Raw genomic sequence first — 57,671 nt, forward strand, 5'->3', positions numbered from 1 at the left:
GTTTGAGCCGTAGCCCAGGGCGACCGAAGGGAGCCCTGGGGAGAGGCGGCCCCACGGATGAGCCCCCGAAGGGGGGCGATTCAAGGCGTGAAACGCCCCCTTCGGGGGCTTGGACGGGCGGGGACGTCCGTCCCAGGGCTCCCTTCGGTCGCCCTGGGCTACGGCCCGGTCGCCCGCGTTCGCGGGCTGCAAGGCCCTCACGTATGGGAGAAGACGAGGGCGCTGCCCTGGGATAGCCCAGGCGAGCCCTTCCGGCGCCAGAGAGAACCACCGTGCCTGCAATTCCGGCCCACACCCGCAAGCCTCGGGTTGACATTCCGGGCCTCGCACCCTATCGTGGGAGGCGGGAGGCCGCAAGCAGGAAGGAGAACGACCATGCGATTCCCGCGGGCACTGGCCGCTGTCGTCGTTGCCGCCGCTATGAGCACTGCCCGGGCAGCAGAGGCCCCGCTGAGGGTCGTGATGCTCTCGGGCTCGGGCGAGTACAAGTCGGACGAATCGCTCCCCGCCTTCGCCCGCCGCCTGGAGGCGGCCTTCAACGTCAAGGCCACCGTGCTCCAGGCCCAGGGCGAGAACGAGATCCCCGGCCTCGAGGCCCTCGACGCCTGCGATGTGATGCTGCTCTTCACCCGCCGCATCAAGCTGGGAGGCGACCAGCTCGAGCGCTTCAGGAAGTACTGCCTCGCCGGCAGGCCCATCGTCGGCATCCGCACCGCCAGCCACGCCATCCAGACCTGGCTCGAGCTCGACCGGGAGGTCTTCGGCGGCAACTACAAGGGCCACTACGGCAGCGGCGCGAGGCAGACCGTGGCCCTCCACCCCGACGCCAAGGGCCACCCCGTGCTCGAGGGCGTGAAGGGCTTCGAATCCGATTACAGCCTCTACAAGACCGCCCCCCTGGCCGCCGACGCCACGCTGCTGATGACGGCCAGCACGCCCCAGGCCGCCGCTGCCGAGCCGGCCGCCTGGGTGCGCGAGTACAAGGGCGCGCGCATCTTCTACACCTCGCTGGGCGGCCCCGCCGACTTCGAGGAACCCAGCTTCCGCCAACTGCTCACCAACGCCCTCTTCTGGGCCGCCCGCCGCAAGGTCGAGCCCAAGCCATGACGCGAGGCGGGGGAGAACGCCCTTTCCGGCAGAAGGAGCGCCCTGCCCCGCGCGGCCCTCCCCCGCAGGAGCCCTTCAGCCACGGGCCGTGCGGAAGGCGCCGAGCCGCCCCGCGCCGCCTTGGCACGGGACAGAGTCCCCTCGTTTCCCCCCATTGACGCGGAGCGACGGCTGGCGGGCCTGCCACGGCGAATGCGCTACTTGCGGGGCTTGCCCTGCGATTCGCGCCGGAGGATGTCGCGCTGGAAGCGCTGAAGGGCGGCCAAGGCGTCCAGCGGGGTGAGGTTGTCGAGATCGAGGCGCTTCAGTTCCTCGATCGTGTCGGCGTGCAGGGAGCCGAAGAGGGTGAGCTGAAGCTCCCGGGGGTGGGCGCCCACCTCGTCGAGCGTAGGGGCGAAGCGCGGCTTGTCGTTGGGCGTGAGCGAGGCGGCCTCGAGGTTGCCGAGGATCACTTTGGCCCGCTGGATGACCTTGCGGGGAATGCCTGCCAGCCGAGCCACGTGGATGCCGTAGCTCTTGTCGGCGCCGCCCTCGACGATCTTGTGCAGGAAGATGATCTCGTCCTTCCACTCGCGGACCGCGACGTTGTAGTTCCTGACGCCGTCGAGGAGGAGGGCCAGCTCGGTGAGCTCGTGGTAGTGGGTGGCGAAGAGCGTGCGCGCGCGCACGTGCTCGTGCAGGAACTCGCACACGGCCCAGGCGATGGACACGCCGTCGAAAGTGCTCGTGCCCCGCCCCACCTCGTCGAGCACGAGCAGGCTGCGCTCGGTGGCGTTGTTGAGGATGTTGGCGGTCTCGATCATCTCGACCATGAACGTGCTCTGGCCGCGTGCCAACTCGTCGCTGGCGCCCACGCGGGTGAAAATGCGGTCGGCCACGCCGATGTGCGCCCGCTTCGCGGGGATGAAGCTGCCCATCTGGGCCATGAGCACCAGCAGCGCCGCCTGGCGAATGTAGGTGGACTTGCCGGCCATGTTCGGCCCCGTGATCACGGCCATGCGGTTCTTGTCGCCGTCGAGCAGCAGGTCGTTGGGCACGAACTTGCCCGATTCGAGCGACACTTCGAGCACGGGGTGCCGCCCCTCCTCGATGCGCAGCGTGAGGTCGTCGGCGATCTCGGGCGCGCAGTAGCCGCGCTCGGCGGCCACGTGGGCGAGCGCCGCGAAGCCGTCAATCTCCGCCACCAGGGCGCCCACGCGCTGGAGCCGCTCGACCTGGCCCGCAATCTCGTCGCGCACCGCGACGAAGAGGTCGCGCTCCAGCTCCTTCGCCCGCTCGTCGGCGCCCACGATCCGCTCCTCCCACTCCTTGAGCTCGGGCGTGATGTAGCGCTCGGCGTTCTTGAGCGTCTGCTTGCGCGTGTAGCCGGGCGGCACCCTGTCGGCGTTGGCGTGGGTGACCTCGATGTAGTAGCCGAACACCTGGTTGTAGCCGACCTTGAGCGACTCGATGCCCGTGCGGCGGATCTCGTCGGCCTGGAAGCGCGCGAGCCAGCTCTTGCCGTCGCGGGCGATGGAGCGTTCCTCGTCGAGCTTCGCGTGGTAGCCGCTGCGGATGATGCCGCCGTCGGTCAGCGACGTGGGCGGGTCCGCCACGATGCTCCGCTCGATCAGGTCGCGCACGTCGTCGAGCGTGTCGAGGCGGGCCTGGATTTCGGCCAGATGCGGGCTGGTGCAGGCGGCCAGGCGCCCCTTGAGCGTGGGCAGGGCGTTGGCCGACTGCTTGAGCCCCACCACGTCGCGCGGGTTGGCGCGGCGGTAGGCGATCTTGGAGGCGATGCGCTCGATGTCGTGGACGTTTCGCAGGATGGTCCGCAGCTCGCCGCGCAGGAGCGGCTGGGCGACCAGCTCGGCCACGGCCTCCTGCCGCCGGCGGATGCGCGCGACGTCGCGGAGCGGATAGAGCACCATCTGGCGGAACAGGCGCCCGCCCATCGGGGTCACCGTGGCGTCGAGCACGCGCAGCAGCGTGGCGTCGGCCCGCCGCGTGCGCAGGGTCTCCACCAGCTCGAGGCTGGCCTGGGTGGCCTTGTCGAGGATCAGGTAGTCGCTGCGGAGGAAATGCTCGAGCCTCGTGAGGTTGCCCAGGCTGCCGCGCTGGGTTTCGGCCAGGTAGTCCAGCACGGCGCCGGCGGCGCCCAGCCCGGCCTTGAGGCCCTGGCAACCGAAGCCCTCGAGCGAGGCCACGCCGAAGTGCTCGAGCAGCGCCTTGCGCCCGCTTGCGGGGTCGAAGGCCCAGTCGGGCCGCGGCGTCCAGTGCGTGTGGAGCAGCGGGCGCAGGGGCTCGAGCACGCTGTCCTCGGTGCGGTACTGGCTGTCGGGGAGGAGGCACTCGGCGGCGCCCACGCGGCCCAGCTCGTCGAGCAGTTGCCCCGGCTCGACCTCCTGGACCAGGAACCGCCCCGTCGAGAGGTCCACCCACGCCAGGCCGCACTGCTTGCCCAGGGGCGCGATGGCGGCGAGGAAGTTGTTCGCCTTGGCGTCGAGCAGCGACTCCTCGGTGAGGGTGCCGGGCGTGACCACGCGCGTCACGTCGCGGTCCACCACGCCCTTGGCCTCGCGGGGGTCCTGAACCTGGTCGCACACGGCCACCTTGTGGCCGGCCACGATGAGGCGCTTGAGGTAGGTGTCAATCGAGTGGTAGGGAAAGCCCGCCAGCGGCACCGCGCTCTCGCCGTGGGCGCGCGAGGTGAGCGTCAGGCCGCACACGCGCGACAGCGTCTTCGCGTCCTCGAAGAACGTCTCATAGAAATCGCCCATGCGGAAGAGCAACACCGATCCCGGGTGCTCTTTCTTGAAGCGGGCGTACTGCCGCATGGCCGGGGTCGCGGCCTCGGGCAGGTCGTCGTTCGCGAAGAGCTTCTTCGTCTCGGCCATCGCCTTCCTCGACTCTCGGCCCCCTCCATTCTAGGTTGGGCCTGCGTCGAGTCAAATCCCGCGGGTTTGCGCTCTGCCCGCCCGGCGCGGGGAGCAGGGCCGGACGGGCCGCCCGCCCCGCTCGGGTCTCGCGGCGGACAGGTCAGTGCTTGACGGCCTCGAGGGCGTGGCGGAATTCGTCGGCGCTGCGGAACCGGCGCGCGGGGTCGGTGGCCACCGCGCAGGCGATCGCGGCGTCGAGGTCGTGCGGGCAGTCCTCGCGGAGGCTCCGCAGCGACTTGGGCTTTCGCGTGCCAGCCGTGCGGGTGAGTTCCGGCAGCGAGGCGACGGGGTACGGGAAATCGCCCGTCAAGAGGCGGAAGCAGGTGACGCCCAGGGCGTAGACGTCCGTCTGCGCGTTGCCGGCCACGTTGGCCACGAGGCACTCGGGGGCCACGTACCGCACGGAGCCCACCACGTCGCAGTTCCTGACCACGGTGGTGAGGCCGGCCACGTCGAGGCTCCTGGCCAGGCCGATGTCGGCCACCTTGAGGATGCCGTCGCGCGTGAGGAGGAGGTTGCTGGGCTTGAGGCCGCCGTGGACGACGCCGGCGCTGTGGGCATAGGCCACGGCGCTGGCGGCGGCGATGGCGTAGTTCACCACGTCGCGCACGGGCAGCGGGCCCTGGCGCTCGAAGAGCGCGCCGAGGTCGCCGCCCTGCGCGTACTCCATCGAGATGAAGGTGTGCCCATCGGCGCGGTTCATGTCGTAGATACGGATGATGTTCGGGTGCGAGAGCTGGCCGCTGGTGCGCGCGTCGCGCAGGAAACGCGCCACGGCCTCGGGGTCGGCCGTCAACTCGTCATGCAGGATCTTGAGCGCCACGAGCCGCCCCATCGAGAGCTGGTCGGCCTTGTAGACGGCCCCGATGCTGCCCTTGCCGAGGAGTTGCACGATCTCGTAGCGGCCGATCACCTGCCCGAGCAGTGGGCAGCCGCTCACGCAGGCGGCGCAGTAGACGCGGGTCTGCGTCTGGCGGGCCGTAAGCAGCGCGTCGAGGGGAACCATCTTGCCGCACGAGGCGCACAGATGCGGGGGAACGCTCTGCGGCTCCTCCACCGGCGGCGCCTCGCAGCGGAACAGGAGCTGGGCGAGGCCCACCTGGAGGCGGTCACCGTCCCTGAGGCGCGCCTCGCTGATGCGCGCTCCGTTCACGAAAGTGCCATTCTTCGAGCCCAGGTCGCGCACGAAGCAGCCATCGGGCGTGGTGCGCACCTCGCAATGCAGACGCGAGATCTTGCTGTCGTGAATCTGGATGACGCAATCGGCGCTGCGGCCGATGGTGACCGGCTTCTCCCCGTCGGCAGCGAACTGGCTGACCGGCTTGTCGTCCTTGAGGAGGATGATCGCGGCTCGCAAGGCGGCACAGGCTCCCAACCAGGGTGAACGAAGCACCGGCAGCGTCGGAGCCGGTGGCGGCTGGCGCGGGGGATGCCGCGCCGACCCGCTCCTGGCGGGCCGGCGCGGCGAGAGCCCTCCGGTTGTGGGCCACTGGCGTCCGGCAGCCGCGGTTACCGGGCGATTGTCGCGGCAAAGACATGGATCAGCGAGCAGAAGGGCAGCTTGATGGACTTCAGCTCGCGGTTCGCATCGAGGGGGATCGCCACCACCCAGATGCGGCACTTCTTGTCTTCCTTGGCGAACTCGCCCTTGCCCTCGGAGTCCACGGCGACTCGCTGGGCGCTCTCCACGCCGATCTTCTCGCCGAACTGCGCGTCTTTGCACCAGTCGGTCACCTTCAGGTCGGCCTGCACGGCGCCGTCGGCGTAGTTGATCGTGATCTTCTCCTGCTGATCGGCATCGGTGGCCGTCACGAGCAGATGCAGTTCCTTGGCCTTGCCATCGAGGGCGATGGTCTGCCCCGCGCAGGCCACGTTGTTCTTCTTGCCCTTCTCCTTCGCAGGGAAGTCGAAGGCCGTCTTCACATCCTTGGGCTCGAAGGTGCCGGCGTTGGGCAGGTTCTCAGCGGGGAACGACTGCTTCCACTGGTCGAAATCGGAGTCCTTGCGATCGTCCTCGCCCGTGATGCCGTCGTTGTTGTAGAGGGCCGAGAGGTCGAGGGCGAACAGGCCGGGCTTGAGCTCCTTGAGGGCGGCCTTAGGCTTAGGCTCCGGCTTCGCCTCCGGCGCCACGACCGGCTTGGGCTCAGGCTTCACCTCGGGCACCGGGGCGGGCTTCACCTCGGGCACGGGGGCCGCCTTGGGCTCCACCTTGACCTCCGGGGCCTTCTTCTCGGCCACGGGCACCCGCACTTCTACGGTGCCGGGGGCCTTCTTGACCGCAGAGGCGCCGGGGCCCCCCGTGCAGCCGACCATGACGACGGCCAGTGTGAGCACAACCGCCAGACATGCTCGCAACATCCCGCGCTCCTTTCCCAAACACCGGTTGAAGGGACCTGCCTTGGGATTCTCCGCCCCCCGTGCCGTGCGAGCCCGGGTCGGGCACGCCCATTATACCAATCGCAATCGCAATGTCCAGCATCCCGGGCGGGATTCCCGCGCATCAGCCGGTGGCCTTGCCCAGGAGGCGGCGGATCTCGGCCTTCAGTTCCTCGTCCTTGCAGCGCTGCAAGGCGGCGTTGAGGGCCTGGATGGCCTTCTCGCGCGCTCCGCTCACGCCGCGGCGCCGGGCCCCAAGGTAGAAGCGCCCGGTGGCCACGTAGGGCCGGGGATCGTCAGGGTTCGCCTTGCACGCGGCCTGGAGCAGCGCCTCGGCCCGGGCGGGCTCGCCGGCCAGCAGCAGGAAGCCCACGGCGCCCAGCGTCGGCGCCAGATCGCCGGGGGCCGCCTTGGCCTTGGCCTCGTAGGCCGCGGCCTTCTCCTGCACCGACGTGCCGGCTCGCTTGTAAAGGGAGGCGATGGTGGACCGGATGAAGCTGCTGTCGAGGTGCTCCGCCGCCAGGCCGGCCAGCGTCGCATCAATCCGGTCCTGAAGCGTGCTCACGAAGGCCGCGTCGCCATAGGTGAAGTGGTCGTTGAAGTAGATCTTCGCCAGGAGTTGCACGAGGCGCGCGGCGTACGGCTCGGGCTGCGAGGTATCGCGCTCGGCGATCGTGATCTCGATGGCCTGAGCCAGGTGCTCCATGCAGGCGTCAATCTTGTGCTCGAGCAGGTACAGGTGCGCCACCTCGGCGTGGTAGGCCACATTGTTCGGGTCCTTCTTCAGCTCGGCCTCATAGTAGCCCACCTCGCGGTGCCCGAGCGTGGCCTCGACCGTGGCCGTGTCGCGGGGCGGCACGGTGACCTCCTGGTGCCAGTCGGCGAAGTTGGTCTTGCTCAGGCGCAGGCTGTAGGTCTGCGGCTCGAGGTCCTCGAGCCGGAGCGGGGTGTTGCCGCGGTACTCGCCGTCGAGGTGCACCGAGGCGCCTTCGGGCCTGGAGCGTACCACCAGGATGCCGCGTTCGGCGACCCGCAGGACGGCGTGGACCGGTCCGGCGCCGCGCGAGCCGACCTTGAGGGCCGTGCGGTAGACCTCGTAGCCGGCCTTCTGGATGCGCAGCACGTGTTCTCCCGTGGGCACTTCGAGGTTCTGAAGGGGGGTGGGGCCGCGGAACTCGTCGTTGATGAACACGCTGGCGCCGCTGGGCTCCGAGGTGATCTCCAGCGAGGCCCGCCCGGGCACCAGGCCGAACAGGCTGAACCCGCCCTCCTTCTTCGAGGTGTCCCAGCTCACGCCCTTGCCTTGGGGCACCGCCGCGCTTCGGCCGGGGCCGAAGAAGAACAGTGCGCCGAAGGCGACCCCGGCCGCCAGGGCTGCCAGGGCCAGGACGGCCATCGCGGCGCGCAGCGCCCGGCGCCGCAGCGGCAGGGCGCCGGCGGCCACCACCGTGCGGCGCGTGGGCTGCACCAGCACCTGCACCGTCGTGGTGCCGATCTGCACCAGCGAGCCATCGGGGAGCCGGGCCTTGTCCACCTGCTTGCCGTTGACGTACGTGCCGTTCTTGGTGTGGAGGTCCTCGACGAAGATCCCGTCGGGCCGGCACGTGATGGCGCAGTGGAGGCGCGAGGCCCAACTGTCCAGGATGCGGAAGTCGCTGCCGTCGCCGCGGCCGAGCAGCACGCGGCGCCCCTCGCGCAACTCCATCGAGGCGCCCGCCTGCGGCCCGTCCAGGATGCGCAGTTGCACCGCCATGGCTGGTCCCGTCGCAGCAGGTCCCCCCGTCGCGCCCGCGAGCCCGGCGGCCCCAGGCTACGGCTCGAGGCCCTGCGGCACGTAGTCGGGGTCGTCGGTCAGCAGGATGACGTCGAAGCGAGGCCCGTCCTCGCGGTTCAGGATCTCCAGCGTGTGCTCACCGGCGGCCAGGAAGAACCGGTGTGGCTGGCCTCCTTCAACCACGGAACTCCAGGCCCAGCGGACCGGCTTGCTGTCCGAGCCGCCCACAATGAACCCCTCGGTGTGCGGACGCCCCACCTGGTCGAAGCGCACGAACAGCGTGTCGCCGCACGAGTCGTACCACTTGCGCCGGATCCAGAACGTGTAGTTGCCGGCGACGGCCACCTTGAACTTGTAGACGGCCCGGGCGAACTTGGGCGGAACGCCCAGGCTCGGGTCGGGGTCGGGCACGCCGGCCTTGTCGGGGATGAAGATGCACTTGCCGCCGGAGGCCTCGGGGTCCTCCACGATCCGCATGACCTTGCCGCCGACGCCCGGAAGGGCGTCGTCGGATTCGATCTGGACGGCGTCCTCGGCCTCGATGCGGATGCGCTGGAAGTTGTCGGCGAACTCCACGCCGCCTGCCTTGGGTGCGCCCGGCTTGGGGCTGGCCACGCGGCCCTTGGCGGCATCGGGCGATTCGTCCTGCGAGCACGATGCGCACAGAACGCTCAGGCCGGCCAGCGTCGCGCACAGAACCACTCGCCTCAGCCTCGACCTCATTCCTTGGCTCCTTTGGGCGCTTTCTTCCCTCAGGGCCAATATAGCAGCGGCCCGACGGGGAGTCAAGGCGGACGGGCCTGGCACCTACTGGCGTAGCTGCCCGCTGCCGTGAACGACGAACTTGTAGCTCGTGAGTTCCTCGAGGCCCATCGGCCCGCGGGCGTGCAGCTTGTCGGTCGAGATGCCGATCTCGGCCCCCAGGCCGAACTCGAAGCCGTCGGTGAACCGCGTCGAGGCGTTCACGTAGACGGCCGCCGAATCCACCCCCTGCACGAACTTGTCGGCCTCGCGCACGTCGGTCGTCACAATGGCGTCCGAGTGCGCCGACCCGTAGCGGGCGATGTGCTCCATCGCCGCCTCGGTCGAGTCCACCACGCGCACGGCCAGGATCAGGTCCAGGTATTCGGCATACCAGTCGTCCTCAGTGGCCGCCTTGAGGCCGGGCACGAGGGCGCGGGTGCGCTCGCAGCCGCGAAGTTCCACCTTCGCCTCGGCGAACCGGCGGCACACGGCCGGCAGAAAGCGCTGGGCGATTGCCCCGTGGACAAGCAGCGTCTCCATCGCGTTGCACGTGGCGGGCCGCTGGCACTTGGCGTTGAGGCAGATCTCCTCGGCCATCGCCAGGTCGGCCGAGGCGTCCACATACACGTGGCAAACGCCTTTGTAGTGCTTGATGACGGGAATGGTCGCCCCCTCGACCACGCGGCGGATCAGCCCTTCGCCCCCGCGGGGAATCACCACGTCCACCAGCCCATCGGCGGTGATCAGCGCGTCCACGGCGGCGCGGTCGGTGGTCTCGACGAGCGCCACCGCCTCGGCGGGCAGGCCGGCCGTCCCCAGGCCCTCCTGAAGCACGCGCCAGATGGCCACGTTGGAGGCCAACGCCTCCTTGCCGCCGCGCAGGATCACGCCGTTGCCGGCCTTGAGACACAGGCCGGCCGCATCGGCGGTGACGTTGGGCCGGCTCTCGTAGATGATCGCGATGACACCGAGCGGCACGCGCACCTTGGCGATGCGCAGGCCGTTGGGCCGCACGCTGCCGCCGATGATGGCCCCCACGGGGTCGGGCAGCGCAGCCACCTGGCGCAGGCCCTCGGCCATGGCGGCGATGCGCTTGTCGTTCAGGCGCAGGCGGTCGAGCAGTGCGGCCGAGAGGCCCGCCGCCTCGCCCGCTGCCAGGTCCTTGGCGTTTTCGGCCTTCAGCCAGGCGGCCTTGGCCTCCAGGCCGCCGGCCATCGCCCGCAGGGCTCTATCCTTGGCAGCGGACGATGCGACGGCCAGTTGCCGGGCGGCCGATTTCACGCGCGCGGCCAGCGCGCGAATGCTCTCGCGGGTGTCCATCGGGCGCGGCTCCTCGTCGGGACAGCGTGTGCGGTGGTTCAGTACTGATTATAGCCGCCGGCGGGCGAGTTGTCCAAGAAGGGAAGGAGGGTACGACAATGTGGACAACGTTGACATGGTGGACTGGGTGGACGATGCCTGAGAGGATGAGCTCTTGGGCGTCCACAGTGTCCACAATGTCCATCATGTCCACCCGGCCCGCAGGCAAGTCGCATCCCACCCCCTCGTCCCGGGTCAATTCCCCTGGCCGAGCACCTTGGCGAACTGCTGCTCGAAGAGCCGGGCGTAGAGGCCGTGGCGGGCGAGAAGCTCCTGGTGCCCCCCCTGCTCCACCACACGTCCCGCGTCCATTACGACGATCTTGTGCGAGCTGAGGATGGTGGAGAGGCGATGGGCGATGATGAGCGACGTGCGCCCCCGCAGCAACTGCGCCAGCGCGTCCTGGATGAGGGCCTCGGAGGCGGCGTCGAGGCTGCTCGTCGCCTCGTCGAGGATGAGGATGGGCGGGTTGGTGAGCAGCGTGCGAGCGATGGCGAGCCGCTGCTTCTCGCCGCCCGAGAGGCGGAAGCCGCGCTCGCCCACCACCGTGTGGTAGCCCTCGGGCAGGGCGGCGATGAAGTCATGAATGTTCGCCGCGCGGCACGCGGCCACGAGGTCGGCCTCCGTCGCCTCGGGCCGGGCGTAGAGCAGGTTCTCGCGCACGCTGGCGTGGAAGAGAAACGTCTCCTGGGTCACCATGCCCATGTGGCGCCGGAGGCTGTCCTGGGTGAGGTCGCGCAGGTCGTGGCCGTCCAGCGTGATGCGGCCTGCGGCGGGGTCGTAGAGGCGCAGCAGGAGATAGGTGAGGGTGGTCTTGCCCGAGCCGCTGGGCCCCACGAGGGCCACCTGCTGGCCCGGAGCGATCTCGAAGCTCACGTCGCGCAGGGCGAAGGGCTCGGGCGCCCGCGCCGCGGGCTCCGGGCCGTTCGCGGCCTCGCCGGCCGGGCTGGGCAGCGGAGGATACGTGAAGCTCACGCCCTCGAAGACGATGTGCCCCGACGTGCGGTCCAGGGACTTCGCCCCCGGCTTGTCACGAACGTCGGGCTCGATATCCAGGTAGTCGAAGATGCGGTCGAAGACGGCGACGGCGCCCTGGAGGTCCACGTAGACGGAGGCGAGCTGGACCACGGGCCGATAGAGGAGCGTGAGGAGCGCGGCGAAGGCGACAAGGAGGCCGGCAGTGAGTTCCTGCCGCATCACCTGGTAGCCGCCGAACCAGAAGACGAGCGCCGGCCCCATCGCACTGAAGACGCTGAGGATCATGAAGAGCCAGCGCCCGACCACGGTCTGGCGGATGTTGAGGTCGCGCACGCGGGCGCTCTGGTCGGCGAAGGCCCGGGCGTCGGGCTCGCGCTGGCCGAAGATGCGGGTGAGGATGGCGCCGCTCACGTGCAGCCGCTCCTGGATGAAGGCCAGAAGCGCCGCCTGGCTCTCCTGGGCCTCAGCCGACAGCCGCCGGCGGATGGAGCCGACGATCTTCGACGGCAGATAGAACGCCGGCACCACGAGCACGGCCACCACCGCCAGGCGCCAGCTCATCGAGAGCAGCGCGATGCACGTCGCCACCAGGGTGGCCACGTTGCCCGCAATCGCCACCAGGGTGCCCGTGGCCACGCCCTGCACGGCGTTGACGTCGTTGTTGATGCGTGCGACGATCTCGCCCGACCGCGTGGCCGTGTAGAAGCGCAGCGAGAGCTGCTGGAGGTGGCGGTAGAGCTCGTTGCGGAGGTCGAACAGGATGCCCTGCCCCGCCCGAGCCGTGAGCGATTGCTGGAGAACGCCGATCAGCCCGGTAATGACGGCGAGGCCCACCATCGCGCCCGCGAGGAGGCTGAGGAGCCCCACGTCGCGGCGGGGAATCGCGCGGTCGAGTATCTGGCTGACGCAGAAGGGCGGGAGCACGTTGAGGCCGGCCGTGACCGCGATGCACCCGAGCACTACGGCCCACAGGCCCCAGTAGCGGGCGAAGTAGCGCCCGATGCGGCGCAGCCGGGCGCGCGTCAGGCGCGGCGGCGGGCCCTCCACCCCGTCCTTCGTGAAGTGCTGCTGAAGCCCATACGTGCGAGTCAGCCCGCCCACGGTGCTCAGCGAGCTTCGCCAGCCGCCTTCCATCGTCCATCCTCTCTGCGTCGCCGAGGCAGTATAGTCTTGCCCGGCGGCCCCGTCAACCGCCTCGCTCTCCCGCCGCAGCATCGGCGGCGAGCGGGATGCCTCAGGGCTCGAACCGCCAGGCTCGCAGTTCGCCGGCCTCCCCGAGCAGCCGAAGAGCGGGGGCAGGGCTCGGCGTGCCACCGCGGGTGATGAGGACGATGGGCCGACGCAACTCCCTGTGGATCGCTGTCAGAACCTCGATCTCATTGCCCTCGGCGCGCATCCGCTGCATGAGGTCCCAGCGGCGCCGCCACAGGGCCCTGTCGCACCGAGCCGCGCGATGAAAGCCGAGGATGCCCGGCACGTAGAGGTCGCGCCAGGCGATGGGCGGGACCAGGGTGGCGCGCTCGTCGGCCCACACGACCACGGCGTCGAGCGGTGCCTCGCGGCGAATGCGCTCGAGCACGGCCACCTCGTCGGGCGTGGCGCGGGCCGGTTCAGGGGCGCGCGCATAGGCCACGAGGCCGAGCACCGTCGTTGGCACGCAACTCCATGCCAGCAGCCACAACAGCCGACGGCGGCGCGGGGCCAGCTCCCCCCCTGCCCTGCCCGCGACCCAGGCGGCCAGCATCACGGCGACGACGAAGCCGAGCTTGATCTCCACCTCGTCCACCACCCGCGTCAGGAGGAATACCGCAGCGAACCCGATGCCGACAAAGGCCACGAGTCGCTCGATCGGGCCGTGCGGCCTGAGGCGCCCCGCCAGTGCAGCAGCGACCCAGAGCGGCAACAGGCCGACGCCGAGGCCGAGAACGTGCGCCTCGTCGGGCGCGGCCACACGCAGGAGACTCTCGCGCGCCATCGGGCCGGCCGTGGTGACCCAGACATAGGGAGCCACGGCCAGACCCGCTGCCACCGCCATCGCCAGCGCGATGAGCGGGCGGCGGGCCTGCTCGGGCTCTCTCCGCCGGCGGCACGCGACGGCCAAGGCGGCCATTCCGGCACCAACCAGCGCGAGCAGCAGCGCGCCGACAAAGAGGTTCGCGTAGGCGGCCAGCGCCGCCGCCACGGCGAAGCCGGCCGCGTGGCGCCACCGGCCCCCCTCCAGCCACGCCACGAGGGCCGCCAAGGCGAGCATCCCGAATGCCATGTTCCAGGCGAACGACGTGGCGACAAGGGCCTTGGTCGCCAGGAAACCCAGCAGATCGCTGTAGCCCGCCACCACGGACCGCAGGTAGGCGTGCACGCCCTGATTCAACGCCGCTTCGAGCGAGGCTCCCGCCACAGCCGCACGTCCCAGCAGCGCGAGCCAGCCCCAGCCGTTCAGGGCGAACGTGGCCAGGAACACGGCCAGCACCGCCTGGCTCCCGCCGAGCCGGCCCCCGGCAAGATGCCGGGAGAGCCACACGACGCCGGCCAGGAGCGCCGCAAGCGATAGGGGGCCGGACCAGACCATCACGGCCAGCGGGTCCAGACCCAGCAAGGCGGCAACACCCACCGCCGCTGCATTGTAGGCCCAGTGGTAGTGCAGCGGTTGGCCCGCGAGGTAGGGGTCGGGCGGCGGCAGGCCGTGACGCAGGATGGCCTGCGCGATGGCGGCATTGCTCAGCCCGTCGCCGCGCAGATGGAGGCGAGGGTTGACCGCCAGCGGCACCGCCATGGCAACGGCCACCGCCACAATGGCGAGCCAGACGGCGCCAGGTCGTGCAGAGCCGGGCATCGCGAGCGCCTCAGCGCGGGGAGCGTCGGGGCCGCGCGCCGATCCGCTCGGGGCGCGGGGTGGGGTAGTCAATGCGGGCGTGGTACATGGAGCACAGGACGCGGAACAGGCTCTGCTCGATGAGACGCACCTCGCTCAGGGTGAGGAGCGAATCCTCGAGCTGGCCGTCGAGCAGCTTGGCGGCGGTGATCCGCTTCACGAGGGCCTCGATGCGCGAGGGCACCGGCTCGCTCAGCGAGCGCGAGGCGGCCTCGACGACATCGGCGATCATCACGATGGCAGCCTCTTTGGTCGCCGGCTTCGGGCCCGGGTAACGGAAGAAACTCGCGTCCAGCACTGCCTTGTCGCCCGTCTGCTGGAGATAGCGGTCGTAGAAGAACTCGATGGCCGACGTGCCGTGGTGCTGCTCGATGATGTCCACCACGGGCCGCGGCAGCTTCGCCTCGGTGGCGAGTTCTACGCCATCCTTGACGTGGCTGGCGATGATGAGCGAACTCATGGACGGGCGGAGAGCGTCGTGCGGGTTCTCGCCGCCCATCTGGTTCTCGATGTAGTACTCGGGCTTGGTGACCTTGCCGATGTCATGGTAGTAGGCGCCCACGAGCGCGAGAAGGCTGTTGGCGCCGATGGCGTCGGCCGCGGCCTCGGCAAGGCGGGCCACCCGGCGCGAATGGTTGTCGGTGCTCGGTGCGAGCGTGACCAGGCTGCGCAGGAGCGGCTGGTCCTGATCGGTGAGCTCCAGGAGACGGATGTCGGTGACCACGTTGAGGGCCAGCTCGATGAGCGGGAGCAGGGTGGTCATGATCGCGCCCACACCGACCCCGTTGAGAAGACCCCAGAGCACCTCGATGGGCGGCGGCTGATCGAAGCGCAGGCGCCCGCGAAGCAGGTGCACGCTAAACAAGAGGCCGGCCTGGAGGAGTCCCACGATGAGCCCGACCTTGAGGAGCTTCAGGCGCGTGCGGATCGTGCGCGAGGCCAGCGCAGCGACCAGCGCGCCCGACATCAGCACCGCCACCACGGCGAGGGGCTCGGCGCCCGCCGCCCCGTTGCCCGTGCCCGCGCCCCCGTGCAGCGGCGAGATGTAGACGGCGAGGCCGACGAGCATGGCCAGGATGATGCCGGCCGACACGGCCTCGCGCTGGCCGTAAACGACGGCGAACAGGATGGTGAAAGCCGAGAGCGGGGTCAGGTACACCAGGCTGCGCGACGGCGCCGCCACCTGGGCGTCGAGCGCGAGAAGCCCCTTGGCCGCCGCCACACACGCAAGGCAGCAGGCGCCGAAGGCCAGCAACTGGCCCCGCGTGCTCACAAGGCGCTGCTGGAAGCGCGCGAGATACACGAGCCCCAGCGTCGTCAGGCCGCCCACGAGCACGAGCAGGCCCAGGAGGCGCTGGAGGAGGCCCGCCTCCGCGCGCCCGCGCAGGGCCTGCGCCACGGTGGCGTAGTCCAACGCGAACACCATGGAGGCTACGAAGGCCGCCCCGAGGAGCCACTCGGCCAGCGCCATCGCCGGGCGCAGGGCCTGCCGCAACCGGCCGCGGGGCCCAGCGCCCACGCGCTCGAGCAGCTTCCTGCGGCGGCGGGAGATCCTTCTGGCCACTCCCTGGCTCCTTGCGCCGGGGGTCAGCTTGGCGGGCCTCCGCGGCCACGCTCGGCAGCGTCGCGCTCGTAGGCTTCCACGATGTCCTGCACCAGGCGGTGCCGCACGATGTCGCCCTTGGTGAGCCGCACGAACGCGATGCCTTCGATGCCGGAGAGAATCCGCTGGGCGTGCACGAGCCCCGAGAGTTCGTTGGCCGGCAGGTCCACCTGGGTGACGTCGCCGGTGATGACCCCCTGCGACCGGGTGCCGAGGCGCGTGAGGAACATCATCATCTGGCCGACGGTGGTGTTCTGGGCCTCGTCCAGGATCACGAAGGCGTGGTTCAGCGTGCGCCCGCGCATGAAGGCCAGCGGCACCACCTCGATGACGTCGCGCTCCATGTACTTGCGCACCAGCCCGTAGTCGAGCATGTCGTGCAGGGCATCGTAGAGCGGGCGCAGGTACGGGTTCACCTTCTCCTCGAGGTCGCCGGGCAGGAAGCCCAGCTTCTCCCCGGCTTCCACGGCCGGGCGCGCGAGGATGAGTTTCTTGATCCGCCCGCTGCGCAAGGCGGTGAGAGCCATGGCCACGGCGAGATAGGTCTTGCCCGTGCCGGCGGGGCCGATGGCGAACACGATGTCGTGGTGGCGCAGGGCATCGAGATAGGCGGCCTGGCCCTGCGAGCGCGGGGTCACGTAGGCGCCGCCGCGGACGTCGAGGCGCACCTCGTCGCGGAAGCCGGGGTCGCGCGACACCGCATCCACGATGTCCTCGACCTCGAAGAGGCGCAGCCGCCGCCCCTCCTCGGCCCGGCGGCGCATGAGGTCGAAGGCCCGCGCCGCCGAGGCCACGCCGGCCTCGTCGCCCTCGATCACCACGGCGCCCTCGCGCGCGGCCACGCTGACCGCGAAGGCGTCGCGCAGCAGGCGCAGGTGGCCGTCGCACTCGCCGTAGAGGGTGCGGGCCACCTGGGGGTCCTCGATCTCGATCCGGTGCTTGGCCACGGCATTCTCCGGAGCCCGAGGGGCCTCAGGCCGCCAGGAGCCAGAGGGCCACCGGGCCGGCCATGAGAGGCGAATCCACCACGTCGAGCACGCCGCCGAAGGCCGAGAGCAGGTTGCCCGAGTCCTTGACGCCGGCCGAGCGCTTGATGGCGCTGGCGACCAGGTCGCCGAGCTGCGCCGCGGCGCCCACCACGCCGCCGAAGAGCGCCCAGAAGCCCAGGCGCCCCTCCAGGCCGAACACCAGGGCGGCCGCCACGGCGGCCAGCACGCTGGCGGCGAGCCCGCCCACGGCGCCCTCCACGGTCTTGTTCGGGCTGATGCGCGGCGCCAGCCGGTGCCGGCCCCAGTGCGAGCCGACGAAATAGGCCCCTGCGTCGCCCAGTTTCGCCACGGCGATGAGGGTGATCACGTACCCCATTCCCATGCCCCGGATGGGAAAGAGGTGGGCGCCGACAAACCACACGTAGACGAACCCGAACAGCGTGGCCGGCACGCCCGCCAGCCAGCGGCGCGGGTCGCGCGCCAGCAGTTGCGCGAGGGCCAGCGCCCAGAAGCTGGCGGCTGTGGCCAGCCCTACCGGCGCGTAGAAGCCGGCCAACTGGCCGGCCTGCTCACCGAGCGACACGAACGGCCACACGCCGCCCAGCCCGGCCGCGTAGTCCCAGGTGACGAAGACCACCAGCAGGATCACCGGCAGCACCCGCAACGGCTCGGCCTGCGCGCGTTCCGCCAGGGCATAGACCTCCAGCAGGGTGCAGACCATGACGGCGCCGATGAAAATGTGGAAGATCGGCCCGCCGGCCAGCACAGAATCGAGCCAGGCCAGCGCGAGAAAGCCCGCGCCCACGGCCGACCCCAGCGCCACCCGTTTGCGGACCATCGGCTATCGCTCCTCCCTGACGAGCCCGAAGGTGCGCCGCCGCGCGGCATAGGCGCTCAGAGCCTTGTGGAACTCCTCGACGCGGAACTCGGGCCAGCACACCGGGGTGACGTAGAACTCGGCGTACGAGACCTGCCAGAGCAGGAAGTTGCTCAGGCGCATCTCGCCGGCGGTGCGGATCAGCAGATCGGGGTCGGGCATGCCGGCGGTGTAGAGGTAGGAGCCGAACAGGGCTTCGTCAATCTGCGCCGGCCGGACCCTGCCGGCCGCGGCGTCGGCCGCCAGAGCGCGCGCCGCGTCGGCGATCTCCTCCCGCCCGCCATAGTTGAGGGCCAGGCACACGGTGAGCCCCGTGTTCGCGGCCGACAGCCGCTCGGTCTTCTCCAACTCGCGCCGAACGGGGCCCGGGATGCCGGCCCGCCGGCCGATGGCCACGAGGCGGATGCCGTGCTTCATGATCTGTCGGCGTTCCCCGACCAGGTAGCGGCGCAGCATGCGCATCAGCCCGTTCACCTCGGAGGCGGGACGGCCCCAGTTCTGGGACGAGAAGACGTAGAGGGTGATCTGGCGCAGCCCCAGGCGCACGGCTTCTTCGGTAACGACGCGCACGCTTTCGGCGCCGGCCTCGTGCCCCCGGACGCGCGGCAGCCCGCGCTGCTCGGCCCAACGCCCGTTGCCATCCATGATGACGGCCACGTGCTGGGGCAATCGCTGGGGGTCCGGCGCGCTCGCCGTGGTCCTTGCCATGCGTTCCTCGCTTGCCGCGGCCCGCCGGCCGGGCCGCTCAGCGGAACAGGCCGTCGCTCTCGACCAGAATGGTCTGGCGCCGCTCGTTGCCGACCGACACGACGCCCACCGGCACCCCCAGGACCTCCTCGATGCGGCGCAGGTAGGCGAGGGTGGCGGCGGGGAGTTCCTCGATGCTGGTGGCGCCCGTGATGTCGCTCTCCCAGCCGGGCAGCTCCTCGTACTGGGGCTCGCAGCTCGCCAACACGTCCAGGTCGCTCGGGAACGTCTCGTACACGGCACCGCCGTGCTTGTAGGCCGTGCAGATCTTCACGGTCGGCTGCTCGTCCAGCACGTCCAGCTTCGTGATCGCCAGGTAATCGGTGCCGTTGATTGCCAGGGCGTAGCGCAGGGCCACGGCGTCGAGCCAACCGCAGCGGCGGGGCCGCCCCGTGGTCGCGCCGAATTCGCCGCCTTTCTCGCGCAGGAGTTTCCCCAGCTCGTTGTGCAACTCGGTGGGGAACGGCCCGGCGCCTACGCGGGTCGTGTAGGCCTTCACGACGCCCAGCACGGCGCCCACCCGACGCGGGGGCACCCCCGTGCCGGCCGGCACCCCGCACGCCGAGGCGTTCGACGACGTGAGGAACGGGTAAGTGCCGAAATCAATGTCCAGCATCGAGCCCTGCGCGCCCTCGAAGAGCACCCTGCGCCCCTGGGCGAATGCCTCGTGCAGGCGCGTCACCGAGTCGCCCACGAACGGCCGCAGCCGCTCGCCGTAGCCTTCGTACTCCTCGTAGACGGCGTCCAGCGACAGCGGCTGGTAGCCGTAGACGGCCTGAAGCACGCGATTCACGAGCGGCAGATTCTCCTCGAGCCGCGCCCGGAGGGCTCGCGGCTTCACCAGCTCGATCATGCGGATCCCGGTGCGGCTCGCCTTGTCGGCGTAGCAGGGACCGATGCCGCGGAGCGTCGTGCCCAGCTTGCCGGCGCCCTTCGACTCTTCGATGGCCTTGTCGAGCAGTTTGTGATAGGGCATCACCACCTGGGCGCGGTCGCTGACCAGCAGGTTGTCGCCCACCCGGGCACCGTGGGACTCCACCAGCGCGATCTCCTCGAGGAGGCCCACGGGGTCCACTACCACGCCGTTGCCGATCACGCAAAGGCACTTCTCGTGGAGGATGCCGCTGGGCAGCAGGTGGAGCACGGTTTTCCGGCCGTTGACCACCACTGTATGGCCCGCATTGCTCCCTCCCGCGTAGCGCGCCACCACGTCGGCCTGGGCCGCCAGGTAGTCAATCAGCTTGCCCTTTCCCTCGTCACCCCACTGCATTCCGACCACGCAGAGCGAAGGCATGTCGTGTTCTTGCTCCCATTCAAGGCGCACCGAGGCCACGGGATCCGACAACCGCCACATCGTACCAGAAACCCACCCCTATTGCAACCGGGCGTGCCGACGGCGCCGTGAGCGGAGAGGCGTAGTGAGCCGCACGCACTTGGCCTTGACCGGGTGCGTGTGGTCGCGTGGCTGCCGCAGCCGTTCTCGGCTGCCAGCGCGGCGTGGGTATCTGAAGGCGGACCTGAAGGGCTGCCTTCAGGTCTGACGGACCCGCTCGCCTCACCTCTTGCACGGTCCCCACGGCGATGCATACCCATCGGCATTCAGTCCACCACGCGGAGGCGAGCCAATCGTCGTAAGGAGACGGGCCATGCGGGGCAGACTGGCCGTGCGCAGTGGGCATGTCGGCGGCGGCGGCGCGGCATGGGCGGCCAACCTGGCCGCCTGTGCGCTTCTGCTCCTCCTCGCGGCGCACAGCTCGGCCCCCTCCCCCTCCCCACCCGCCATGGAGCCAGACCTCGACATCGATTCGGATAACAGCAACCCTGGCTTCTCGTACCCCGACCGCAGCGCCTACGAGGATGAGATCGAGGACGTCGCGGGCAACCTGGCTTTCCCTGGCAAGTTTGTGATGGTGAACGACGGCGACGATGATGGCGACGGCATTCCCGACTTCGCCGATGGCTTCAACTGGGATGAGCAGTACGGCAATGACGATGATGCGGACATGGGCCTCCAGGGATACGAGCAGCTCATCCTGGAATTGCCCGAGGGGCTGGACCTCTCGAAGGCTCTCATCTACCTCTCCTATGCAGCCTCGTACCCGGGCAGCGCATCCTCGTGGGGCGTCTCCCAAGGCTGGGACCCGCCCACCTACTACCCCGCCTGGGGAGCCCTGCGCCTGTGGTCGTGCCTCGGCCCCTCGCGGGACCCCAGGAGCTGCAAGGATGGCGGCCACTTCGTGCCGCCCGACGTCTATGAGCCCTGGCAACTGGGCATCAGCCCCTGGTGGCGTGAGGTCACGCTCGCCGTCGAGGCCGTCGTGCCCAGCACCCAACTGGCCGACACCCAGATCGCCGTCTACGTGGACCCCGATGGTTGGTACGGTCCCCAAGGCTTCCTCTACACCGACGCGGTCCGCGTGACCTGCGCCCGCATTGACCTCGACGTAGACTCTGACAACACCAACGGTTACGGCCTCCCTTCGCGCTCCGATTACGAGGACCAGATCGAGGATGCCGCACACCGGCCCGAGTTGCCCGGGAAGCTCATCGCGGTGAACGATAACGACGACGACGGCGATGGCATTCCCGACTTTGCCGATGGCTTCAATGCCGACGGCAGCCAGGGCAATGCCGATGACGCGACGCCCGGCGAGCGGTTCATCCCCCTGATCCTCGAGGTGCCACATCCCCTGTGGAGCATTCCCGGCATGCAGCAGGATGCCAGGCTCACGTTCACCTACGACGCCTCGGACCCCGCCCAGGTGACGCTCGACCCCACCACGGGCGTCTATGCCCCTGCCCCGGGCACGCTGCGGCTCTGGCGCAAGGAGGGCGCCCTGCCGCGCTCGAAGGCCAGCGCGGCCGCCGCGACATCCCCGGGCGACTTCGTGCCCAGCGGTGTCCCGATTCCCCTGGCCGCCCTGGGCCTCGGCCCAAGTGCCACAACTGTGACCCTCTATGTCGAGTGCGTGCGAAACACCAGCGGTCCGCCCCCCGCGCGCATCCTCGCCTCGCTGCGGGTTCCAGGCCCGGCCGGCCTGTTGCCCCCCATCTGCTCCGACGCTGTGCGTCTGAGGCCCTTCGGCGTGGACCTGGACGTGGACAGCGATAACGCCTCCCAGTTCGCCGGCCCCGACCACAGTGCGGTCGAGGAGGCCATCGAAGATGTGACCGGCGACGATGCCCGGCCCGGCAAGGTGGTGCTCGTGGGCAACGGCGACTCTGACCGCGATGGCCTCCCTGACTACGCCGACGGCTTCGACTGGCTCGAGGGCAACGACCTCGACGACTTCTCCCAAGGCTCGCACTTCGTGCCCCTGGTGCTTCAACTGCCCGGTGGCTTGGCCCTCGACCGTGCCGAGGTGGAGTTCACCTACTCGGCGTCGGATCCGGCCGGCGTGGCGCCCACCTTGGACGAGCCCTACTACCTTCCCCCAGGCCACCTGCGCATGTGGAAGAAGGATGGCAGCCTCGCCCGTGACAAGCGCGGCGTGGCCGAAGGCGGCGATTTCGTCGCGCCCGGCGTCCGCTACAGCCCCGCCCAACTGGGGGCGGACTGGTATTGCTCGGCGCCAACCCTCTACGTAGAGGCCGTGCGCGAGAGCGCGACGACCGCCGACCTGCCGATCACGGTGACCTTCTACCCCCTGGGCAGCCAGGAGCCGAACGCGCCCGCGTGCTCGGACACCGTGCGGATCACGGCGACGCGCATCCAGGTCGTCCTGCTGGCCTCCGAAACCGGCGAGGCGGTGGAGACCCAGGCTCTCTCGGCCACCCGTTTCCCCCAACAGGGTGCCGCCGAGGATGGCTGGGATGCCGCCCCGGGCGCCGTAGCCGCTTATCGTATAAAGGTTTACGACCCGCGCCAGGGGATCACGCGCGTCCGCCTGGACGGACAGGACATCGCCCTGGAGCCCGAGGGCGGGACCTATGCGACGCCGCCGTTCCTGGGCATACTGCCAGGCGATCAGGCGCCCCTGGATGCCGACGAGCCGTTCCTCATTCAACTTGACGAAATCACGGAACGGGAGTATAACGCCCATGTGCTCCCGGGCGATGCCGCCGCGGACCCGGCGCCGTGGAATGTCACGGCCACCGGCGGTGTGCAGGTGTCGGTGGCCGACGGCGTGCTCGAGGTAGACACAACGGGTGGCGGGGCAACGTACTGCGTCGAGCTGCCCGATGCGCAGCAACAGTGGCCGGCTGCCGCACTCACCGTCGTCAATCTCCGCTTCCAGCTTGTGGCCCATGACCCTGCGGCGCTGGACGGTGCGTTCGCGGTCCGCGTGGGCGACGGCGTCAACCAGTGGCTCATCGGCGTGCGGCCCGACCGGCTGGTGCATTTCGCCAACGGCGTCCGCGGCGAGATTGCGTTTCCCCCAGCCATCGGCCAGGACGGCAGCCTGCTCGACGGGCAGTTCCACACGCTTCGCATCGCCTGCGCGGCCGGTTGCGGCACAGCAGAGGTATCGGTAGACCGCGACCTGCACGCGATCGCGTTCGCGCTCGAGGGCACGGGCACTCCGGCGCACGGGCTTCGGTGGGGCGACCTTGGCGAGGGGATCGGAGGGTGTGTCGCCTACGACTGGCTCCACTGGTGGCATGGGACCCCTGGCGACATCCTCTACCAGACCTCGCCCAGCCAGATGGTGGCCGGGCGCCAGGTGGTGCGCCTGGCGCAGGTCGAACCGAGCGTCTCGTACAACCCGAGCGCGCCGCCGCGCCTGCGGGTGAACACTGTTGCGCCGACGGACCTCGATAAGGAGTTAGAGGAGGCTCTCAACAAGGTGATTGACGCGATGGTGCACGACGGCTGGACTCCCACGAATGAGGCCGACCCCGGTGAGTTTGGCAAGGCGGTACACGCCCTGTTAACCAGTGAACTTCAGCACCGGACTCGGTGGTTGATGGACGCGTACGTGGAGAGAGGGACCCGCAGGCTTCTCAGCGTGGGGGCTCCGCCGGCGGGGGTCCCACGTGAAGCCTACGTGCAGGTGGACGCCATCGGTCTACAGAGGGGCTACAGGCCCAAGGTGGGAACGTTGCTCACGGTCGAGAGGATTCACGTCTACGAGATCAAGACCTCGGTCTCGGGCGCCCTGGACCCCGAGCAGCTCGCACGTCTTCGGGCCGTGAACGGCAACCAGAAGGTCCGGTTGGCGCGCTCGGGCAAGGTGTACGACCACGCGGAGGGCGGATTCCGGACACTGGCGCGCGTTCGGAACCTCACCATGGCCCTCGAACTCCTCGGCCTGGGGAGCACGGCTTGGAGAGTCATCCACCTGGATGAGTATGAGAGCGACTGGACGGAGCTCGACAGTGCGCTCCGTGCTCTAGCTGCGGAGCCGAACGCCACCCGCAGGAGCCTGCTGCGCGAGGCCGCACGCCAGGCCCTGCTGCGTTACCTGAACCACTTCACCAGTGACCTTATGGGACCCGGCATTCTGGCCCTGGCCACACAGAAGTGGCTCGAAGCCCACTGGGAGATCAACGATGACTGAGCACTCGGCGCGAAGGGCACTCGCGATGCTCGCCTTCGGAATCTTCCTGCCGCCGCGGTACGCACAGGGCGAGCGCGAGCCCTTCTGGACCCCGGAGCGAGATGCAGGGGTGTGGTACCGGCGCCTCGATGGGGACGAGATGTTCATCCCGGATGTCCATATGGGGGTCCCCTGGTTCTCGGTCGGGGACACTCCGCCGTTGTTCTACTTCTGGGAGCGTGGCGTCCGCCTGGTCTTCGAGCGGGAGGGGCCTCGGGTGTTCGTAAGCTGCGACGGGGCGCCGCCCGCTCTGGCGGGGGTCGTCTTCAATGCCCCCGGCGGGTCCCAGGCTCTCCGCGAGGCGCTCGAACGAGGGGCCAGCGGGTTCATCCTCTGGGTCCCGGGAAACGCGATTGGGGAACTGCCGGACCTGCCGCCCGAGGCCCGTATCGCGATCAGCGTCCGGGACGAGAGTGATCGCCAACTCGAGGCGCTGGGCCGGCTGCGCCATGCCCACGCTCTCCGGGTGCGGATCGGGAGTCGCCCCTGCGACCTGCGCCCCCTGGTGCCCCTGACGCGCCTCGTGTCGCTCGATCTCTCGGGCTGCGTGGAACTCGCCGACCTGGGGCCTCTGCGTGCCATGCCCGAGCTCAGGTCGCTCAGCCTCTGGGGCTGCAAGAAGGTCACCGACCTCACGCCCCTGGCCGGCCTGCGGCGCATGGAACGCCTCCTCCTCACAGGCTGCACGGCCGTCAGCGACCTCGCGCCGTTGGCCGGGATGGAGGATCTTGTGTTTCTCCGGCTCAGCTATTGCGGCAGGATCACCGATCTTCGGCCGCTGGCCAAGCTGACGAAGCTGCGCGCGCTCTACCTGGACCAATGCACCGAGGTCGCAGACCTCACCCCGTTGAGCGACCTGACCCACCTCGTTTTCCTGCAACTGCAGGCCTGCCGACGGGTGACCGACCTCTCTCCACTGGGCCGAATGGCCCGGCTGAAGTACCTCGGCCTGTACGGCTGCGAAGGCTTGCGCGACATCGCGCCGCTGGCAAGCCTGAGGGCGCTTGAGAGCCTCACGCTCAATGGCTGCGAGGCGATCAAGGATCTGGGACATCTCGCGCACCTGCCGCGCCTCAGGCGGATCGACCTCGTCCGCTGCGACGGGATCAAAGACCTCTCGCCCCTTCGCGCCGCCGCGCAGCGGGGGGCCGACATTTTCGTGGACCCTGCTCTCGAAGCCCAGCTCAAGAGGCTGCGGCAGCCGTGACGGCACCGCGCCCTACGGCGCAATCGCGCGGCGGCAGAGCTTTGGCATGCCGATCCTTCGCGCTGTCCGGCCGATGCGACTAGGAAGATTGGGCTCGACACCTATGGGATGCCGCTGTGGCCATCCAGAGGATGGCCTTTCCACGCCGCCCTGATGCGGGGATACGGATCCAGTGCAGCCCTCGCTGACCAGACCGCCATGGACTGGAGGGCAGGAGTTCTGAGGTGTTCACGGCTCTCTGTGTGTACTCGGTGAACGGTGTCGGATGGGTGCCGGATGAGAGGCTTCTCGCAAAGACGCTGGAGCACTTCGGCACGACCGAGGTGATGGTATGGGGCTTCGACCGCCCGCTCCGATGGGACGATGAGGGGGAGCCCACGCCTGTCACTGCGTGTTCTCGAGCGACCATTGAGGAGGCCATTCGCAGGTCACGTGCGCCGCAGTACTGCACCGCAATACTGTTCCTCACCTGCCACGAGTGGAGCCGACGCATACGTGGCCAGTTGCAGGATGCGCCGGGCGTGCAAACCTACGAGCACTTCGCCCCATACTGCGTGTCGGTCGTCCTGGGCCCCCAAGCCATCGCCACACCCGACCAGAAGAGTACGGCAATCGAATACTCGTTTGCCATCCGCCTGGGTGGCGAGGGCATGCCCAGGGACCTGATTGCCTACAAGCGCGTGGCCCTCGCCAACGAGTGCGTCGGGGCGCTCATCGCGTTCCTTCGCGAGGCCACGGGCATGGAGTGGGACATCGCGTTCGACTGCTCCTACTCAGAGGGCCGCCACAGGATGCTGTCCACGGAGTCGTTCCCCCCAACAGCACTGCCTCGTCGCGGGCGACGGTTGGCGGGGAAGTTCCGATAGAGAGAGGCAGGAGGCTGGAGGCAGCCGTGGGTCTCATCCTGATTGTTCGTTCCGGCGCCTGCTGCGCGATGCTGCACGCCAGGCCCTGCTGCTTTACCTGAACCACTTCGCTTACAGCGAGCGCCGTCTCACGTGTGCTCGCTTTCGTGAGAGGCTCCTCGACTTCGCTCGGCTCGGGGGCGCATCGGGTGGGGCGCGTGGCCGCGATCAGGTCGCGGCCCTCACCTTCTCGCTGCCCAGCAGCTTCTCCAGCGCATTATCCTTCGGATACGCGTGGCCGCGGTGCTGGCAGAAGCCCTCGGCGTATGCAAAGCCGGCCTCCGTGCCCCGTTCTGCGCCCCAGTGCTCCATCGAGCCGATGTAGTGGTCGAGCCCGTGCTGGCGCAGGAGCCACTCGCGCTGGCTGCGATGACAGGCGAGCATGGCACGCTTGACGTCCATCTCGGTCGTCACGTCCACGTAGAAGTGTACGGGCTGGGGGCGGCCAAGGTAGTCTATGCCTTCCATCGCGTCCCAATAGTAGAGGTAGGGGATGCCGTGGGTGTGGGGCAGGTTGCCGTAGCCGCCGTAGTTGGGGATGGGCGCGCCGAAGCAGGCGTCGCGGACCAGGCGGCTGGTGACCTCGTGGTCCGCCATGTAGTCCTCGTGGGGGTGCGTGAACACGATGAAGGGGTCCACCTCGCGGATGGCGTTGGTGACCTTGCGGCGGGTTTCCATGTCAAAGCAGATGGCGAGGTCGCCACAGCCGAGGCCGATGTAGCGCCCCTGGAGGAGCGCGGCGCTCTCGGCGGCCTCGGCGGCGCGGATCCGGGCGATCTCTATGGAGGAGTGCTCGGTGGAGCCGCAGTCGCCGTTGGCCACAGTGACGATGGCGATCTCGTAGCCCTTCTTGCGCAGCAGCGAGAGGGTGCCGGCGGCCTTGAACTCCACGTCGTCGGGGTGGGCGCCGATGGCCAGGATGCGTCCGTTGTCTTTCATCGTGCGGCTCCTTTGGGAATGGGGGCGGTCTGCGGGAGACGACGGTAGCAGACGGCGGGGGATGAGTCAATCGCCGTGTGGGGGGCCCGGCAGCGGGGACGCTGCCTGCGCGGGGTGTTCCCCGTGCGGCCGATAGGTCCTTCTCGTCCCTACGCTCCGCGTGGGGACGCCTCCCCGGCCGCTCCGCGGCCATCCGTTGCTCGCTCCCACGCCGAGCGGGATTCGTCGGACACGTCGGACTCGTCGGACACGTCCGACAACTCCGACCTTGTCGGCCGGGCCGCTTACTTGGCTGCTTGCCCCAACCTTTCGCGATACGCGGGTTCCAGGCCAGCCTTGTCCATGACCTCTTTCGCGCCTTCGCTGAGCTTGGCTTGGTCGTCGAAGGTCCAGGCGCCGGCGAGGGCCTTGTCGTCCTTGACGCCGGGAGTGTCGAAGTGGGCCTTCAGTTCGTCGGCAGCCAAGGCGCGGGCGTAGACGCGCACCTCGTCTATCGCGCCCTTGAAGTAGTTGTAAGCGTCCTGCCGCCGGCCTATGGCGAGGGCGGCGTGGCCGGGCTTGCGCTTCTTGTTGATGGCCGCCGCCGCGACCTGTTTGCCATCGAGGTAGACCTTCAGGTCGGCGCCGTCGTAGGTGAAGGCGGCGTGGTGCCAGGCGCCGAGCTTGAGGGCGCCTTCGCCGCTCATGGCCATGAGGTGGTTCTGCCGCCCGCCGCCGATGTTGAGGTAGGCGCCCACGCGGTCCCTCTCGACGATCAGGGCGTAGTGCCCCTCCTCCCACTCGTTGCGGTTCTTGTTGACGATCCAGCGGCGGGGGTCGTTGCCGCCGGGATACTCGTCGAGCTTGACCCACGCCTCGACCGTGAGCTGCTCGGGGTCGAGTTCGGGCTTGTGCGGCGCCTCGACGAAGGAACTGGAGCCGTCGCAGCCGAGGGCCAGGCCCACCTTGCCGGGCACGGGGGCCGCGATGTCGCCCTCCACGTTATCCTTCCAGGTGTGCCAGTCGCGAGCGCACTGGTTGAAGCGGACGGGCTCGGCGCTGGTGCGGTAGATGACGTTGCGCTCGAAGTGGAAGCCCTTCGAGCCCTCGTCAATGAACATGCCGTTGTTGGGCGCGGCCTGGCACAGGGGGCTGCGGTGGACGTCGTGGAGGTGGTTGAAGCGGATCTGCGTGCCGGGCTGGAGACCCAGGGTGTAGATGCAGCCGCCGTCGCCCAGGCGGTTCATGACGTTGTGAACGTGGTTCCACTCGATGGTGTTCTCCCGCGCCGGCGTGGGCTGGGGGTTCCACTGCCAGCCGAGCGAGATGCCGGTGTAGGGCGTGTCGTGGACGAGGTTGTGGGCGATGACGGCCCGCTGGGCGAAACCGACCCAGATGCCCACGGCGCCCGCGTAGTCGAGGCCGATGCCGTGCACATGGTTGTTGGCGACGCGGCAGTCGCGCGGCACGTCGGCCTCGGCCTTCGGGCCGCCGAGGATGATACCGTTGCCGCTGACGTCGTGGATGTGGTTACCCTCGACCGTGCACTTCGAGCAGCGGGTGACGAATTCGATGCCGCAGCCGCCCACGTGGGCGATGGCGCCGTCGGTGACGCTGCACGCCTCGGCGTGGTCGAAGCGCAGGGCGGCAGGGATGCGGGCCCACTCCGCCTTGTCCCAGCCCGTGCCGGCGGTGAAGTGACAGGCCTGGATGCCCAGATAGCCGCCGGGGGGAGGAGTCCAGTCGGCATAGGCGAACTCGATGCCTCTGAAGTGCAGGTTGCGGACGGGCCTTTCGGGGGTGCCCTTGACCTCCACGAGGCGTGTGAGCGCGGGCGCGATCACCTCGGCCTTCGTCAGGTCCTCGCCCGGCCGGGGCCAGTAGGTCAGCACACCCGTCTGGCGGTCGAGATACCATTCGCCGGGCTGGTCGAGGAATTCGGCGGCGTTCTCGAGGTAGAACCAGCGGCCGCCGCCCGCGGCGATGGCGTCGTGGGGCCGGGCGTGCGGGCCGAGCATCTGGGCCACGCCGGCCGCGGGGTCCGCCTTCTCGAAGCGCTTCCGCGTGATCTCCCAGTTGCCGTAGACCACCGCCTCGACGTCCGTGAGGTTCTTCCACTCCTTGAGCTGGCCGGCGCCGAAGGTGTAAGTGTGCGACTTGAGTTCCTTGGCCAGGCTCGCGCCCTTGAGCTGCCAGCAGGGCTGCGCGGCGTCGGCGTTGGGCGTGCGGGCGCGAATGGCCCGCCGGCCGTTCACCCAGAGCTGGTGGAAGTACCACTTGCCGTCCTTCACGCCAGCCACTTCGGCTGTCCACGTCTCGCCCTCGCCCTTCTTCCAGCCCGCGATGCGGCGGCAGCCGCTGACGATAACCCTCTCGCCCGGCACGGCGGCGTAGGTGATCGAGAACTGCTCCGTGCCGGAGTCCTCCGGCCCGAAGGCGAGCGTTTCGGGCAACTCGTAGGTTCCGCCTTTGAGGAGCACGGTGACGTGGGCCTTCAGCCCCTCGGCGACGAGCTTGCGGACGGCGTCGCGGGCCTTCGCCAGGTCGGAGCCAGGCGTCACCGTGAACTCGGCGCCGCGGGCATCGGCCCGACAGGCCAGCACGACAAGGAGAGCAAGCAGCATGAGCTTCATCGCGGTCTCCTCAGGACGCATCGTTTGTAGTGCGGCCTTCAGGCCGCACCCGCTGGGCACGGGCTGAGGCCAGCACTACGAACTGGGCCATTGGCTCGGGCGCCCTCACACGGGCAATCCGAGGAACTCCGAGAGTTGCCTTGCGTGCCCCTGCACCAGCTCCTCGCTGGGGGTGTAGAGCACAATGGTCTCTCTGCCCTCGCGGTCGGCGAGGGACAGGGCGTAGAGGGTGAAACGGTGCGTGCCCGTGTTGGGCCGTCGCGTGTCAATCGTCACACGGCGATACTCGGAGAGCGGCTTCCACGTGCTGCGCCAGGGGGCGAAGAGCTCCCACGACTGGGTGACGAGGTTGCGCGCCTTGTCCACCACAGTGCGGCGCCGCCCGAAGGCCAGGGCCGCGCCGGCGAGGGCGAGGAACGAGCCGTTGACAAGCATGACCAAGCCCGACGCGCCCAGCGGCTCGCCGCTGCCCAGGGGCACGGATAGGAAGAGCGCGCCGAGCGCGAGAAGCGGCGCGCCGACGAAGGTGAGGAACCCCCCGCCCCGCGTGTAGCAGAGGCGGTCCGAATCCACCGACACCACGGTCTTCACGGTTCGCCCTCACGCTCTGTCCGGCGGTCGTGCCACCCTGCATCATCATAGAGCGCACCGCCGGCCTTTTCAACCGCCAGGGGCGCTTCCCGCCGACACGCGGTTGCATTCCGCCGCCCCCGTGCATATACTCCCCGGTCGCTTCTCGCCCCTACGCCCTGCGTGGGGAGGCAGCTTCGACCGCTCCGCGGTCACAGGCACGGACGCAGAGCGTCCCAGTTGTCGCCCCCATGCGGAGCGTCGGGGCGACCCAGGAGTAAGAAGGAGGCCGTCATGCCACTGACGTTTGACTTCCCACTGGAACGTCTGAAGACCTATCAGGGCATCAACCCGCGCCCCGCCGACTTCGATGCCTACTGGGACCGGGCTCTGGCCGAGATGCACGCGCTCGACCCGCAGGTGACGCTCACGCCCGCCGAGTTCCAGGCGCCGTTCGCCGAGTGCTTCGACCTGCACTTCACCGGCGTGGGCGGCGCGCGGGTCTACGCCAAGCTGCTGCGCCCGAAGAGCGCGCCCAAGCCGCACCCCGCCGTGCTGCTGTTCCACGGCTACTCGGGCAACTCGGGCGACTGGTGGGACAAGCTGGGCTACGTGGCCCAGGGCTACACCGTGGCGGCCCTCGACGCCCGTGGCCAGGGCGGGCGGTCCGAGGACAAGGGCGGGGTGAGCGGCAACACGCTCCGCGGCCACATCATCCGCGGCCTCGACGACGCACTCCGCGGCCAGCCCGAGAAGCTGCTCTTCCGCCAGATCTACCTCGACTGCGCCCAACTCGCCCGCCTCGTGATGGCGATGCCCGACGTGGACCCGGCCCGCGTGGGCGCCACCGGCGGCAGCCAGGGCGGCGCGCTCACCGTGGCCTGCGTGGCCCTCGAGCCGCGCGTGCGCCGCGCCGCGCCCGTGTTCCCCTTCCTGAGCGACTACAAGCGCGTGTGGGAGATGGACCAGGCGAAGGACGCCTACGCCGAACTGCGCGAGTTCTTCCGCCTGTTCGACCCGCGCCACGAGCGCGAGGACCGCGTGTTCGAGACGCTGGGCTACGTGGACATCCAGCACCTCGCCCCGCGCATCCGCGCCGACGTGCTCTGGGCCATCGGCCTCATGGACACCATCTGCCCCCCCTCCAGCCAGTTCGCCGCCTACAACAAGATCACGTCGCCGAAGACGATGGCCATCTACCCCGACTTCGGCCACGAGGGGTTGCCGGGGATGGCCGACCGCATCTATCAGTTCATGCTGGGGCTGTAGCCCGGCAGGCTTCAGCGGCCCTGAGCATTCAGGTCTGGCGAGTCCCCCACGCCCTCGTCCGGCTGGGCGACCGCTGGGCTGCCGGCCCCCTGGAAGATGTCTATCTTCCGCCACGCCTCGCTCGCGAAGCGCCATAGCAGCACCAGCCCCACGAGCGCGATCTGGACCGCCGCGGCGCTCCAGGCGCCCACGTAGCCCAGGCCGGCCGGGAACGTGAGCGCATAACCGAGCGGAATGAGCACGCCCCAACCCGACGCGATGGTGATGAGGGCAGGCACGCGTGTGTCGCCCGCGCCCCGCAGCGCCCCTGTGACCACGATGCCCACGGCATCGAACGCCTGGAAAATGGCGGCGAGAACGAGCATCGTGCTGCCGGCCTCGACGATGGCCTCCTCGCGGCGGAAGAGGAGGAATATCTCGCGGCGGAAGACGAAGAACAGAACGCCCATCGCCGTCATGTAGGCCACGGCCACCCCGATGCCCAGATAGGCGCGGCGCTTGGCCCCGTGAATGTCGCGCCGCCCGATGTACTGCCCCACGAGCACCTGCACGCCCTTGTTGATCCCCACGGCGGGCATGAACGACAGGCTCATGATTGAGCCGGTCACGCTGTTGGCCGCCATCACGTGCTCGCCAAGTCGCCCGATGAGGAGATTGACGAAGATGGCCCAGCTCGCCACGTCCAGCATGAAGCTCAGGCCCGCGGCCGAGCCGACGTGCAGGAAGGCCCGCAGGCGCGCCCGGTCCAAGCGCCAGTGGTGCCGGCTCCGAAACTGCTCGTGCACGGGCGCCCACAGGAACGCGGCGAGCAGCAGGCCGGCCTGGAGGTAACTCGCCAGGGTGGTGGCCAGGGCCGCGCCGCGGATGCCCAGCTCGGGGCAGCCCAGCTTGCCGAAGATCAGCGCGTAGTCGGCCAGCACGTTGAAGCCGTTGGCCACCAGCGCGGCCCACATGGGCACGCCGGGCCGGCTGATCCCCTGGAAGAACGACGCCAGCGCCGCGTAGGCCCCCGTGGCGGCCGCATGGGCCAGCACGATGCGGAAGTACGAGCTCTCCAGCCGCTGAACCTCGGGCGCGTGCCCGAAGGCCGCGAAGAGCAGCGGCGCGCCCGCGATCAGCGGCAGCACCACGGCCTGGGCGAACAGCCCGAAGTAGATAGCCTGCCACGTATAGCGTGCGCACTCCTCGGGCTCGCCCCGGCCCATGCTCTGCGCCACGAACGTGCTGGCGCAATTGCCCGTGCCCATGATGAAGGCCAGGAACGCAAACACGGCCGAACCCGCGGGGCTCACCGCGGCCAGCTCGCGCGCCCCGTACTTCGAGAGCATCAGGGTGTCGATCAGCCCCATCACGGTATGCGAGGCCATGGCCACGATCACGGGCGCCGAGATGCCCATCACCTCGCACAGGTCGCGCCAGGCCGCCGTGATGCCGCGTTCGCGGAGGGGAGTTGCCGGGGGGTGCACCGTTTGTCCAAACGAGGGCCGTGGGCCACGAAGGGTCGAGTCGCCTGCTTTCCAGAAGCCTACCAGCAACCGCCGAGGCTGTCAATCGCCAATCGCGCTGGCAAGCCGGTTTGACTCGGCGGCGGGGGCGTGGTCTAATGTCGCCGTGGCTGAGGGCCGTGCAGGCGCTGGAGGAGCAGCAAGATGAAGCACGTGATCGTGGTGGACGATGAGCAGGACATGGTCACATCGGTCAGCGAGGCGCTCCGGGCCGAGGGGTACCGCGTCTCGGGCTTCACCTCGGCAGCCAGAGCCCAGGAGGTGATGGCCACAGACGCCCCCGACCTGATGACCATGGACCTGCATATGCCGAACGTCAACGGCATCGAGCTGCTGCGGGCCGTGCGCCGGCGCTTCCCCAAGCTGCCGATCATCGTCTGCTCCGGGCTCAGCGCCTATAAGAACGACCCCGACATCGTGCTGAACAACGTTGCCGCCTTTCTGGACAAGCCGGTGGACTTCGCGCAACTCGCTTCAACCGTGCGCAAGATCCTCGGGGCACCTGAGGCCTGATGGCTCTGCGGACGGCGGGCGATGGAACGACAAGACCCCACACAAGAGCTCTGGCGGCGGCTGGCGGCTGCTGACCCCGCAGAAGTGTCGCGCCGCGCCGCGGTCGCCTATCACGCCGAGCAGCGGGCCTACCTGGTGCCGCTCCTGAATGCCCAGCTCCGCGTGCTGCCCTCTGAGAAACGCGCCGAGGGCGCCCCATGGGCCGCCGCCTGGGAGCCGATGCTCCTGTGCGTGCAATACCTCCTCACGGCCCAGCAGGAGGAGCCGGCCGGAGAATGGGCGGACCCGAAGAGTCTGCCGTATGGCGACTTCTTCTTCCGCGGGCCGCACCCTGTTCCCACGGCGGGCATCGAGGAAGCCTTCGGCACCCGCCTGGAGGCCTTCCGCGCGGCCGCGGCGGCGCTGGGCGGCCGCCCGGTGGCCATGGGCGATGCGGCGTACGAGTTCCGCTTTCTCCCCCGCGTGCCGGCGGTCGTCATCTTGTGGGCCGCCGACGATGAGTTTCCGGCCAGGGCGAAGTTCCTGCTGGACAAGCGGGCGCACCGTCAACTGCCCCTCGATGCCCTGTGGGTGCTTTGCCGCGTGCTCGCCAAGCTGCTGATTGCGGCGGGAGAGGCTCATGCGTGAGCGGCGGACCTCGGCGGTGCTCGTGCGGTGGCTGGCAGCGCTTTGCTGCGCGTGCGGCGGAGTGTCGCAGGCCGGCGAGGCGCGCTTCCCTCCGCGCCTGCCCGGCGGCAGGGCCATCGCCACGTTCACCTCGCCCGAACTCCTCCGCGCCCCGCCGCTGATGACGCTGCTGGGCGACGTGCGGATCGCCAAGGCCCCGCCAACGGTGGACTTTGCTTACTTCCCCTGCCAGACCTACCGCGGCAACCCGTGGTCGTGCTGGGGCGACGGCCTGGCCGCCGACGGCAAGTACTACACGTCCCTCGGCGACTGCAACGCGAACTGTTACGTTTACGAGTACGACACGAGGGCCAGGGTGCTCCGGCAGATCGCTGACGTGCGCGCGGCGCTTGCCGTCCCCGCAGGCCATTACTCGCCCGGCAGGATCAGCAGTCGGCTCGACCTCGGCAACGACGGCTGGCTCTACTTCGCCACCTGCCGCGGCCCCGAAGGCCAGGCCGCCTACCAGGGCGACTGGATCCTCCGTTGCCATCCGCCCACGGGCAAGACCGAGGTCGTCGTCCATGCCCCAGTCCCAATGCACGCGATCCCTTGCAGCGTGCTTGATCCCAAGAGGCTCGTCTTCTATGGCGGCGCGGTGCCCTCCGACGGCAAGGGCGATGCCGCGAAGTTCTTCGCCTATGACCTCAAGGCGAAACGCCTGCTTTGCACCGCCGACAACGGCCCCACCCGCGCCCTCCTCCTCGCCGCGTCCACGGGACGCGTCTACTTCGTGCCCGGCACGCAGGGGCCGCTCCACTGCTACGACCCGGCCACAGGCAAGATCACGAGGCCAGGCGTCGAGATCGGGCTGCGTTCGGCCACCCAGGAGACGCCCGACGGTTGCCTCTACACAGTCGCCCAGGAGGGCGACGCCATGATCTGGCGCGTGAACCCCAAGGCCGGCCAGATCGAGGGACTCGGCTCCGCTGTCATCGCGGGGCAGAACTATGTGGCGTCGTTGGACGCCGACCCGAGCGGCCGCTACCTCTACTATGTGCCGGGGGCCAGTGGCGGCGCTGAGCGCGACGGCGCGCCCCTGGTGCAGTTCGACGTCCGCACCAAGGCCCACAAGGTCGTCGCCTTCCTCTACCCGTTCCTCAAGGACAAGCTCGGCTACATCCCGGTGGGCACGTTCAGCCTGGCGGTGGACCCCCAGGGCGACAAGGTGTACGTCACCTGGAACGGCAGCTTCGGCGCGATGAAGGGCCGGCAGCTCATCTGGGACGCCTGTGCTTTGACGGTCATCCACATTCCCGAGTCGGAGCGGCAACCGTGAACCGCCTGCTGTTTACCCTGTTTGCGGCTGCCCTCGCCGCCGCGGGCGAGGTGCCGAAGGAGTTGACCTTCCGCGCGCGGGTGACCGCGCTCACGCCCGACGTCCCGGTCCGCATCCAGTGGCGGTGGGGCGGCGAGGGACTCGGCGGCTCGGTGACACGCGGCGAGCTGACCGCGCTCACCTACGGCGCGCCCAAGGCCCCAACCCTCAAGCCCGGCGAAGAGCCGAAAGGGGGCGACGCCCAGCTCGACGAGGTGGGCGAGCCGATCGCCAAGGAGGCCGTGGTCGTCGAGGACAAGGCGTTCCGCTACCTCTACCTCAAACGGGGCGCCTGGTCGCCCAGCATCTCCGTCGCGTCCCTCAAGATCGGCGGCAAGGCGTTCGTCACCTTCATGCTCGAGGGGCTGAAGACCGACTCGCGGGCGCTCAAGGGCGCCGCAGTCGAGTTCGAGTTCAGCTACAGGGGCAAGGTCGTCAAGCGCCTCACCGAGACGGGGCCCGAAGGGGCCACGGTGGGCCTCGTGCTGCCCCTCTACCGGCTCGGCGGCGACGTGACGCCGGAGAGCAGGGAGTTCACCGACGAACTGTGCGGCCTGAGCGAGTACGCGCAGCGGCGGCTGGCGATGCTGGAGGCCCTGCCCTGGGCGAAGCGGCCCGTGCCGAAGCGCTTCGGCATCCTCACCGACCTCGGCGGCTACGGCGAGGGCGTGGGCTACGGCATCCGCCACACCAACCGCGCCATCGTCGAGGCCGAGCTTCGCGCCCTGCGGCAACTGGGCCTCACGGGCCTCCGCGGCGCCGCGCCATACATCTTCGAGGCCATTGATCGGCGCGAAGGCATCGCCGCCGACTTCGCCCGCATCCGCGAGCAGCACGGCGCGGGCTACCCCGTGCCGGCCGTGCGGCGGCCCGAACGGGGCGGCGCGCCCACCAACGTGCCCGAGGGCGCCGGCTGCCCCCATCATCCCGACGTGCCGAAGCGCGCCGCCGAGAGCTTCCAGCACGCGCTCGAGGCCGCCCTCAAGCCGCGCGTGGACGAGGTGTGGCCGCTGACCGTGGACGAGATCGGCAGCGTGTTCGACGCCGCGCCCGAGGGCAAGGGCCACCAATCCGTCTGCCCACGCTGCATCGAGGGCTTCCGCGAGTTCGTCAAGGGCCAGGGCTTGACCCTCGCCGATTTCGGCGCACGGGACTGGTCGGAGATTCGCCCGAATGCCTACGCCCCGCCCGCCGACTGGCCCGTGCAGTTGCCCAAGGAGCCGTGGCTGCCCGAGCGTGGCTGGGGCCTGCTCACGTATCTCTCGCGGCGGTTCAACTGCTATGCCTCGGCGCGCCTCTTCACCCCCTTCCGCGACGCCTGCGACAAGGCCAACGAGGCCAAGCGCAAGACGCTGGTGGCGGTTGATCCCAAAGTCGGCGGCGGGCCCCCGCGCCCCGACACGCGGGACGGGGACGTCCCGCCCACCGCTCCGGCCCAGCCTTGGGTCTACTCCTTCGCCCTCCGCGGCAACAACTTCCTGATGGGCGGCCACAGCCTCGACTTCTTCGACTTCTACCGCCACGCCGACAACGCCTTCGTCTATGAGACCTCGAACCGCGACCCGCGCGTGTGGCAGTGGGACAGCTACCTGTGCGACGTGGGCCGCGTGGTGAGCGAACGCATGGGCAAGCGGTTCGGCATCTACGTCAAGCCCCACCGCGGCGCGCCCATCCAGCGCGCCCTCGCCGCCCTCGCTCGCGGCGCGACCATGCTCTTCTGGTACACCTACGGCCCCGACTACTCGAAGGGCGACAGCTTCTCGCAGCGCCCCGACGACCTGGTGCTCGTGAGCAAGGCGGCGCGCCTCATCGCCGCGGCCGAGGACGTGCTCTACGGCGGCACCTGGGCCGTGCCCGCCGAGGTGGCCGTCGTCCGTCCCCTCTCCTCCGAATACTGGGGCAGCGCCGCCGACTGGGAGAACGGCAAGTGGGTCTACACCGCCCTCCAGCACGCCCACGTGCCCGTGGACCCGCTCGACGAGGAGATGCTGGCGACCGACGACCTGAGCCGCTACAAGGTCATCTACGTCAGCGGCAGCCATCTCAAGCGCTCGGCCTCCGCGAAGCTGGCCGACTGGGTGAAGGCCGGCGGCACGCTCGTCACCAGCGCCGGCGGCCTCGCCTTCGACGAGGCCAACCAGCCGCTCGAGATGCTACAGCCCGTTCTCGGGCTGAAGACCCGCAGAGCGGCCGAGCTCTGGTGCGAAGTGCGCCGCTACGGGGCGACGGGCCTGGGCACGTTCAGGGACATGAAGCTCGCCCCCGATGCGGCTGCGGTGAGCGGCAAGGGGGCGTTCGAGGCCGGGCTCAGGCCCGTCGTCGGCCGCGAGCCGCTCGAGCCGGGCGAAGGGACCGAGGTACTGGCGAAGTACGCCGACGGCGCGGTCGCGGCCACCCGCCGCGTCTTCGGCAAGGGACAGGCGCTCGTGGTCGGGCTCTTCACAGGGTTGGAGTACGCCGCCCGCGTGCACCGCGACGACTTCGACATGTCGCTCGATTTCGGCCCCGGCCTTCGCCAGGCCGTGGCGGAGCCGGCGCTCCAGGCCACAAAGCCAGTCGTCGCCGCCTCGCAGCCGCTTGTCGAGGGCATCCTCGTGCGCAACGGGACCACGGGCAAGGGCGCCGTGGTCCTGATGAACTGGGCCTACAAGGGCCGCGAACTCGTCCCCTGCGAAAACCTCACCATCACGATTCGCGGGGCGGGCGACGCCGCGGGCGTCACCGCCGCCTGGCTCAATCAGCCACTGCCCGCCACCAAGACGCCGGACGGCATCCGCGTCACCCTCCCGCGCCTTGAGGAGGGCGAGGTGCTGCTCCTGGACCCGCGCTGACCCCCGATCGGAGAGCATGCCCCCCGATTCCGGCGCCCGCGCCCTCACTGGTCGCCAGAGACCTGTGACCCCGGCGCACCGCCCCCCTCGCGGTCGGCTCTGCCGCCGCCGAGAGGCGAGCCAGCATGAAGCTCGGGCGATCCGAGCGGTTCGGGGGCCCTCCCGCCCATACTTGCTCATTCTCCCCTCCCTCGCAGGTGAACAAGTATGGCGCTTTGGCGATCCGGGCGGTTCTACGGCCTTGCCACCCATACTTGCTCAAGTTCCTCCCCCTCTGGGTTGAGCAAGTATGGCGCTTTGGCGATCCGGGCGGTTCTACGGCCTTGCCACCCATACTTGCTCAAGTTCCTCCCCCTCTGGGTTGAGCAAGTATGGCGCTTTGGCGATCCGAGCGGTTCTACGGCCTTTCCGCCCATACTTGCTCAATTTCCTCCCCTCTCGGTTGAGCAAGTATGGCGCCCGAATGATCCGGAGCCTTCCGCGGCCGTTCCCGCCCATCGCCTCCCCTTCGCCATCACATGGGTGATGCAGGCGAGCAACGGGCAGGCCCTGGATGCCTCCGTGCCGAGGGCGGCCAGGGACAGGGGCCACACTGCCGCTCGCCGCTCGCGGATTTGGCCTTGCATCCGGCCTCAGCCCACGCTATGATGCATTGTTGCGTGTTGCGCCCACAAGGGATAGGGGCGCCGGATGTCATGCATGAGGCGACCGAACCGGTGAAGCGGACGTGCCAACAGCCGTGGCGCGACAACTGAGCCTGACCGACAAGCGGTGGGTCTTCCGCGATTGCGACGAGCGACAGCGCGACCGCCTGGTCGAGGAGCTCGGCGTGTCGCCGCTCACCGCGCACCTGCTGGTGAACCGCGGCGTGCGGGAGCCCGAGGCGGCCAGGGGCTTCCTGGCGCCCGACCTGAACGGCCTGTACGACCCCGGGCTCCTGCCGGACATGGACCGGGCGGTGGCGCGCCTGCGCAAGGCCATCGGAGCCGGCGAACGCATCCTCGTCTATGGCGACTACGACGCCGATGGGGTAACCTCCATCTCGCTGCTCATCGAGTTCCTGCGGCTCTTCGGCATCGAGGTCCCGCACTACATTCCGCACCGCGTGGAGGAGGGCTACGGCCTGCACGCCGAGGCCGTGGAGGCGGCGGCGGCTCAGGGCGTGAAACTGATCGTCACGGTGGACTGCGGGACGAGTGGCGCGGCCGAGGTGGAGCTGGCGCGGAAGCTGGGAGTGGACGTCATCATCACCGACCATCACGAGCCGCCGCACACGGTGCCGCGGGCGTGCGCCGTGGTGAACCCCAAGCTCACGGGCAGCCTGTACCCCTTCCGCGACCTGTCGGGCGTGGGCGTGGCCTTCAAGCTCGCCTGGGCGCTGGCCCAGAGCTTCAGCCCCGGCAAGCGGGTGAGCGACGAGTTCCGCCGCTTCCTGCTCGACGCCATCGGGCTCGTGGCGATCGGCACCGTGGCCGACGTGGTGCCGCTCCTGGGCGAGAACCGCATCTTCGCAATCTACGGGCTGCACGCCCTCCGGCGCTCGGCCAGCCCCGGCATCGCCGCGCTCGTGCGACAGGCCTGCGTGGGCGACAAGCCGCTCACGCCGCGCGACATCTCCTTCGGCATCGGGCCCCGCCTCAACGCGGCCGGCCGCCTGGCCCAGGCCGGCCTGTGCGTGGAACTGCTCACCAGCAATTCGCCCGAGCGCGCCGCCGAGATCGCGCGCGAGCTGGACAGCAAGAACCGCGAGCGCCAGCGGATCCAGAACTCCATCCTCAGCGACGCGCGGCGGCGCCTCGAAGGCCACGGCCTGGAGGGGCGCAGGACCATCGTGCTGGCCGACGAGGGCTGGCACGCCGGCGTGGTCGGCATCGTGGCCGCCAAACTGGCCGAGGAGTTCTGCCGCCCCACCGTGCTCCTGTCGCTGGACGGCGACGTCGCGCGCGGCTCGGCCCGCTCGGTGCCGCACCTCAACCTCTTCGAGGCCGTGGGGGCTTGCGAAGAGGCTCTGCTGAGCTACGGCGGCCACAGCCAGGCCGCCGGCCTGAGGGTGCTGCGCGGAAACCTCGAGCGCTTCCGCGAGCTCTTCGAGGCCGAAGTGAGCCGCTGCCTCGATGGTTGGGTGCCCTGCGGCGTGCTGGAGATTGATGCCGAGGTGCTCTTGCCCGCCGTGACTCACGACCTCGTGCGCGACCTCGAGCGCCTGGCGCCCCACGGGGAGGGCAACGAGCCGCCGGTGCTCGCCTGCTCCGAGGTCAGGGTGGCCGGCCAGCCGCAGCTCATGGGCAGCCAGGCCAACCACATCAGCTTCTACGTCGAGCAGGGCGGCCACAGCCTGCGCGCCGTGGGCTTCCACATGGGGCACCTCTACCCCCTCCTCGCCACGGGCGACGTGGTGTGCGACATCGCCTTCACGCCGAAGATCAACGACTTCCGTGGGCTGAGCGAAGTGGAACTGGACCTCTGCGACCTGCGGCTCCGCGCGTGAGCTGCGCGCGAGAGTCAGCCCATCAGCTCCCGCAACCGCCTCCACGCCGCGGCCAGGCGGTGCAGGCAGGCGCGCTCACGCAGCGCCTCTTCGGCCTCCGCGCTGAGCTCCACCCGCTGGATCGCGACCCGCAACGGCGCGGCGCGCGGCTGCACCTCGCACGGGATGTGAAGCGAGGGGCGCACGGCCAGAGGCTCGGCTCCCGTCTCGATGTGGCAAGTGGCGTTCATCGTGGTGCTCTCCGGCTCTCTGTCCTCCATCTCTTTGGACGCACGGACGGGCCGCACGCTTCAGTCCTCTGAGCGAGCAATCTGCGTGCCGAAAGCCGCAAGCAGGGAAGCCCCACAGCCCGCTCGCCACAAGCGAAGAGCGGAGGCAGGCTTACGGCGAGCCCAGCGCCCCGGAGCGCCCGCGTGCCCGCGGGGCGGCAGGCGCCGCCGTGTCTGGAAAAGCGAACGGGAATCAGGCCGGTGTATCGGACGTGAACACTACAGTCCCATCGCCCTGCGAACCTCGGCCATCGTGCCCCTCGCGATGGCGCGGCAGTGCTCGGCCCCGCGGCGCAGGGCGTCCCACACCCGCTCGGGTTGCGCGAGCAGGGCCTGGGCTCGTTCGCGGATGGGATTGAGCACCGCCATCATGTGGCCGTACATCAACTTCTTGCACTCGATGCAGCCGATGGTGGCCCCGCGGCAGCCCGCCGCCACCCGCTCGATGTCCTCGGGCGGCGAAAAGTAGCCGTGCAGCGCGAAGATGTTGCACTTCGTCGGCTCGCCGGGGTCGGTGCGCCGCACGCGGGCAGGGTCGGTCACCGCCGTGCGCACCTTCTCCCAGATGCTCTGGGGGTCCTCGAGCAGGCCGATGGTGTTGCCGACCGACTTGCTCATCTTCTTCGTCGGGTCGTCGAGGCCCATCACCCGGGCGGCCGCGGTCAGCCGCGGCTGCGGCTCGGGGAAGATCTCCCCGAAGCGCGCGTTGAACCGCCGCGTGATCTCGCGCGAGAGCTCCAGGTGCTGCACCTGGTCCTCGCCCACCGGCACCACCTCGCCTTTGTAGAGCAGAATGTCGGCCGCCATCAGCACCGGGTAGTTCAGCAGCCCCGCGTTCACGCTGCCCTCGAACTGCGCCGACTTGTCCTTGAACTGCGTCATCCGGAACAACTCGCCGATGGGCGTCACCGTGTTCAGAATCCAGGCCAGTTCCGTGTGCTCGGGCACGTGGCTCTGCACGAACAGCGTGCAGCGCTCGGGGTCAATGCCGCACGCGATGTTCACCGCCGCGGCCTCCAGGATGCGGCCTTGCATCTCCGATGGCTCGTAGGGCACCGTGATCGCATGATAGTCCACCACGCAGTAGATGCACTCGAACTCGGGGATGAGGGCCACCCAGTTCCGGATCGCCCCCAGGTAATTCCCGATGTGTATGCCGCCGCTGGGCTGAATGCCGCTGAACAGCCGCCTGGCCAATGCCTTCTCCTTTGGCCCCGCCAACGTAGCGACAAGCACCCCGCTTGTCGAAGACCCGGGGAACACCGCAAGCAGGACGCTTGCGGCTACGCCTCGATTGGACAGGATGATAGCAGAGGCGGGGCAGAACTGTCAATTCTTGACTTGCCCGCCGCCAAATGCTACCATAGTCGGTGCCGATTTCTGACTGGTGGCATGCCTATGTCGAACGAAACGCAGTTCTCCTACGGACAGAGCGCTGTCGGCGTTCGCCGCCGCGACCCGGGCCGGTGAGCGCCCGGTGATCGCGGCTATCCCCGCTTCCACATTCCGCAATCCCAGATCCGCAATCCGCAATGGCTTTCTGCCCGGAGCGACCCGATGGAACTCAATCTACCTACCCGCTATGACCCCGCCGCCGTGGAGCAACGGTGGTATCGCTTCTGGGAGGAGCGCGGCTACTTCAACGCCGACCCCGACCCAGCCCGCAAGCCCTACACCATCGTCATCCCGCCGCCCAACGTCACGGGCGTGCTCCACCTGGGCCACGTGCTGAACAACACGTTCCAGGACATCCTGACCCGCTGGCGGCGGATGCAGGGCTACAACGCCCTCTGGCAGCCCGGCACCGACCACGCGGGCATCGCCACCCAGAGCGTGGTCGAGCGCCTGCTCGACACCGAGGGCACCAGCCGCCACGCCCTCGGCCGCGAGAAGTTCGTCGAGCGCGTCTGGCAGGTGAAGGCCAAGCACCTGGCGACGATCAACGAACAGCTCCGCCGCCTGGGCGCCTCGCTCGACTGGCGCCGCGAGCGCTTCACCATGGACGAGGGCCTCTCCCGCGCCGTGCTCGAGGTCTTCGTGCGCCTCTATAACAAGGGCCTCGTCTACCGCGACCGCTTCATGATCAACTGGTGCCCCTTCCACCGCACGGCGCTCTCGAACGACGAGGTAGACCACCGCACCCTTCAGGGCGGCCTGTGGTGGATCCGCTACCCGTTCAAGCGCGGCACCGGCGGGGTCACCGTGGCCACCACGCGGCCCGAGACCATGCTCGGCGACACCGCCGTCGCCGTCAACCCCCACGACCCCCGCTACCAGGGCCTCATCGGCAAGACCGTGGTCCTGCCCCTGATGAACCGCGAAATCCCTATCATCGCCGATGAGTACGTGGACAAGGAGTTCGGCACCGGCGCGCTCAAGATCACACCGGCCCACGACCCGAACGACTTCGCTATCGGCCGCCGCCACGGCCTAGCCGCGCCCTGCGTGATCGCGCCCGACGGCTCGATGAGCGCCGAGGCCGGCCCCTATGCGGGCCTCGACCGCTTCGAATGCCGCAAACGTGTGGTGGCCGACCTCCAGGCCCTCGGCCTGCTCGAGAAGCACGAACCCCACCAGCACGAGGTCGGCCACTGCTACCGCTGCGACAGCATCGTCGAGCCCTACATCTCGCTCCAGTGGTTCGTACGCATGAAGCCCCTCGCGGAGCGCGCCCGCAAGGTGGCCGAGGACAAGAGCGTGCGCTTCTGGCCCCCGCGCTGGGAGACCATGTACTACCACTGGATTGACACCGTGCCCGACTGGCCGATCAGCCGCCAACTCTGGTGGGGCCATCGAATCCCCGCCTGGTACTGCCAGGACTGCCCCGACCCGAAGCTTGACCCAGCGACCCGGCCGCCCGAGCCGCCCTACGGCGTGGGCGGCCGCCCCGTCGTCTCCGCCGCGCGGCCCGACAAGTGTCCCCAGTGCGGCGGCACGAACTTCCTCCAGGACGAGGACGTGCTCGACACCTGGTTCAGTTCGTGGCTCTGGCCCTTCTCGACCCTGGGCTGGCCCGACGACACGCCCGACCTCCGGTACTTCTACCCGACCAGCACCCTGGTGACCGGCCCCGACATCCTGGGCTTCTGGGTCGCCCGCATGATCATGGCCGGCCTCGAGTTCCTCGACGCCATCCCCTTCACCGACGTCTACCTCCACGGCATCGTGCGCGACGACCAGGGGCGCAAGATGTCCAAGAGCCTCGGCAACTCGCCCGACCCGCTCGACGTGATGAACGAGTTCGGCGCCGACGCGCTCCGCTTCTCGATCATCCTCATCACCGCCAGCGGGCAGGACGCCTATTACTCGCACGACAAGGTGGCCATCGGGCGCAACTTCGCCAACAAACTGTGGAACGCCTCGCGCCTCGTCCTCACCAACCTGGCCGAATCGTCCGACCTGTCCGACCTGTCCGACGGGTCCTACGCGTCCGACGACCTGTCCCTCGAGGACCGCTGGATCCTCAGCCGCCTGAGCCGCGTGACCGCCACGGTGACCGACGCCCTCGAGCGGTTCAACTTCAACGAGGCAGCAATGGCCCTCTACGAGTTCATCTGGCACGAGCTGTGCGACTGGTATCTCGAGGCCATCAAGCCACGCATCCGCAACGCCGCGCCCGAGGCCAGAGCCTCTCGCTTCGCCGCCCAGAGCGTCGTATCGCACGTGCTCGACGGCGCGCTGCGCCTGCTGCACCCCTTCGCGCCCTTCATCACCGAGGAGATCTGGCAGCACCTGGGCAAGCTGCTGCCCGCCCGCGGCACGCTGCCCGCCGAGCGCACGCCCGCCGCGCCCAGCGTGATGATCGCCCCCTGGCCCCAGCCCGACGGGCGCTGGCTCGACGCCGCGTGCGAGGCCACGTTCACCCAGGTCCAGGAGATCATCCGCGCCATCCGCGCCATCCGCAAGAAGATGCGCCTCGCCGACCGCTCGCCCCGCCTGCGCGCCGTAATCTCGCTCGCCGACGCCGCCCCGCTGCCCGGCCTGGAGGCCAACCGCGCCGTCGTGTGCGACCAGGCGGCCCTCGACGCCCTCGACATCGGCCTCGGCCTGCCCAAGCCGCCGCACGCGGCCGCCGCCGTGCTCGCCGGCATGGAGGTCTACGTGCCGCTCGAGGGCGTGATTGACTTCGACGCCGAGCGCAAGCGCCTGGGCGACCAGCTCGCCAAGACCCGGGGCTTTCTCGAAGGCTCCGAACGCAAGCTCGCCAACGCCAACTTCGTCGAGCGCGCGCCCCACGAGGTCGTGGCCAAGGAGCGCGAGCAGAACGCCCGCCTCCGCGAGGAGATCGCCCGCCTCGAGGCCAACCTGGCCGAACTCCTGTGACCTCTTGACAACCGCGCGGGGGCGTTGTACAAAAAGGGGAGTGGTTGGCTGAGAGGCGGACGTCTCTTGGGCACAAGGAGGTCGGCGATGCGGAACCTGTGGATACTCGCCGCGGCGTTGGCGCTCGCGGGCCGTGTGGCCGCGGGCGGGGAAGGCCAGTGGCGGCTGGGCCAGCCGTCCCAATATCAATACCAGTACGGCTACCCCTACGGCCAGCCGCCGGTCGAACTCTCGGTCGAGCAGCAGCGCAAACTCGGCCTCAGCGACGAGCAGATCCAGAAGATCGCCGAGTTGCGCCGCGATCTCGAGAAGGAACGGGCCAAGCTCGACGCCCAGCTCAAGGCCGCCAGCGAAGCCGCTGCCGCGGCCAACGCCGAAGTCTCCCGTCTCAGCCAGGAGGTCCGAGCCTTCTCCACCACGCGCCTCCAGAAGATCTACGACGCCGTCCTCACCCCCGAGCAGCGCAAGGCCCTCGACCAGCAGCGGTACCTCGAGCAGGCCAAGGCCTGGCTGCGCGGCTACCAGACCTGGCTCAAGCTCACCGAGGCGCAGGTCGAAGACATCTCGAACCTGCTCGTGCCCGTCTTCGAGAAGTACGCAAAGATGGACGATGAGGCGGCTGATGCCCGCGAACGGCTCGCCGAGCTGCGCCGCGCCGACAAGCTCGACATCGCGGCCATCGAGAAGGCCGAGAAAGAGGTCGAGGAACTCAGCAAGCGCAACGTCTATCAGCAGCGGCAAGAAGACCTGATGGACAGGATGCGCGCCGGCCTCTTGCCCGACCAGCTCGAGAAGATCGGCCAGATGCGCCGGCACTGAGCCGGCGGCACGGGACCAGCCCCGTCGCCCCCATCGTAGCCCTTAGGCCGCACCCAGGGCGGGTCCCGCTCGGAGTGAGGCTGGGTGAGATGCTTCCTCACCTTGGGGCCACGTTCCACTCGGCCTCGAACTCGTACCAGCGCCCTTCGTCCATCGCAGACCCCTTGCCGTCCAGCAGGGCAACAAAGAACTGCCGCCCGTGGACGAAGACACTGGGCTTCGCGCCCTCGGGCGTCTTGAGGCCGTTGAGGCTGAACAGCGGCTTGCCCTCCTTGAGGAACTCGATGCGGTCGGGAGCCGGGCCGCCGCTGGTCTGGCCGCGGCGGGCGCCGCCCTCCCCCACTACATCCTCCGTAACCTCCCGCGGGTTCGCAACCTGCGGGAGGTTAGAGAAGCGGAAGCGGTCGGCCTCGGGCAGTTGCACGATGGCCGCGAGGAAGGCGGACTTGTCCTTGAACGCCTTCTCGGAGCGGAAGGCCCATTTCTGCTTGAAGGCCGGCTTGTCGGTGAAGACGTATTCGGTGCGATACCAGAGCGGCGGACGCCGAAGCTCGAAGCGCCCGAAGCCGCGGAGCTGTCCCTCGAACGCCAGGTGCAGCCCGTCGTCGGCCTTCCAGATGCGGATGCCCGATTCCACGTCGTTGCTCGCCGCGATGCGCGGCGACTCGTGCGGCTTGAAGAACTCCTGGTCGCCATACAGATCGTGCTCCTTCGCCACCACCTTGTCGCCCACAAACAGCTCCCGAATCACCCCCGCCTGCCGCCGCAGGACGCAGGTGAAGTGCCTGTTGCTCACGATGTAGTCCGGCCCGACGCAGGAGAGGTCCGCGCCGCACAGTTTTGCAGGCCTGCCTGTCAGGATAATGCCTGGACAATCCTCTTCGCGTCTTACCGCAAGTCCATCGAGGCCTACAAGAGACAGGCCAGGCGCGCCATCCAGACGGTCGAGAAGCTGCACGTTCTCTGGCAGAAGTGCCTGGAACCCGACACCTGACCACCGACCACGCCACTTTACCACGACGGATGTCTTCTCCGGGTGAAGAGGAGCGGACTCGTTCTCCCAAAGGACTCCCACGTTCTGTGGCCGCCAGTAGATCGAGGATCGCTTCTGCACGTGCGCGGGCTGATCGGGGAAGCCTGCGCTGTCCCGCAGAAGTCCCTCGATGGTGTGCACGCCCCACTCAGTAGCGTCAGGGAACCCGATGCGACCCTTCACGACTTGGGGGGGCAGCGATGTGTCAGCGGGGCGAATCCCCCAACCCCAGCCGCCACCACCTGGTCCGGCACTGAACAAGTCATACTCCAGAGGTCCCAGGAGGCGACCTTGGTTGATGGGCGAGTAGTCAATGTGCATTCTGGTGTCGCTGCGGTTGAGATTCACGAAGACCACACTTGTCCTGTTGGGGCTGCGCCGGAGAGAGGTGAACACGCCGGCAGCTCCGCAGTCTACGGCTCGATATGATGCTTCGCCTCGCGACAGCTCGGCGCAGGCCCGTCGAGTTTCGTTGATCCGCCGGAAGACAGGGCCATGACCTCGTTCCATCCGTTGATAGACCATCGGCACGCCGTCAATCCAGGCGGTGAGGGCGTAGAGGGCACGCATCCCCTCGACGCCATACCAGCCCTGGGCACGCAGGGTGTCGTGGCTCTCGATGTGCCGAAGGAAGATGGTGCCACGCGGGTTGATGTATTTCTGCTCCTCCAGGTATTCCTGGAGCAGGGGCACAAACTCGGCGGCGGGCATGTGGCGCCAGGCGTGGAGGACGGTGAATGCGAGGCCAAAGTCGTATTGGAAGTCGCTCACGCCGGCGTGGCGGGGACTCTCGACCTCGGCGAGGACCGCGCCGTCCTTGGGCTTGAGCTTCTTGACCTCGTCGCGGATGCGCTTGACCATCTCGAGGCCGCCCTTGAGGCCGGCGTGGCTCGCCCTCGCGTAGGGGATGGCGGGGTCCCAGTTGTACTCCTTGCTGCCGTAGCAGGCGTCAATGCGATAGCCGTCCACGTCGTATTCGCGGACGTAGTGTGCGGCGACGTGGGCGATGTAGTCCTGCCAGTCGGGGCGGGCGAAGTCGTTGAGCCAGTAGGTGAGGGTCGAGCCGTCCTCGCGGCGGAGCATGAACTCGGGGTGCTGCTGGTTGTGGACGGCGTTGGGCGCGCCGCCGTGGGGCACGAGGTCGAGGAGCACTTTCAGGCCCAACTCGTGCGCGCGCTTGACCAGGGCGCGGAACTCCTCGGCGGTGCCGAGGCCGTCCTGGAAGCGGTAGTAGTCGAGCGGCCAATAAGGGCTCTTGTATTCGACGGGGAGAATCCAGATTGCAGTGACGCCGAGCTTCGGGAGCGTGGGCAGCAAGTATTCGGTCGCTGCCTTGAAGCCGCCGAGATCGGTCCAGTTGCTCCCAATCGTCCCGCCAGGATGGAAGGAATAGAGGACTGCGCCGTGGAGCCATTCGGGCCTGTCGGCGGGCACTTTCACTCCCACGCTGTCAAACCAGTCCCAGAGCATCGGCAGGGCGTCCCAGTAGGCGGCGTCAACGGCCTGCATGGTCACGAAGCCGATGTGCTGGGGGACGTTGGGGCGGAGGTAGCCGGCGGCGCCGACGCCTTGAACGACATCGAACTGCCCGGTGCTTTCTTCGACGCGGACGTGGGAGGAGTCGTCGGAGCAGGCGGCGAAGAGGAGGGAGCGCTTCGGCGTGAGCTGCGCGAGGAGCGGGGCGATGGAAAGGCCGCTGCTGTGGCTGACGCCCGGCTTCATCGCCGCAAAGGGGTAGCTGTGCGGCGGCCAGTGCTTGGGGAAGCGATAGAAGCCGTCGGGCGTGGCCTTGATGCCCGGAGTGCGAAAGGTGAATGCCCGCAGTTTCACCGTCTCCTTGCCGCGATTCGTCAGCGTCGCCGAGCGGTCTACCCTCGGGAGGTCGGCGTGAAGCTTGTAGCGTTCGACGACCTCGTAGTCGCCGACGGAGATGGTCAGTTCCAGCGTGTCGGGCGCGGGCTGCTCGCGCTTGAGGAGCTTGCGGCCGGGCTTGAGCTGCTCGGCCCAGGTGGTCTTCTGGTACTCGCCGACGCCAAAGGAGATGGGGTGACGACTGGCATCGGCCTCGGCGAGAACCTCGTCCCCGCGCGTCAGGCGCACGAGCGCGCCCGTGGCCTCGTCGAAGGCCAGCGAGAGCGGCCCGTGCTGGAAGGTGAACGAGGCGGCAGGGGCGAAAGAAGTAGCCATCAGAAGGAGGGTGGCGAGGCGTTTCATGGGTGCGGCTCCACCTGTCCCACTTGTCCCACGGGTCCCACTGGTCCCGCGGAACTTGTGGGACGTGTGGGACGTGTGGGACGTGTGTGGGGTTGTGCTTTGAGCTGCTCAAGATAGCGGGCGCGGGCCCTGGCGAAGAAAGCCAGATACGGCTCAGTGGCGTAGTCACGATAGGTCCACGGCGTGGGCGCGAAGCCCCCCTTCTTGTAGGTAAGCGTAATCTCGGCGTAGATGCCCTTGCCGATGTAGATGCGGTGAACGTAGTCCTTGGTGGTGGCTAGGAGCAGCTTCGAGCCGTCGAGGAGGCCGGGGTCGAGGTTGACGGGGCGCGGCACGGGTGCGCCCAACTCGCGGGCAAGTTGGCCCTCCAACTCGTTGGTGCGCACCTTGATGTCGGCGAGGTCGCCGGGATTCACAAGGCGCTCGTGGGTGACGAACTTGCGGAGCAGGCCCGGCCCCATCTCGGGCTCGTAGTAGTCGGTGAAGGTGAAGGGGATGAGGGGGCTGGCGAGGTCGCTGGGGCCGAAGGTGTCGGCCAGAAGGCGCTCGGCGGCGTCGAACCACTCGGCCCGTCCGGCGAGCATGCCCACCAACAGTTTCATCGGTTTCGGGGGCCGGATGTCGCCCAAAGCAATCCCTCCCGCGAAACACGCGAAAGGACGCGAATGAGGAGACAGGGACGCGGAGCGTCCGAAGCCGGCGTCCCCACGCGGAGCGCAGGGACGAGAAGCCGTTCTATCACGGCGCGGGCGGGACCCTCGCCTGCGGCTTGCCGTTCTGCGCGCGGCTCAAGAGGTCGAGGAAGCGCGGCTTCAGGGCCTCGCCGCCCAGGTCGGGGTGGGAGATCTGGAGCTTGAGGATGCTCTTCACCACGAAGTCGGAGCGGTTGTCGAGGTAGATCATGAAGAGCTGTTCGTACTTCGTCTCCCACCACTCCTTGGAGTATTCGGGCACTCCACGAAGAATCGTGTCGTAAATGCGTCGCGCGCCGACGTAGTCTTTGCGCAGGCGATGAAGGTCGGCCCGCTGCCGCAGCAGGTCGAGCGAGGTGCCCACCAGCTTCTCCATCTGTTCAAGATATTGGAGAGCGTTGGCGTACATGCGGAGGTTGATGCAGCATTTCACCAGCCGGTCGTAGACGCCGACGACGATCTTGCCCTCCTCGCTCTTGGGGTCGAGGCGGCGAAGGTCCGCCTTCTCGACCTGCGGCTTGTAGAGGTCGAGGGCCTTCCGCCAATCCTCGCGCTCGTAGAAGCCGTTGGCGAGCCAGAGCTCGAGGGGCGGGTCCTTGCCGAGGGCCTTGATGACCACGGGATAGTAGAGGTTGAGGGCAATGGTGGTGGCCTTCTTCGCATTCTCGGCGTCGCCGGCATCGGCGAACTTCTGGGCGAGCGCGCGATGGAGGTCGGCCAGCAGGCGGACCAGTTCCTCGGGCGACACGACGCCGGGGAAGCGCTCGGGGAAGGTCTTGAGGAGGGCGATGGCCTCGTGCAGGTTCTCTCCGGCGCGGTGGAGGCGCACGAGCATCAGGGCGGCCTGGCCGCGGCGCTGCGCGGTGCCCTCGGCGTTCTTGGGATTCGGCTCGGGCTTGGATTCGGAGACGGTGAGGAAGCGGGAGAGCTTCTCGATGGCCGCCGAGCGCTTCTCCCGGGCCTCGGAGGTAGTCTTGTCGGCCAGGCGCGCGAAGTGGTTGTAGGCGGCGAGGGCGTCGCCGTAGGCCGCGAGCACCTCATCCACCTTCTCGCGGTACAAGGGCGAGTAGCGGTAGTAGACTTCGAGGCAGAGGATGGCCAGCGCGGTCGTGTAGACGCGGCCGCCCACGCTGCCGCCGTAGGTGAGGGGCGGCCAGCTCCCCTCCTTGTCGCCGTCGCGATCCTGGATCTTGACAAGCAGGTCGCGGACCTGCGGGTGCCACTTCTCCCAGGCCGCGCTGCGGCGCTGGTGCAGCGCGAGGTTGGCGTAGTACCAGAAGTAGTAGTTGTTGGTGCTGGTGAAGAGGGCCATCTTGTCGAGAGGGATGGGCATGTCGGCGTCGCGCTCGACCCACTTGGGCGGGTTGGCGTTGATGACGGCGCCGGCGCGCTCGATGTACGGGTCGTCGCCCGCCATGCCCAGGTACTGGTGGCACAGGAGGCCGACGGCGTGGAGGGCGACTCCCATCGGGAGCCTGCCGAGGTAGAAGGTCTTCCCCTCCTGCTTGTCGGTGACCGAGTCGAAGAAGCGGCGGGCCTCGCCAAGCGCCTTGGGCGGGACGTCGAGGCCCACCAGCGTCGCAAGCCGCAGCGCCATGACCATCCAGCCGCTGATCGAGGAGTCGCCGTCCGGGGAGTTGTGGTAGTAGCGCCAGCCGCCGGTCGAGTTCTGGCTCTTGCAGATGAAGTCAATGGCCCGCTGGGCCGGCTCCTGGAGGCGCAGGTCCTGAGTCATCCCGTAGGCTTCGACCAGCGCCAGGGTGGCCATCGCATGGCAGTACATGTAGCCGCCGGGGCGCTTGCCCTCGTGGGTGAGGGCAATGCAGCCCTCGCGGTCCTGCTGGCTCCGAAGATAGCCGAGCGCGCTATCCACCACGCGGAGGAACTTGCCCCGCTTGTGGGTGTAGCCGGCGCCGAGGAAGGCCAGGGTAGCCAGGCCCGAGATGCCGGGATCGGCCCACCGCGCGCCCTCGCTGTCGGTGCGCCAGCCGCCCGTGGGAAGCTGCTTGCGCGAGAGCCACAGAAGGCCGAGTTCGACGGCGTTCTCGGAGCCGGGCGTGGCGCCGCCGCCCCCCTCCACAATGGCCTGCCTGCCCCCCGGCGTGCGCGCGGCGAATGGCCCGCCCTCCACCGCTACGACGCGGGCGCTCGCCTTCTCGGCCTCTGCTATGGCCGGCGCATCCTCCAGCGGCTTGAACGTGTGGCGCTCGAGCGGCGGCTCGATGGCGGGCGGCTCGGGCGACACGTGCGTCGAGATATCCACAGGCGGACGAACCGGCTCGGGCGGACGGATGCTGACGACGTGTATGGTGGCGATGATCTCTTCGCGCACGCGAACGTTGATCTTCCAGTTCATGAGGATGAAGATCACGATGGCGTGGACGAGGAGCGAGAGGCCCCACCAGGGGGTTCGGCGGGCTGTGTTGGCGAGCTTTTCCCTGAAGGTCGGCACAGGCTAGCCCTTGCGCACCGGGGTCCCTGAGCGGCCAGCCCCCGGCCTCCCCCATTATACGAACTGGCGGGGTGCAATTCACGCCTTTTGGCGCGAGTCACTGGGCCAGCGTCTTCCTCAGTTCCTCAATGGCCCCTGTTGCGGCGTCGGCGCTCGCCGCCTTGAGAACCAGGCCCACGCGGTCGCCCGCCAGCAGGAATGACACGAAGTTGTCGGGCGCGGCCCCGTACACCTGGGGCCCACCCTGCTTCCCAGGCACGGCCTTGGGGGCGTAGAGCTCCACACAACGCTGGAGCGCGGCTTCGGCAGCGGCGGGTGTCGCATACTCGACTACCAGGATCTGGTGGCTCGGCTTGCCGTCGCGAGCGTAGCGGGCAAAGGCGGCGGGGATGCCGGGCGCGAGGGCCAGGCCCTTCGGCCCCGTGAGGTCGGCCGGAAGCACGTCGGGCGCGGCCAACTCGTGGTGGAAGTAGTGGACGCTGGTCGGCTGACGCGCCGCGAGCGGCAGCGCGGTGACCACGGAGGGCAGCTTGGCCGCGCCCTCGGGCATTCGCGCGAGCAGGGCTTTGGCGAGCCCCACCAGGTCCTCGCGCGAGGCAGGCTTCTGGCCCAGGCTCACGAGGTGCAGGTAGTGAGCGCCGTTCCACGCCCACACCTCGCCTTCGCCCGAGGCACCGCCGTTGCCGAGCTTCTCGAGCGTCCGGGCGCCCGCCGAGCAGTCGCGGCTGTACGCGCCGAACGCCTCCTCGGGGCTTGCGAAGTACCACAGGTCGGCATTCACCTCCAGCCGGCCCTGCTTGTACTTGGCCGCCGCCACCTGTACGAAGGCATAGGTGAGGTACGGCTCGCCGGCGCCGTTGATATACTCGAACAGGCCATTCGGCCCGACGTAGAGGCGCACGTCGCCCTCCAGCTCCCACGCATCCACTCTGGGCGCGAGAACGCTCTTGGGGTCCACTGCCCGGACCACGGCGGCCGGCTCTTCGGCCGCCACGCGGGCCGTGTCGGCCGGCCCCTCGACGCGAATGGCCGCTTCGCCTGCGACCGGGCAGACGTTCTCGCAGAACCCGCAGCCCACGCAGAGGTCCTCGACCACGTAGGGCCGGTCAATGACGATCTCCTTGCCGCCGACCTTGCCGACGAAGCGGTTGTAGCGGATCGCCTTGCCCGGCACGGGGCAGGCCTCCTCGCAGGTGCCGCAGTTGCAGTCCTTCCACTCGGTCAGGCCCTCGCGGTAGCGGGCGTGGCCGCGCCACGGGATGCAGCGGCTCATATCGAACTTCGCCTTGCCCAGGGCGCGGGTGCGCTTCTGCTCCAGCGTGAGCTGCTCGATGGCCTGCGACGGGCACACCTGGCCGCAGGAGGTGCAGGTGTAGACGCAGTAGCCCAGGCGAGGCACAAGGCGCGGGGTCCACAGCCCCTCGAGGCCCGCCTCCAGGGCCGATGGCTGAAGCGCCCGTGTGGGGCACACGCGCATGCACTCGCCGCAGCGCACGCAGCGGGCGAGAAACTCGTCCTCCGGCCGCGCGCCGGGCGGCCGCAGGAGCGGCAGCCGGCCTTTGGCGCCATGTCGAGCGGGGTTGATGCGCAGGAACGGCAGCGCGGCCACCGTGGCCGCCATCGTGGCCACGAAGCCCCGCTTCGTGAGGTCCACCGCCACGTCCTGCTCCTTCGGCTGGCGACGAAGGAAGCGGATGGCATCCACAGGGCATGCCTCCTGGCACCGAAGGCACAGGATGCACTCGCCGCTTCGCGTGCCCTTGCCCTGATCCGTGATGCAGTCCATCGGGCAGATGCGCTCGCACTTCCGGCACGAGATGCACTCTTCGCTCACCGAACGGCGGAGCAACGGCTTGAGGCCGGCGGCCCCCAACAGCGCTCCGAGCGGACAGAGATTGCGGCACCAGTAGCGGCGATACCACACGCCCATTCCGACAAGTGCCACGAAGAGGCCGAAGAAGAGGGCCTGCTGGCTGTAGGTGGGCACGCTGCTATCGGCGAGCACGGCACGCGAGCCCCTTGCCCACCAGTCGCCGAGTGCGCCGGCGGGCAGGTCCTGGAGCGTCAGCCCCACGCCGTTGCTCAGCCACGCCACATAGGGCACGATGGCCAGGCCGTAGCTGCGGGTGGCGATGCTGAGCGGGTCCAGCCAGCCCGATGCACTGACGCCCAGGGCCGCGCCCACGAGCACGAAGGCGAGCAGGTAGTATTTCAGCCTGCGCCCGTCGTAGAAGGCGGGTTTGCGCCCTTTCCGCACCATCGCGAGCGTGGCGTCACACGCATCAATCGTGCTGCCGAGCGGGCAGACCCAGCCGCAGAAGAAGCGCCCGAAGAGCACCGCCAGGACGAGCAACACAAGGGCCGGCACATAGCGGACAATGAAGTCCCCTGCCCCCAGCATCGTGGCCAACGCCGCCAGCGGGCTCAAGCGCAGCACGGCGTCGGGCGGCACAAGGCGGGCCAGCGGCGCCCCCAGCAGGCTGGCCGCATGCACCAGGAGCACCACGAAGGCAAGGAAAGTCACGACCTGGGTGATGCGCCGCAGCGTGCTCATCAGGCCTCTCTGACCGTGAATTTCAGATCGCCCAGGCCGGCTTCGGCGCCGCGGCGGATGAACCCCACATCGGCCGGGTCGCGCCCGAACAACTCGCGGGCCGCGTAGGCGTCCACGGCCACGGGGTCGGTGCCCACGATGATGCGCTGCGCGCGCTCGGGCGACTCATCCACGTCGGAACGCCTGGGGCTGTTCGGCCCGTTGCGGAACATCACGCGGGTGGCGTCGAGGATCGTGAGGTCCACCTTCACCACGCGGTGGAGGTCGGCGATCTTCTCGTGAATCTGCTGGTGGAGCTGGCCGCGTTCGCCGCCCACCATGCCGAAGGCGTTCTTCATGCCCAGCGTGAGGCCCGAGGTGCTGTGGGTCTTTGCCGCAGGCAGGTTGATCAGCACATCCACCTGGTCCTGGAACAGCACGAGTTCGTAGAAGGGCCACGCCTTCAGGGCGAAGGCATCGGGGATCGGCACCTCGTGGAAGCGGCTCTCGTCCACATAATGCACCGTGCCGCCGGCCTGCCGGACAGCGTCGGCGATGCCGCTGGTGCGGTAGGGGCCGGAGGGGTCGCGGGACATGGTGCGATCGAAGACGATGACGCGCGCGTCCGGGCTGGCCTCGCGGCACAGCCGCACCACGGCGGCCACGGTGGCGGGGTTGGCATTGGCGCCTGTCTCGGGAGGGAGATCCCAGGCCATGTTCGGTTTGATCACCACGGTCTGCCTGCCGGTGACGAGGGCTTTCAGGCCGCCGGCAGCCTCGAGGGCGCGGCGGACGTTCTCCGCCGGCATCGGGCCTTTGGCCACGATGACCTTGCCCGGCCCGAGGCGGAGTTGGTGGGGAGCGGGCGCCTTGAGCAGGCGGTTCACGCGGCGCGAGCGCCGCCAGAGCCCCAGCCCGAAGGTGGCCCCGGCCACGCTCGCGGTGCCCACCACGAAACCTCGGCGCGTCATCTCGGCCTTCATCGCCGGCCTCCACCCCCCTCGCCAGGAGACTGTAAGATAGCAGATGCCGCCGTGCGCTGTCAACCAGCAAGTTTCCCTTGCAATCTGGGGCCTGATCCATATAATTATTGGTCTGCACGGTGTTTGGAGACACTCGGCTGTTTACGTGCGCCAACGAAGGGGCAAGCCAAGCATGGCCGAAACCAGCACGCAGGTGCTCGATGTCCAGCAACTCCTCCTCGGCAGCAAGGGCGATGTGGCGCAGTACCTGCTCCTGCGCCCGGCTCAGGGGCAGTCGCTCGACCAGCGTCGCCGGCTCGAGGGGCTGGTGATCGAGCTGATGGAGAACCCGGTGGCCGACGGCAAGCCATTGGCCCGCGAAGAGGCCGCGCTCATCATCGGCGTGGGCCTGTGGGCGTTGGGCCGTCTGGAGGAGGCGATCGCCAGCCTCACAGCGGCGGGCTCGCCCGAGGCGGACTACTTCCTGGGCCAGTGCTACCTCGAGAGCGGGTACTTTGCAAAGGCCGTCGAGGCGTTCGAGCGCGCCCAGCGCGCCAAGGCGGCCACAAAGCGTCTCGCGGCCTATGGCGAAGCCGAAGCCATGGCCAAGGGCGGCCGCCCCGAGGCGGCTCTCACAAACGCCCGGGCATTGGTCCGCGCCAATCCCGACGACCCGACGGCCCACTACCTGCTCGGGCTGTGCCTGGATCTGACGGGCCGCTACGAGGACGCTATCGCCGCCTATGAGAAGGCCCTGTCTCTCGACCCCAACTGCGCGGCCGCGACCTTCCGCCTCGGGTCCATCGAGGCGCTTCGCGGCGACGCCGACCGCGCCCTCGAGCACTACACCACGCTGGCCGCGGCCCCGGCCGTCTACGTCAATGCGCTCATCAACCTCGGCGTCCTCTACGAGGACCGCCGCGAGTACGAGAAGGCGATTCCCTGCTACCGCCAGGTCCTGCGCGCCTGCCCCAACCACCCGCGGGCAAGGATGTTCCTGAAGGACGCGCATGCGGCTCTCGACATGACCTATGACGAGGACCGCCAGCGCGAGCTCGAGCGGCGTGAGAAGCTCATGGCCATTCCGATCAGCGACTTCGAGTTCTCCGTGCGCGTGCGCAACTGCCTGCAACGCATTGACATCGAGACCCTCGGCGACCTCTGCCGCCTGACGGAAGAGGAACTCCTGGGCTCCAGGAACTTCGGCGAAACGTCTCTCCAGGAGATCAAGGAGGTCCTCCAGGCGCGCGGCCTGCGCCTGGGCGAGGGCCGCGAGGAACTCCTCGCTCCGCTGGCGGCCTCGGCCGCAGGCGCTGCCGCGCCCGGCGTGCCCGCGGGGGCCGACGAGGCGGTGCTGGCCATCCCCATCGCCGACCTCAACCTCTCCATGCGCAGCCGCAAGTGCATGGACCGCCTGGGCATCTCCACCCTCGGCCAGCTCATCGATCACACGCCGGAGCAGCTTCTGGCGAGCAGGAACTTCGGGCGCACGTCGCTCAACGAAGTCAACGAGAAGCTGGCTCGGTACGGTCTGACCCTGAAGCAGACGCCGGCGCCCGAAGAGGCGGACGAGGACGACGATGACATCGCGCCGGAGGAAGAGCTCGTGAGGATGGATAGCGAGCACGAAGCCCCCGATGAAGGCGAGTGAGCCCACTCTGGTCCAC

General features: G+C 69.1%; 38 protein-coding genes (1 of these 38 running past the window's edge). 14 read left to right on the forward strand and 24 right to left on the reverse strand.

Annotated elements, in window-relative coordinates; translation table 11 throughout:
* Positions 1 to 375 precede the first annotated feature (375 nt).
* Complete coding sequence (locus PLE19_13635) at positions 376 to 1,107, forward strand: ThuA domain-containing protein (protein ID HPD15989.1); 732 nt, start codon at positions 376 to 378, stop codon at positions 1,105 to 1,107.
* Between the two features lie 197 nt (positions 1,108 to 1,304).
* On the opposite strand, the gene mutS is transcribed toward PLE19_13635, so the two are convergent.
* The 13 genes from mutS to PLE19_13700 form a co-directional block, all read right to left on the reverse strand.
* Complete coding sequence (gene mutS / locus PLE19_13640) at positions 1,305 to 3,983, reverse strand: DNA mismatch repair protein MutS (protein HPD15990.1); 2,679 nt, start codon at positions 3,981 to 3,983, stop codon at positions 1,305 to 1,307.
* A 142-nt stretch (positions 3,984 to 4,125) separates the two neighbouring features.
* The gene (locus PLE19_13645) at positions 4,126 to 5,382 is read right to left on the reverse strand and encodes an FHA domain-containing serine/threonine-protein kinase (protein HPD15991.1); all 1,257 of its coding nucleotides are present in this window, start codon (positions 5,380 to 5,382) and stop codon (positions 4,126 to 4,128) included.
* Positions 5,383 to 5,534: 152 nt separating this feature from the next.
* A complete protein-coding gene (locus tag PLE19_13650) occupies positions 5,535 to 6,383 on the reverse strand; it encodes a hypothetical protein (GenBank protein ID HPD15992.1) in 849 nt (282 codons plus the stop codon).
* 142 nt (positions 6,384 to 6,525) lie between these two features.
* Positions 6,526 to 8,154 carry a PEGA domain-containing protein gene (locus tag PLE19_13655; GenBank protein HPD15993.1) on the reverse strand — a complete coding sequence of 543 codons (1,629 nt, stop codon included), beginning with the start codon at positions 8,152 to 8,154 and terminating at the stop codon, positions 6,526 to 6,528.
* A gap of 57 nt (positions 8,155 to 8,211) precedes the next feature.
* On the reverse strand, positions 8,212 to 8,898 hold the full coding sequence (locus PLE19_13660) for a hypothetical protein (protein ID HPD15994.1): 687 nt from the start codon (positions 8,896 to 8,898) through the stop codon (positions 8,212 to 8,214).
* Positions 8,899 to 8,982: 84 nt separating this feature from the next.
* Positions 8,983 to 10,239 (reverse strand): glutamate-5-semialdehyde dehydrogenase, encoded by a 1,257-nt coding sequence (locus tag PLE19_13665; GenBank protein HPD15995.1) that lies wholly within the window; start codon positions 10,237 to 10,239, stop codon positions 8,983 to 8,985.
* Positions 10,240 to 10,473: 234 nt separating this feature from the next.
* A complete protein-coding gene (locus PLE19_13670) occupies positions 10,474 to 12,390 on the reverse strand; it encodes an ABC transporter ATP-binding protein (protein HPD15996.1) in 1,917 nt (638 codons plus the stop codon).
* Positions 12,391 to 12,490: 100 nt separating this feature from the next.
* Complete coding sequence (locus tag PLE19_13675) at positions 12,491 to 14,089, reverse strand: hypothetical protein (protein HPD15997.1); 1,599 nt, start codon at positions 14,087 to 14,089, stop codon at positions 12,491 to 12,493.
* Between the two features lie 10 nt (positions 14,090 to 14,099).
* The gene (locus PLE19_13680) at positions 14,100 to 15,692 is read right to left on the reverse strand and encodes an HDIG domain-containing protein (protein ID HPD15998.1); all 1,593 of its coding nucleotides are present in this window, start codon (positions 15,690 to 15,692) and stop codon (positions 14,100 to 14,102) included.
* Between the two features lie 23 nt (positions 15,693 to 15,715).
* Positions 15,716 to 16,678, reverse strand: a complete 963-nt coding sequence (locus tag PLE19_13685; GenBank protein HPD15999.1) for a PhoH family protein — start codon at positions 16,676 to 16,678, stop codon at positions 15,716 to 15,718.
* A gap of 25 nt (positions 16,679 to 16,703) precedes the next feature.
* Positions 16,704 to 17,558 carry a phosphatidate cytidylyltransferase gene (locus PLE19_13690; protein HPD16000.1) on the reverse strand — a complete coding sequence of 285 codons (855 nt, stop codon included), beginning with the start codon at positions 17,556 to 17,558 and terminating at the stop codon, positions 16,704 to 16,706.
* A 3-nt stretch (positions 17,559 to 17,561) separates the two neighbouring features.
* Positions 17,562 to 18,305, reverse strand: a complete 744-nt coding sequence (gene uppS, locus PLE19_13695; GenBank protein HPD16001.1) for a polyprenyl diphosphate synthase — start codon at positions 18,303 to 18,305, stop codon at positions 17,562 to 17,564.
* A 37-nt stretch (positions 18,306 to 18,342) separates the two neighbouring features.
* Positions 18,343 to 19,638, reverse strand: a complete 1,296-nt coding sequence (locus PLE19_13700) for an adenylosuccinate synthase (protein ID HPD16002.1) — start codon at positions 19,636 to 19,638, stop codon at positions 18,343 to 18,345.
* Positions 19,639 to 19,990: 352 nt separating this feature from the next.
* Here PLE19_13700 and PLE19_13705 point away from each other — a divergent pair, with 352 nt between their 5' ends.
* From PLE19_13705 to PLE19_13715, 3 genes are all read left to right on the forward strand, one after another.
* A complete protein-coding gene (locus tag PLE19_13705; GenBank protein HPD16003.1) occupies positions 19,991 to 23,845 on the forward strand; it encodes a hypothetical protein in 3,855 nt (1,284 codons plus the stop codon).
* Positions 23,838 to 25,091 carry a leucine-rich repeat domain-containing protein gene (locus PLE19_13710; GenBank protein ID HPD16004.1) on the forward strand — a complete coding sequence of 418 codons (1,254 nt, stop codon included), beginning with the start codon at positions 23,838 to 23,840 and terminating at the stop codon, positions 25,089 to 25,091. The genes PLE19_13705 and PLE19_13710 overlap by 8 nt, the downstream gene beginning before the upstream one ends.
* Positions 25,092 to 25,315: 224 nt before the next feature.
* Entirely contained in the window at positions 25,316 to 25,957 is a 642-nt protein-coding gene (locus PLE19_13715; protein HPD16005.1) for a hypothetical protein, read from the forward strand.
* Positions 25,958 to 26,164: 207 nt separating this feature from the next.
* Here the strand turns inward: PLE19_13715 and PLE19_13720 are convergent, their stop codons facing one another.
* The 3 genes from PLE19_13720 to PLE19_13730 form a co-directional block, all read right to left on the reverse strand.
* The gene (locus tag PLE19_13720; protein HPD16006.1) at positions 26,165 to 26,935 is read right to left on the reverse strand and encodes a PIG-L family deacetylase; all 771 of its coding nucleotides are present in this window, start codon (positions 26,933 to 26,935) and stop codon (positions 26,165 to 26,167) included.
* Positions 26,936 to 27,219: 284 nt separating this feature from the next.
* On the reverse strand, positions 27,220 to 29,547 hold the full coding sequence (locus tag PLE19_13725; GenBank protein ID HPD16007.1) for a right-handed parallel beta-helix repeat-containing protein: 2,328 nt from the start codon (positions 29,545 to 29,547) through the stop codon (positions 27,220 to 27,222).
* Positions 29,548 to 29,652: 105 nt separating this feature from the next.
* A complete protein-coding gene (locus PLE19_13730; protein HPD16008.1) occupies positions 29,653 to 30,138 on the reverse strand; it encodes a hypothetical protein in 486 nt (161 codons plus the stop codon).
* A 273-nt stretch (positions 30,139 to 30,411) separates the two neighbouring features.
* Here PLE19_13730 and PLE19_13735 point away from each other — a divergent pair, with 273 nt between their 5' ends.
* Positions 30,412 to 31,386 (forward strand): alpha/beta fold hydrolase, encoded by a 975-nt coding sequence (locus PLE19_13735; protein HPD16009.1) that lies wholly within the window; start codon positions 30,412 to 30,414, stop codon positions 31,384 to 31,386.
* An 11-nt stretch (positions 31,387 to 31,397) separates the two neighbouring features.
* On the opposite strand, the gene PLE19_13740 is transcribed toward PLE19_13735, so the two are convergent.
* Positions 31,398 to 32,852, reverse strand: coding sequence for an MATE family efflux transporter (locus tag PLE19_13740; GenBank protein ID HPD16010.1), 1,455 nt, complete (start codon positions 32,850 to 32,852; stop codon positions 31,398 to 31,400).
* Between the two features lie 183 nt (positions 32,853 to 33,035).
* Between PLE19_13740 and PLE19_13745 the strand changes: the two genes are divergently transcribed.
* The 5 genes from PLE19_13745 to recJ all read left to right on the forward strand — a co-directional run bounded on the left by PLE19_13745 (position 33,036) and on the right by recJ (position 40,707).
* Complete coding sequence (locus PLE19_13745; GenBank protein ID HPD16011.1) at positions 33,036 to 33,404, forward strand: response regulator; 369 nt, start codon at positions 33,036 to 33,038, stop codon at positions 33,402 to 33,404.
* Positions 33,405 to 33,425: 21 nt separating this feature from the next.
* Positions 33,426 to 34,031 carry a DUF3786 domain-containing protein gene (locus PLE19_13750; protein HPD16012.1) on the forward strand — a complete coding sequence of 202 codons (606 nt, stop codon included), beginning with the start codon at positions 33,426 to 33,428 and terminating at the stop codon, positions 34,029 to 34,031.
* Positions 34,024 to 35,349, forward strand: coding sequence for a hypothetical protein (locus tag PLE19_13755; GenBank protein ID HPD16013.1), 1,326 nt, complete (start codon positions 34,024 to 34,026; stop codon positions 35,347 to 35,349). The genes PLE19_13750 and PLE19_13755 overlap by 8 nt, the downstream gene beginning before the upstream one ends.
* Positions 35,346 to 38,219 carry a hypothetical protein gene (locus tag PLE19_13760; protein ID HPD16014.1) on the forward strand — a complete coding sequence of 958 codons (2,874 nt, stop codon included), beginning with the start codon at positions 35,346 to 35,348 and terminating at the stop codon, positions 38,217 to 38,219. Before PLE19_13755 ends, PLE19_13760 begins: the two co-directional genes overlap by 4 nt.
* A 727-nt stretch (positions 38,220 to 38,946) precedes the next feature.
* Positions 38,947 to 40,707 (forward strand): single-stranded-DNA-specific exonuclease RecJ, encoded by a 1,761-nt coding sequence (recJ, locus tag PLE19_13765; GenBank protein HPD16015.1) that lies wholly within the window; start codon positions 38,947 to 38,949, stop codon positions 40,705 to 40,707.
* Between the two features lie 14 nt (positions 40,708 to 40,721).
* Here the strand turns inward: recJ and PLE19_13770 are convergent, their stop codons facing one another.
* On the reverse strand, positions 40,722 to 40,937 hold the full coding sequence (locus PLE19_13770; GenBank protein HPD16016.1) for a hypothetical protein: 216 nt from the start codon (positions 40,935 to 40,937) through the stop codon (positions 40,722 to 40,724).
* A gap of 258 nt (positions 40,938 to 41,195) precedes the next feature.
* A complete protein-coding gene (trpS, locus tag PLE19_13775) occupies positions 41,196 to 42,173 on the reverse strand; it encodes a tryptophan--tRNA ligase (protein ID HPD16017.1) in 978 nt (325 codons plus the stop codon).
* A 360-nt stretch (positions 42,174 to 42,533) separates the two neighbouring features.
* Here trpS and PLE19_13780 point away from each other — a divergent pair, with 360 nt between their 5' ends.
* A complete protein-coding gene (locus PLE19_13780; protein HPD16018.1) occupies positions 42,534 to 45,299 on the forward strand; it encodes a valine--tRNA ligase in 2,766 nt (921 codons plus the stop codon).
* A gap of 87 nt (positions 45,300 to 45,386) precedes the next feature.
* Positions 45,387 to 46,118, forward strand: a complete 732-nt coding sequence (locus PLE19_13785; protein ID HPD16019.1) for a hypothetical protein — start codon at positions 45,387 to 45,389, stop codon at positions 46,116 to 46,118.
* A 97-nt stretch (positions 46,119 to 46,215) separates the two neighbouring features.
* Here PLE19_13785 and PLE19_13790 read toward each other — a convergent pair whose 3' ends face one another.
* The 5 genes from PLE19_13790 to PLE19_13810 all read right to left on the reverse strand — a co-directional run bounded on the left by PLE19_13790 (position 46,216) and on the right by PLE19_13810 (position 56,025).
* Positions 46,216 to 49,365 (reverse strand): alpha-amylase family glycosyl hydrolase, encoded by a 3,150-nt coding sequence (locus PLE19_13790; protein ID HPD16020.1) that lies wholly within the window; start codon positions 49,363 to 49,365, stop codon positions 46,216 to 46,218.
* On the reverse strand, positions 49,362 to 49,967 hold the full coding sequence (locus PLE19_13795; protein HPD16021.1) for a DUF4416 family protein: 606 nt from the start codon (positions 49,965 to 49,967) through the stop codon (positions 49,362 to 49,364). The genes PLE19_13790 and PLE19_13795 overlap by 4 nt, the downstream gene beginning before the upstream one ends.
* A 136-nt stretch (positions 49,968 to 50,103) precedes the next feature.
* The gene (locus PLE19_13800; GenBank protein HPD16022.1) at positions 50,104 to 52,509 is read right to left on the reverse strand and encodes a terpene cyclase/mutase family protein; all 2,406 of its coding nucleotides are present in this window, start codon (positions 52,507 to 52,509) and stop codon (positions 50,104 to 50,106) included.
* A 97-nt stretch (positions 52,510 to 52,606) separates the two neighbouring features.
* On the reverse strand, positions 52,607 to 55,063 hold the full coding sequence (locus PLE19_13805) for a 4Fe-4S binding protein (protein ID HPD16023.1): 2,457 nt from the start codon (positions 55,061 to 55,063) through the stop codon (positions 52,607 to 52,609).
* Positions 55,063 to 56,025, reverse strand: coding sequence for a DUF362 domain-containing protein (locus PLE19_13810; protein ID HPD16024.1), 963 nt, complete (start codon positions 56,023 to 56,025; stop codon positions 55,063 to 55,065). Before PLE19_13810 ends, PLE19_13805 begins: the two co-directional genes overlap by 1 nt.
* 172 nt (positions 56,026 to 56,197) lie before the next feature.
* Between PLE19_13810 and PLE19_13815 the strand changes: the two genes are divergently transcribed.
* Both PLE19_13815 and PLE19_13820 read left to right on the forward strand, forming a co-directional pair.
* Positions 56,198 to 57,655 carry a DNA-directed RNA polymerase subunit alpha C-terminal domain-containing protein gene (locus PLE19_13815; GenBank protein ID HPD16025.1) on the forward strand — a complete coding sequence of 486 codons (1,458 nt, stop codon included), beginning with the start codon at positions 56,198 to 56,200 and terminating at the stop codon, positions 57,653 to 57,655.
* On the forward strand, positions 57,642 to 57,671 hold the start of the coding sequence (locus PLE19_13820; GenBank protein HPD16026.1) for an epoxyqueuosine reductase QueH. Its footprint extends 585 nt past the window's final position; only the first 30 of its 615 coding nucleotides appear in the window; it begins with the start codon at positions 57,642 to 57,644; the stop codon falls past the right edge of the window. Before PLE19_13815 ends, PLE19_13820 begins: the two co-directional genes overlap by 14 nt.

The organism is Planctomycetota bacterium (assembly GCA_035384565.1).
GTDB lineage: Bacteria > Planctomycetota > PUPC01 > DSUN01 > DSUN01 > DAOOIT01.

Coding starts and splice junctions, on each gene's coding strand:
- uppS (HPD16001.1), bottom strand. CDS start 18,305: ATGGCAAGGACCACGGCGAGCGCGCCGGACCCCCAGCGATTGCCCCAG.
- PLE19_13725 (HPD16007.1), bottom strand. CDS start 29,547: ATGAAGCTCATGCTGCTTGCTCTCCTTGTCGTGCTGGCCTGTCGGGCC.
- PLE19_13710 (HPD16004.1), top strand. CDS start 23,838: ATGACTGAGCACTCGGCGCGAAGGGCACTCGCGATGCTCGCCTTCGGA.
- PLE19_13665 (HPD15995.1), bottom strand. CDS start 10,239: ATGGACACCCGCGAGAGCATTCGCGCGCTGGCCGCGCGCGTGAAATCG.
- PLE19_13650 (HPD15992.1), bottom strand. CDS start 6,383: ATGTTGCGAGCATGTCTGGCGGTTGTGCTCACACTGGCCGTCGTCATG.
- PLE19_13755 (HPD16013.1), top strand. CDS start 34,024: ATGCGTGAGCGGCGGACCTCGGCGGTGCTCGTGCGGTGGCTGGCAGCG.
- PLE19_13750 (HPD16012.1), top strand. CDS start 33,426: ATGGAACGACAAGACCCCACACAAGAGCTCTGGCGGCGGCTGGCGGCT.
- PLE19_13635 (HPD15989.1), top strand. CDS start 376: ATGCGATTCCCGCGGGCACTGGCCGCTGTCGTCGTTGCCGCCGCTATG.
- PLE19_13770 (HPD16016.1), bottom strand. CDS start 40,937: ATGAACGCCACTTGCCACATCGAGACGGGAGCCGAGCCTCTGGCCGTG.
- mutS (HPD15990.1), bottom strand. CDS start 3,983: ATGGCCGAGACGAAGAAGCTCTTCGCGAACGACGACCTGCCCGAGGCC.
- PLE19_13705 (HPD16003.1), top strand. CDS start 19,991: ATGCGGGGCAGACTGGCCGTGCGCAGTGGGCATGTCGGCGGCGGCGGC.
- PLE19_13735 (HPD16009.1), top strand. CDS start 30,412: ATGCCACTGACGTTTGACTTCCCACTGGAACGTCTGAAGACCTATCAG.
- PLE19_13660 (HPD15994.1), bottom strand. CDS start 8,898: ATGAGGTCGAGGCTGAGGCGAGTGGTTCTGTGCGCGACGCTGGCCGGC.
- PLE19_13675 (HPD15997.1), bottom strand. CDS start 14,089: ATGCCCGGCTCTGCACGACCTGGCGCCGTCTGGCTCGCCATTGTGGCG.
- PLE19_13655 (HPD15993.1), bottom strand. CDS start 8,154: ATGGCGGTGCAACTGCGCATCCTGGACGGGCCGCAGGCGGGCGCCTCG.
- PLE19_13780 (HPD16018.1), top strand. CDS start 42,534: ATGGAACTCAATCTACCTACCCGCTATGACCCCGCCGCCGTGGAGCAA.
- PLE19_13790 (HPD16020.1), bottom strand. CDS start 49,365: ATGAAACGCCTCGCCACCCTCCTTCTGATGGCTACTTCTTTCGCCCCT.
- PLE19_13805 (HPD16023.1), bottom strand. CDS start 55,063: ATGAGCACGCTGCGGCGCATCACCCAGGTCGTGACTTTCCTTGCCTTC.
- PLE19_13670 (HPD15996.1), bottom strand. CDS start 12,390: ATGGAAGGCGGCTGGCGAAGCTCGCTGAGCACCGTGGGCGGGCTGACT.
- PLE19_13720 (HPD16006.1), bottom strand. CDS start 26,935: ATGAAAGACAACGGACGCATCCTGGCCATCGGCGCCCACCCCGACGAC.
- PLE19_13815 (HPD16025.1), top strand. CDS start 56,198: ATGGCCGAAACCAGCACGCAGGTGCTCGATGTCCAGCAACTCCTCCTC.
- PLE19_13810 (HPD16024.1), bottom strand. CDS start 56,025: ATGAAGGCCGAGATGACGCGCCGAGGTTTCGTGGTGGGCACCGCGAGC.
- PLE19_13690 (HPD16000.1), bottom strand. CDS start 17,558: ATGGTCCGCAAACGGGTGGCGCTGGGGTCGGCCGTGGGCGCGGGCTTT.
- PLE19_13700 (HPD16002.1), bottom strand. CDS start 19,638: ATGCCTTCGCTCTGCGTGGTCGGAATGCAGTGGGGTGACGAGGGAAAG.
- PLE19_13795 (HPD16021.1), bottom strand. CDS start 49,967: ATGAAACTGTTGGTGGGCATGCTCGCCGGACGGGCCGAGTGGTTCGAC.
- PLE19_13785 (HPD16019.1), top strand. CDS start 45,387: ATGCGGAACCTGTGGATACTCGCCGCGGCGTTGGCGCTCGCGGGCCGT.
- PLE19_13745 (HPD16011.1), top strand. CDS start 33,036: ATGAAGCACGTGATCGTGGTGGACGATGAGCAGGACATGGTCACATCG.